Consider the following 45,708-nt stretch of genomic DNA (forward strand, 5'->3'; position numbering starts at 1 on the left):
CCGGGATGAGCCTCAGCAGCCCGCAATGCAGCAACGCCGTCACCGCTCACCCGTGGTTTGGCCCCTTGAAGCGCCTTCGGCAACGAGGTAGAAGCCGCGTGCTCTCCTACAGCAGACCAATCACCGTAGACATTCTGGAAGTCGCTGCGAACAGCGGCCCGACGCCCTTCGGTGTCCACCGTCGCATGGAGATCGGTGCGGCCCAGACCCTCGAAGGTCAAGTCGGGTTCCTGCCATGGCATGCCGATGGGGCGTCTTGTTCCGTTGCTGATTGACCGGTGCACCAAGCCCTCGTGATCCATCAGGGCGCTTACATGCTTGGATACCCTCGGATCGATCCAGGGTTCGCCCGTCAGGGCATATTCCGGTTGCGCGGCCAGACGGGCACGAAGTGTGAAGCCCGCTTGCTGCGTAACTTGCCGAAGCACATCGAGGGAAGGCCATGGGCGTTCGGGGTTCACGTGATCGGGTGTAACTGGAGAGACCCCACCCCAGTCGTCGACTCCGGCCGCCAGTAGTCGAGTGCATTCGTCGACGTCCACCAAGTTGGGTGGGGCTTGAACGCGCATTTTCGGCCCCAGGAGAATTCGCGTTACGGCTATCACGGCAAGATACTCCTCGATGCCGAGGTCCGGCACGAGGTGCATAGCGGTTTTTGGTTTGGCCCTGAAGTTTTGAACAATGACTTCTTGGATGTGAGCATACTCGCGGGCTACCTTCCGCAGCGCAAAGATGGTCTCGGCACGTTCCTCGGTTGTTTCGCCGATGCCTACCAACAGCCCTGTTGTAAAGGGAACCGATAAGCGTCCAGCGTCCTCCAGAACACGCAAACGCAACTCTGGATCCTTGTCGGGTGAGCCGAAGTGAGCGGCGCCTTTCGTCCTGAAAAGCCGCTTGGAGGTGGTCTCCAGCATCATGCCCATCGAGGCGCTGACGGGCTTCAAACGACCCATTTCTTCCCACGTCATTACACCCGGGTTCAAGTGTGGCAGGAGTCCTGTCTCTTCGAGGACTCTGACCGCCATTGCCCGAACATAATCGAGAGTCGAATCGTAGCCATGCTCATGCAGCCACGTCGCCGCTTCCGGCCATCGGTCTTCCGGCCTGTCGCCAAGGGTGAACAGGGCCTCGGTGCATCCGGCTAGCGCACCTTCCCTTGCCACTTTGACGATCTCGTCTGGCGACATGTAGGGTCCCCTGCCTTCGCGAGCAGCCTGGTCAGGCGTCTCTACGAACGTGCAGTAGTGACAGCGATCCCGGCACAATCTTGTGATCGGGATAAATACCTTTGGAGAGTAAGTGATCGTATTCGGACGCCCTGCTTCGCGGAGGCCGGCGTCACGCACCCGTGCCGCAACCACGCAAAGCCTTTCCAACTCCCCATCGCGGGCGTCCAGAAGGGCAGTAGCCTCCGCCAAATCAAGCGACGCACCCTTCTCCGCCCGGGTGAGGGCCCGGCGAACTTCTCGTACGTTTGCTGTGCTCATGAGCCAGTACTTTCAGCTAGTTCGTTCTGAACGAATTCTTATGTCCTTGCAAGCTCCGTCACTGCCCTGACGAGATCAGCAGTGGAGCTCGAATTAATGTGCGTCAAGGTGGGGGCCACGACTGCCCTCATACCGAGGCCGTCAATACTTGCCGCCTCGGTCTCATCGACCTCGTCAACGATGAAGAAGTCCGCAAGATCCGCATAGAGCGACGCAGCAGCCAATGGAGTGTGAGGAAGTCCAGCGGAAGCCATCAAACGCTCGCGTAGTTTTGCGCGGTGAGCATCACCGGGATTGCTGAATGGTGAACGTGACACGATCGGCGTCACTGCGACGACGGGCGCCCGTGAATCCCTCATGGCTGCACGTGTCTCGCCGACAGAAAGGATGGGCAGGATGCTGGCGATAGGACTGCTTGGACCCAGTACTACCAACGAGGCCGTTTCTAGTGCTTCCAAGACTGTCGGCGGAGTTTTTGCCAGCTCAATCCCGTTGTAGCGGACTTCCCGCACCAGCGGTTCTGCCCGGTGCCGGACGTGGAACTCCTGAAATGAAGTCCACTCTCCACCCTGTTCGAGCACCTCTGTGCTGACTTCTTCATCGCACATCGGCAGTACCCGTGTGGCCACCCTATTAACCCTGGCCAAGTGAGAGGTTACATCGGTGAGGGAATTACCCTCGCTCAGCATCCGGGTCCTGAGGAGGTGCGTGGCAAGGTCCCGGTCCCCGAGGTTGAACCATACGTCTTCGCCCAATTCGGCCAGTGACGACATCGCCGTAAAGGACTCATTCTGCAGGCCCCACCCCCGTTCCACATCCTGTTTGCCGGCCAGACCATAAATCACAGTGTCTATATCGGGACAAACGCGCAGGCCGTAATGCCAGAGATCATCGGCAGTATTTACGACCAGCGTCAGTGACTCCCGGCCGATGCCCTCAGCAAGGGAACGCCACAGCCGCGTTGCACCGATGCCGCCCCCGAAACACACAATGGACATGAGCTGCCTAGTCCTTCGTCATGGTGTTCTCACCGAAATCGAACATTTTGCTAAGGGCGTCCACTTCCGCTTTACGCCAAGAGGCCGGGGCGGGTTCCTGGATCATACCGGTTTCCTTGAGGTAGGAAAGAGTAGCTTCATCTTGCTCCAGTGGATTCCCCCACGTGTGCTCGAAAAACAGAGTCTCAAACGGTGCCCGGGGTCGTTGGCCTCCGGCCTGGGCGTCCTCTGCAGGATAACCAACAAGTTGGAGCTGAGCAGGTGTCACGTCGTCGGGAAGTCCCAGGATCGGCTTCATGGCATCCCGGTCGCCAGAGGCCAGGCATGAGCCCAGGCCCTGATCGACGGCGGCCAGGACTGCACTTCCGATGCCAAGGCCAACTTCGATGGCGCTGAGCCACTCCGCGAAATGCCTGTCCCCCTTGAGGACGTTGAACTCAGGTGTCTGCAGGACCCCAGAATCCACCTTTTCCTCGGTCCATCCCTGAGTCGAGTTCAGTGCTCCCACATCAATGAGCTCCATGAGCAAATCCCGCATGTTGTTCCACGCGCTCAGGTCAACGACCCACACAATGATGACCGGAGCCAGCTGCGCCATGGTCTGGTTGTGCAGCGCATTGACGATCCCGTCAAAGATGTGATCCGGGGTTTCTCCCCTGGTCAGCACAACAGCTTTGCGGAGTTGATGGGTGTTGGCCTGGGAGCATTGAAGCCGCGCTGCTTCCAAAATGACCTGGATCTTTTGCTTCTCCACGGGCCGGTAAGGCTTGTAGTAGCGGATCGCTCGCCTGTCGCCGACAACCTGCTTGAAGTCCATTGCACTCCTCAATAGTTTTTACTCGCTCATTGCCCCGTCCTCGATTCCTGTGCAGAAACGAATGCTGCAAGAGAACTTTCAGCACGGGGGTACTTTTGCAGTATTGTCGCTGCGATTTTCCTTCGGTAGCCGGTCATTTGTCATGGAGTCATTCCCAAAACGCATGAGTCAGGGGTACCGCCGGGCGCCTCTCGTCAAGGTGACGAAAATTGGAAGGTGACACACCGTGGACCTGAGCCGCAGCTGCGTTTTTACGGTGCAGTCAGGAACCGAGGATGGTGAGTCGGTGTACCAGCGCACTTGGCGTGTGCACCGAGTCCGGGTCGAGGTCGTCGGGCTCTACCAGTTCCTCAATTTCAACAATCGTAACTCCGCTTGAAAGCACGAAAAGAGAGTTGAGTTCCCTGTCGGATTCACGGTAAATGAGGTTGCCGTGACGGTCCCCTTTCCACGCACGGATGAGGGCAAAATCCGTGGTGATGCCTCGTTCAAGGATGTATGCGGTGCCACAAATTTTACGTACGTCTTTTCGGGGCGGGGCAATAGAGACGCCGCCCGCAGTGTCGTGTTTCCAAGGTCGGTCGTCCACCGATCTTTGTCTGACAGAAGCCTCTGGTGCGTAAAATGCCCGGACGCCCCGCCCTCCAGCCCTAAGTCTTTGGACCAGGGTGTCACGCGAGGTAAGCTCGACCTCGAGTTCACCCCCGAGATATTTTCTGGCGATCTCGGTGTTCTCTCCAACGTCTTGGGCTATGACCCGTCTTACCTGGCCGTCCGAAATTAGCGGGTCGAGGCCCCAATCGACAAGTCCCGAGTAGTCGGAGACAATTCTCAAGTCACCCACTCCGGAATCGTGAAGAGCTTGAACGAGCCTGGAATCACCTCCCCCGATGCCACAGCCTCCGACAGCTATCGACGAGCCTCTACGGACGTCTGCTACCGCTGCTGCCGCGGTGACCATCAACCTGTCCACCCGGGTTCCCCCGCATCCAAGGGCAGAACCCGGAAATGACTCTTGATGAGCTGATGTCTAGGAGCCAAGGTAATGCTCTACTGCCGAGACCACAGCTTCAACGCTGTGGAGTAGCTCGTCCAGTACGGCCCCATCCGCGACCAGGGGTGGGCAGAGCACCAGCATTGCACCGCCTCGATCATCTGCACGGGTCAGCAAGTTGACCCGCTTCATGGCAGCGGGTAGTACCTCTCGAGTGATTGAAGCCACTTCGAGTGCAGTCAGTTCCCGTCCGATGTGACGGTCTCCGGTGAATTCAACGACATAAAAGAAGCCAGTACCCCGCCAGTCCTTCACGCACGCATGATTTTCACGAATCTCGTTCAGCCCCTGTTGCAGCCTTGGTTCCTCATCACGCACGTGGTGCAGGATTCCTTCATCCCGCATGGCGGTGAGATTCGCGACAGTCACCGCTGAAGAGACCGGATGGCCGCCCCACGTAGTGCCATGGGAAAACATCCCTGCGATCGGGGAGTCCATCAGCGAGCGAACGAGACTATCGCGGATGAGAACTCCGCCGAAGGGGGCGTATCCCGAGGTAACTCCTTTGGCAAAGGTGATGATGTCCGGATCCGCGCCGAATCTGGTGCTGCCAAACCACTCGCCCACTCGGCCGAAAGCCGTGATGACTTCATCGGCAATGAGAAGGCACCCAATCCGGTTGCAAATGCTACGTAGTTCCTGCCAGTATCCCTCGGGTGGAACCAGCGCGCCGCCCGCATTCTGCACGGGTTCTGCGATGATTGCCGCGATGGTGTCGGCTCCCTCCTCTTCAATGATTTGAAGAAGGGCCTGAAGGCTTGGAAGCTGCGCAGCGGACTCCCCTGCGCCGACGCTGTCGTTGTGGGTGTTCGGAAAATGACGCACGCCCGGAAGAAGCGGGCCGAATGGGTCCTTAATGCGCTCGATGCCCGTGACGCTGAGCGCCCCCATGGTCGTTCCGTGATAGGCCATGTCACGTGCGATGAATTTAACTCGGCGTCCCTCACCTTGGCTTAGGTGGTACTGACGGCTGAACTTGAGTGCAGACTCCACGGCCTCCGAACCGGAGCTCACAAAGAACGTTGTACCTAGGCCAGCCGGACCGAGCTCGGAAATCAGGGTCGCCGCCTCCACCGCGGACGGATGAGCGGCAGACCAGTTCGTCCAATAAGCCAGCTGCTGCATCTGGGCGGCTGCCGCGGCGACGATGTCCGACCGGCCGTAGCCCATGTTAACGCAGAACAATCCTGAAAGCCCATCCAGATACCGGTGCCCGGTGTCGTCGAAAACATATGCTCCTTCTCCTCGAACGATCACGGGCAAGTCCGCATCCTGCCATGTGGACCGTCTCGTGAAGTGCGGGAGTAGATGTTGCCGGGCCTGTGCCCGGAGGTCTGCGGTGGAAATGGTCATGGTGCACGTCCTTTATAGGCAGCTGGGTTCTGTGGTTCTCTGGCGGGCCTTGGAGACGAATTTTGCCAGGCCGGCCGTATCAGACAGGGTTGGGAACAGCTGCGGTCACCGTCGCTTTTGTCACCACGTTGTCGTTCGAATCTTTGACGCTCACCGCGCAGGTGACCACCATCCACTCGGCCTCACCTTCAACCTTGAGTACCTCCCCGGAGATGCGGTGCATCGTGTCAGGGTAGGCCACCGACGTGAGCCGAAAACTGACCGACCGCACCACAGAGCGTGGCCCGAGGGTCCGCGTTACCGCTTCCAGGCACCAATTTCCCAGGAGGAAGCCCGGAAGTATGACCCCGTTCCATCCCTGGGCCTTGCAAAGCTCATCATCGAAGTGCACTTGATGCGCGAACCGGATAGCGGCGCTGTAAAGGGTGGACTGCACGCGGCTCACGTTGCGCTCCAAGACGCCTAGCGGTGTACCCGGCTGATAGCCGGCGGGAGGCTCTGTTTGAATACTGTAGTCAGAAGCAAATCTGCTCGTAGCTTTCACGAATAACCACCTCTCCTTTCTGATCCGTGTAATTGGTTTCCCATGTCACAACAACAAATGTGCGTCGCGATCCGGCCTTTTCTTCCATCGAGACAAGGGTTTTCAGCCCCGAGAGACGGTCACCGATTTTCAGCGGACGCACCCACTGGACGGAGAGAGTTCCGCCAACCGACTGTCCAGTGCCGATGACTGGCCGATTTTCGATCACAATTCCATCCGAGGAGTATTTGCTCAACGGCACATACGGTCGGGTCGCGGCTTGATACAGCATCGGTGGAACAACGCGCGAGGTGCCCGCTGCGTCCGCTGAAGCCTCGCTGACATACGCAGGATGATCGTCCTCCGACGCATAGACATACTGTTGCACCATTGATTCGGTGATCTCGTCGCCGTCAACTTCGATTTGCCGACCGATCCACTCGAGGGCGTCGCTGGTTAGCAGAGTCCCCATCAGCGTGCCCCTTCCGAAGAAGCTGCATGAGCCAACGTTTCTACTGAGCTCCCAGCCGGCCTCTTGCATGCGATGGCGTCAATTTCAACCAACAAGCCCGTGGGTAAGCCGACTGACACTGTCGACCGTGCAGGGTAGGGCTCGTCAAAGAACGCCCGGTATGGCACATTCATTCGTTCCCAATCAGCCATTTCGGCCAAATAGACTGTAGTTCGTACCACATCTGCTCGATTAAGTCCGTGCCGAGACAGGGACTCCTCCAGGTTTTGGAGTGCCAGGTCCATCTGGGCTTCAAGGCCGCCTTTCACGTGGCCGGCCGCATCGCGGCCTATGTGGCCGGACGTAAACACAAGGCTGTCCGTCTCCCGGGTTTTGCTGTACGGCGGTAGAGGTGCGTTTGTCGTCATGATTCTCCTCTTTCTCTTAAGCCTGAGCGGTTTTGGTCAGAAACGACTTGAGACGGTGCTGCGCTTCAGCACCAAGTCCGAATGCCGCGGCTTCGGTTTCTTCGACTTGCTTTGCTGATCGACCCGCCTCGTTTACCGATGACCAGACAGCCCGCTTGATCGCTTCGTTGAGGTCGGGTGGCGTGGACGCCAAGAAATTCGCTGCTTCCAGGGCAATTGCATCCAGCTCTTCGGGGTCCACTACTTGAGTTGCGAGCCCGATGGCTAATGCGCGGTGAGCGTCGACAGGCCTGGAGCGCAGAAGCATGTCCATAGCTGGCCCGATGCCAACGAGAGATGGGAGGATGCTGAGCTGCCCAGCGACCGGCAATAGGGCTAGGCGCGTTCCCATAGCCGCAAAAGTCGCCGTGGATGAAGCAATCCGAATGTCACAGGCCAGGGCAAGATTCAATCCTCCCCCATATGCTGCCCCGTTGACAGCCGCGATTGTGGGCTTGCGGAGCAGACGTGGACGTTGGAAGACCTCGTTAAGGGCGGGATCGAATGCGGCGCTTGGATTGTCAACCAGTTCAGTGATGTCGTGCCCGGAGCAGAATGCGTGATGACCGGCCCCTCTGATCAACACCACCCTGATCTCATCGTCGTCCTCCGCTCGCAGGAACTCAGTCCTCAGTGCCTCCGCCATCCGCTGCGTCATGGCATTGGACTTCGTCTCGTTTGAGATGACCAAAGACAGGACGCCCTGTCTAAGGTCACTCAACAATTCACCTGTCATCGACCATCAGCTCCATGTCGTTCGGCCGTCCCATATGCCCCTAGGCCATGGACCTGGCGGGGTGATTTTCTGTCATGGTTTCCCCTGCATCAGTGCGCCCAGCACCGCCGTCGAAGATGAATTCGTCCATCTTTGGCGAACGGGTGCGTTCCCAAAATTCGAGCAACGTCCACGGATGGTTGGTGATGACGCGCCCGGTGCTATTCCGGAAGCGGCTAACCAAACCAGGTTCCGTCCAAACCATCCGGTTCAGTCGTTCATCAATGGCCTGGTTGTACTCCTGGACGACTTCGGGCTTGACTTCGATTGACCGCTTGTCTTCTTCGATCAGGGTCTTGAGACACGCCAGGATGAATCGTCCCTGGCCTTCAGACATGAATGTTGCCCCGCCACCGTGACCGATGGCAGTGTTTGGTCCTTGGAGGGCAAAAAGGTTCGGATAATCGGCCATAGCCGTTCCCAGGTAGGCACGGAGGTCATCATCGCTACCAAACGTCTCGGCCAGCTTCTTTCCCTTGGCGCTGATCAGGTCAAGAGGCCAGAAATAGCGGGTGCCATGGAACCCCGTCGCAAAGCCAATGACATCGACCGTGTAGTGGTTGCCGTCCGCTGTCAGAATCCCTGTCTCATCCAGACCGACAATCTGGTCATTGACGAGAGTGACGTTTGGTTTCGTCAGGGCGTTGTACCACCCGTTGTCGACTACCAATCGCTTTGAGTAGGGAGGATAGTTCGGCGTGACCTTTTCAATGAGATCCTCGCGGTCGCCCAGTTCCCTGCGGATGTAAGCAGTGAGCTCCTCACGGACAGCATCATTTTCCGGGCTCGGCTTCAGACCTTCAGGGCTCTCCTGCAGGATCATGCGACGGTGTTCCCTGTCACCGAGCACAAAGTCGAGGTAGAACCGGTACCACGCCAGATAGTTGGGAAGGTTCCGGAGTAGCCAGCGCTTCCCATCGGTTACTTCACCTATCTCGGTGGGTTTGCGCGGGCGCATCCAGTGTGGGCTGCGGATAAAGATGAACAGTTCCTCCGCAACCTGGGCTACGGTCCGGGTGACCTGGACTCCGCTGGAGCCGCTTCCGAGGATCGCTACTCGCTTACCCTCAAGTTGCAGGTCATCCCGCCACCGGGCGGTATGGAACGTTTCTCCACGGTAGGTGTCGGAGCCGGGAAGATCGGGGATCTTTGGCTGGTTCAGCGACCCAACAGCGACGACAAGGACATCCGTGCTCATCGAATCGGCGACACCGTCCCGGGTGATGTCGAGTTGCCACTGAGACTTCTCTGCGTTCCAGGTGCCGGTTTCGACCTTCACTCCGAAGTGAATTCGATCCATAACCCCACGCTTAAAGGCTGAGTCACGGATGTACTGAAGGATCTCATCTCGTTTGACGTCATAGCGAGTCCAGTCGAGATTGGGCTCGACGTCCCATGCGTACTGGAAGGCCTGCGTATCCACGCCGCATTCGGGGTAGGTATTGTCGAACCAGATGCCACCGAGTTCTTGGCTCATTTCGAGGATCTCGAAATCAATCCCCGCTTCCGCCAAGCTGAAGGCAAGACCCAGGCCGCTCATGCCGGCACCGACGATGGTGACCTTGAGATTCCTGCGTTTCACGGCGGCCGGATCAAAAGTCACCTTACAGCGTTCGGGGTTGAGGTGATGTTCCAGCTTCGCGGTGAATGACCCATCAAGGCGTTCGTCGATGGCGGTCCTGGCGATGTGGAGAAGCGCTTGGGGATCGTTCACGACGTTTGTGTCCCTGAAGCCGTTGGATGCCAGACGCTCCAGTTCGGCCCCGGCTTCATCCAGGAATGCCTGACCGTCTGCGTCGAGTTGCTGTTGCCCTGCGCTCCAGCGACGCAGGCCGCACAGCCGTGCGTCCTCTGCCCACTTCATGTCGCCTGTGATCTGCGAGAGCGCGGCTGCCAAGACTGTTGGCTCGCTGGCTCGCGCGGCTGAAACGAACTCTGATATTGGTGTCGGCATGAATGCCCTCCTGCCGTGTGGCACTGTATGGTTCCCGGCGTTCTCCAACCCTTAAGACATTCGGGCTTGGCGTCCTAAAACGGGAAGTTCGGACGAAATCAGTATGGAAGCCCCAGGGCCTAGCCAGTAGACGCTGCGTTGCTATGCCTGCATGCGCCAAACGCATGACTTGCCATGCCAGGGCCCGTCGAACTGAACAGTCGGCAGCCCGATAGCGCGGCCGGTGAAAGGTGAAACCCTCCTCCGCTCACCGGGAGGGTTGGAGATTGCAGCAGGCGTCTTGGCAAGACGGTCAGAACCTCCGCCGCCCACGCAGAAAGTTGAGGTGCCCCTTTGGAATAACGAATCAGGTTAAAGGGCAAACGGAACCAGCCCACTCGATGGGGGCTGGTTCCGTTTCAGCTAGGTACGAACTGGTGGATTAATTGGCTTCCGGGTCGATTTCCGATTTAGGGATGGCTGCATCTTCCAGGCCGTACTTCTTGAGGATTTTAGCGTAGGTGCCGTTCTCAATTAGGGCATTCATTGCTTTCATCATGGGTTCACGCAGATCGCTGTCCTTCTTTAAGGTGAAGCACTCAACAGTTGGCGCGAAGACTGGACCGGTGACTTTCAGGCCACCGCTCTTGCCAACCGTGTAACTGCCGTTTGCCAGGGTCAGGGCAGCGGCGTCTACTCGCCCGCTCTTGACCGCAAGCTGGATGGCCCCTTGGTCCGGAAACGTCTTGATCTCGATGGCCGACTTACCGGCATCAGTGCACTGCTTGCTGAAGTCCTGCAGGTACTTCAATGTGTACCCACCAGTCACGTCTGCAATGGAATGGCCGCACATGTCCAAGGTCGTGTTTCCAATCTCAGGTGCAGAGTCCTGGACAACGAGCTTGTAACCGTCTTTGAAGTAGCTGACGAATGAGTATGTCTTTTTTCGATCAGTGGTCGCGGACGCTGCCGGCGCCCATGAGTAACTGCCTCGTGAGACTCCCAGAAGGCTCTCCTCGAACGTCGCGTTCTTGGTTTCGAACTTCACTCCGAAGTAGTCGCTGATTGCCTGGGCGAAGTCATAGTCGAAGCCGCTGACTTTACCGGTTTCGTCCACAATGGAGTATGGCGGGTAATTGATGATGGGTACGGTGAACCCGGCTGCGTATTTCTCCGGGAGACCATTCTTGAGTTCTGTCTTCGAAGAAGCGTTTTGGGGGCTGCTGCAGCCCGCCAATGCCCCAACCGAGAGAACGGCTGCAAGGCCAATGGCCAACATTTTGTTCTTCATCAAGCTCCTCAAACCTGAGCTGAACTGCTTCAGCTAATTCATCGAGGACGGTTCCCGACCTCTTGGCTCAATCATGCGAGCAACGCGGGCGGCTGGCTACACGCCTTCTGACTATGCCCGCCATGCGCAGAACGTATGACTTGGATCACAAAGATACTGAAGTTGGGCCAGATGCCCGCGACGAAAATGCCAGGCCCAACTTTGGCAAAACCATCCCTGGACTGTCAGTTCTGGAGTTGTTACGGCAACTATGCGCCAGCCATGCGCGCAAAAGCACGGTCATAGCCTGTTGCAACTAATTCCAAGTGGACGTCAGTCAGCACGGTGGAAAGGGCTACGAGGCCCCTGGGCGCAGCGAAGACGCCTTCGAGGAGAAGAGCCAGGTGTAACGCGGCCACGTCCGTGGAGTCGTGCATTACGTGCGCAGCTTGGGTCGGTTTCATCTTCTGCAGGTGAACATGCAGCATCGACCCAAAGCGTGTCACGATCACCGGCAACCCGTGGGCGCGGCCCGACATTTCGATCCGATCGGCCAATTTCTCCGTGGACGCGTTCATGCGCTCAATGGCCGGCCTGGTGAGGTGTTCAAGAGCAGTAAGGCCAGCGCGGGCAGATACCAGATGACCATTGAAGGTTCCGGAGTGCTTGATCGCTCCGGGTGTGGACTGGTCGAGGATCCGAAGATGCTTGGCCGACCCACCGACGGCTCCTATTGGGTACCCGCCCCCGATCAACTTGGCCATAATGACGAGGTCAGCGTCCACCTCGTACAATTCGGTCGCTCCTCCGTAGGCAGCACGCAACGTCTGTACTTCATCGACCACAAGCAGGGCGCCCGCTCTGTGGGAATGGCTCCGCAACGCTCGAACAAACTCGGGGTCAGCTGGGATGACTCCCCCCACCCCCAAACACGGCTCAAACAGCACCGCTGCAATGCTGTCGTCCAAGACCCCTTCTACAGCCGCCGCATCGTTGAATGGCACCCTAATCACTTGGGGGTGGGGTCCACTGATGAGCGGGGCAGAGCCGTGGTAACCGCCCTCGAACAGGACAAAGCGGTCTCGGCCCGTCACTGCCTGTGCGATCCGTATAGCCAGCAAAGCAGCTTCGGTACCCGAATTCGTAAAGCGAATCTTCTCGGCAGCGGGGTGCCGTTCGACCAGATGCTCCGCCAGGTCCAACTGCGCCTCGTGCGGCGCCGGGTATACGATGCCTTCACTGGCTGCAGCTATCGCTGTATCAACCACTGGCCCGAACGCATGCCCGTGAACCAAGGATGTGTAGTTGTTCAGGATGTCCAGGTAACTGTTGCCATCGCAGTCAGTGATGACCGGACCGGAGGCGCTGGTGATACTGACGGGATACGGGGAATAGTAGGTGATCGATCGTGTTTCACCCCCTGGAAGTACCCGTTTGGCTCGTTCAGCTACCCTCATTGAACCGGGCGTTCGGCCCTTGAACTCGCGGATCAAACCTTCGAAACACTTTGCACTGACCATTCAGCACCCTCTTCTTCATTCTTCGTCGTGACCCTCAGGCCTAAAGGACGCGGGCCAGAAAGTCCTTTGTTCGGTCAACCTTTGGGTTTGTGAGCATCTCCCGCGCGGGACCTTCTTCGACGACCGCACCATCTGCCATGAACACGACACGGTCGGCAACCTCCCTGGCGAAACCCATCTCGTGGGTTACCACCACCATGGTCATGCCCTCCAGAGCGAGCTTCTTCATGGCTTCAAGCACCTCGCTCACCAGTTCGGGGTCCAATGCCGACGTAGGTTCGTCAAACAACATCACTTTCGGTCGCATGGCCAGACTGCGTGCAATGGCGACGCGTTGCTGCTGTCCACCGGAAAGAGATGCCGGGTATGCGTGGGCTTTATCCGAAAGCCCTACAAGGTCCAGGAGCTCGGTAGCATGCCGCTTTGCTTCAAGCTTTGATTGTTTCAGCACACCTACAGGTGCCTCGATGACGTTTTCGAGAACCGTCATGTGAGGGAACAGATTGAAGTGCTGGAAGACCATGCCAATATGCTGGCGCTGCCGGGCAATCTTTCGCTTGGACAGTGCATAGAGCTTTCCGTGTTGTTCGCGGAAACCGAGCAGCTCCCCCTCCAGGAATACTGCGCCTGCCTCTAATGGCTCCAGCAGGTTCAGGCAGCGAAGCAATGTGCTCTTGCCTGCTCCCGAGGGCCCCAGAAGGCAGACCGTTTCACCTTTGGCGACGCTAAGGCTGACGTTGTCAAGCACAGTGTGGTGGTGGAATTGCTTGCTAATGGATCGGGCTTCTATAACGGTCATCGGTTTTTGCCTCCTGCAGCCTTTACGGTGGTGCCCAGTCGGGCAGTCCCACGACCAAAGCGGCGTTCAAGCGCCCACTGGCCGACGGACATGATTGAAACAATGATGAGGTACCAAAGAGCGGCGACTACGAGCAGTGGCACGATCTGGTAGTTGCTCGCATAGATCTGCTGTACGGAGTAGAGCAAGTCCGAAACCGCGATAAAGGCAACGAGGGATGTTGCTTTCAGAAGGTTGATCGCATCATTGGCGATAGGCGGAATAGCAATTCGCAGGGCTTGCGGAAGAACGATCCGCTGGAGAGTACGAAGGTGTGTCATACCCAAAGACTCTGCCGCTTCAATCTGCCCCTTAGGCACTGCCCGGATCGAGGTCCGGATGACTTCCGAGGTGTACGCGGACTGATGCAAGACGAAGGCTACAACGGCTGCCCAGAAGGGATTGAGTAAATCGCCGGACGACGCGGACCAGATGGGGGTCTGGCCGGGTAGACCGACTGAGACCTCCGGGTAGAGCAAAGACACGTTGAACATGAGAACGAGAAGGACCAGGAGGGGAATTCCGCGGAAGAACCATACGAAGGCCCAGCTGATCGAACGCAGCACTACGTTGGGCGAGAGGCGCATATTGGCGATGATTGTCGCCAGGACCAGTGCCCCGATCATGGAAATGACCGTAAGTTCCAGCGTCAATCGCAAGCCGGCCACGACACGCTCTTGAAACATGAACTCTTGGATGACGGGCCAGTTCAATGCCTCGTTCTGGGACAAACTCAGAACGATGGACCCGGCTATCAACAGGGTCACTGCTGCGCCGATGAGCCGCCACACATGGAATTGTCTGGCAATTGGCGGTATCTCCCTTAGCGGGGCTTTAGGGACAGATTCCTCTTGTGTTACACCAATGACATAACTCATATCTTGTACCTTCGATTTTCTTTGTGGATGGCGTTCTGACACGTGACGCCACCGCTAAACACGGGTTTGGAGGCTGGATGGGTCCAGGACGTGGATCCGCTGGTCGAGATCGGGATCGGAAAGAATCGATCGCAGGACCTTTCCGCCGGCATTCATTGGTAGCTTCGAAAGGAAAACGGTGCTTTCCGGGATCTTTGCTCGGCTAAGTTTTTTGGCGCAGTGCTGTCGTAGGCTGTCGGCTAGCGTGGCTAGGTCTGAGTTCGACCGAGGTACGACGAAAGCCTTGACGACTTGCCCAAAAACCGCGTCTTCGACGCCGACCACCGCGGCTGTCACAACGTCAGGGTGTTCTACCAGCACATCTTCAATTTCCTTGGGGGCAATGTTCAGGCCGCCGCGGATAATCATGTCGCCGGCCCGCCCTGAGACATGGATGTTGCCCTCTTCGTCGACAAATCCAATGTCTTGGCTGTACACCCAGCCTTGGCGAATGCGTTGCTGCGTTAGCTCAGGTTGGCCAAGATAGCCCAACATGCGCGAGGGGCCGCGAAGAGTTATCTCACCGACCTCACCGGGCGGCAGCTCGCCGCCCTCGGAATTCCGTGCGACAGCTTCAAATCCGGGACAAACGCGTCCTGCTACGCCACTACCATGAGCTGACCCTGAAGGTTCCACGGCGGCCCCCGGACACTCAGTCAACCCGTAGGAGGCGAGCACCGGCGCGCCGGAAAGCGCCTGGAAATCTTTCATCACGGGGTCACTGACGGGAGCTCCCCCGGTATAGCTGACCCTGAGTGTAGAAAGGTCCGCTTCGTTCCGCGTTTCCGTATTCAGCATCATGACCATCATTGCTGGCACCATGGCCATGGTGGTCACGCTCCACTCCTCGATACGCCTCAAAGCAATATCGGGCTTAAACCGCTCCATGAGCGCGAGTGTGGCGCCATTGAAAATTGCCGAGGCAGCCGTGTAGATGGAGCCGTAGATGTTATGGAACGGAAGGCACCCCAGGACTACATCGTCCGAAGTCAATTTCCACACCTGCGTGTGAACTTTGTGTAGTGCCAGAACACTGGCGTCCGTGTGCAGAATGGTTTTCGGCTGGCCGGTGGTGCCCGAACTGAACAACACGAGGCGAGCGCTGGGCGCTTCCTCGAAACGGTTCTTGGGTGTGCCGCCACGGAGCTCGCGCCTTTGCCAGGGCCGAAGCAGCGGCAACTCGGCCGTGGAGTCCTGGATAAACCACGTCATCGACGGGTGTTCCGGCTGCGCTTCGTCAGCTAGTCCAAGCCTTTCCCAGGTTCCTGGTCGTGTCGAGAAAACCCAACCCGGCTGTGTGGCTGCTACGTAGTGGTCATACTCTGCCCGGGTACAGCCCGGATCAGCAAGAATGACAGTGGCATCAAGTTCCCGGACCGCCCAATACGCCACAATGGACTCAACACAGGAGTCGAGAAGTAGCAGCAGCGGAGAGCCGTTGACGACACCGTCTGCCTGAAGTGTCCGCGCCAGAGAAAGGACCTCCATTTCCAGTTCCCGCCATGTCATGGCAGTCCGGCTATCTCGGACCGCAATGCGGTCAGGCATTGCCAGGGCGTGAGCATGCAACGCCTGCACAGCCGCACCAGACTCGGTTGACGTTGAGCCCGGATGAATGATCTTCAAATTCTGGTTCAAGTAGCTGCCTTTCCTTTTTTGGCCGACGATGCCGGCTCTGCGTCGGGATTGAAGCCTCAACGCGGGGGCCTGAGAACTCGATCTCGCGCGGCCAAACCTTCAAAATCAGTCTCCGCGCCATGTGGGCCTCCTCACAAGGCCCCAGTTGTGCATGCGGGTCATACAACCTGAGCATGGGGTTCACACAGCCCCAACTACGGCGCCATTGCAGCCCTAAGCCAGCCGGCCCTTCCTTCGGTCATTTCGGATTGCTCCCAGGAAAAGTCCCACAGCCTCTTGCGAGAGGCTCGTATTGTCTGTCCAGACGATCGTGAGCGGGCGGCTTAGGACTATGTCAGACACGGCAACCTGCACCAGGCTTCCAGTCGCGAAATCGTCAGCCAAGGCAATTCCAGCCAAAATAACCGGGCCCATTCCAGCGATCGCAGCTGACTTGAGTGCAGTGTTGGAAGCTAATTCGAGGCTTACTTTGATTTCGTGCCCTGCTTCGGACATGGCTCGGTCCAGCGTGTCTCTAGTGCCGGAGCCCGGTTCACGAACAAGCAGCGGAGTAGCCGCCAGATCAGCTGCTGAAACCACCAACGCCTCAGCCCATGGGTGGCCTGGGGCAACAGCAACAGCTAGCCGGTCGGTACCAATCTGGCGATGCCGCAGGTTCGAATGAACGTTGGGCGTCTCAATAAGACCGACTTCGACTTTCCCGCTCTCGACGAGCTCCATCACTTCCAACGAATTGCCAACTGAAAGAGAAACCGCGGTATCAGGGGATTCGTAGCGGAGCATCGCGAGCCAATTCGATGCGTAATGTTCGGCGATTGTCATGCTTGCTGCGGCTCGAAGTGAAGAGTTTCGTTGCCTACTCAGTGCGTCAACTGAATGACGAAAGTCTTCAGCTGCCCTCAATAGAGTTATTGCCCAGTCAACTACCACACGCCCTGCAGGTGTGAGGGTAGAGCCACGTGCGCCCCGGCGCAGCAGACCGACTTTCAGATTGCGCTCCAACGCCGCTATCCGACGGCTGGCACTTGGCTGCGCCACTCGAAGTTCGGCAGAGGCTTGACCGATACTGCCCGTCCTTGCGATCGTGACGAGCAGATACAAATCATCAAGGTCAGGTACGTTGACGCGCACACCCGCCTCCTCTTCGCAGTAGAAGTGAAGCTATGCTGGGTCCGGCTACTGAGGTTCGGAAGCGCATTTCTAGGCCGAGAAGACCGGGCTGCGACGCTCGACAAAGGCCCGCAGCCCTTCCTTTACGTCTGGCCCGGTTCCTGCCACCATCCCGCGCCAAAACTCCATAGCATCTGCAGCGGGCACGCTCTGAGTCAATGTTGTGCGAATAACCCGCTTAACTGACGCCACCGACGCTGGAGGCATGTCAGCAATGATTTTGCCCATTTCGCAGGCGCGGTCCACTAGCCGGCCTGGATCGACCAACTCGCTGACGAAGCCATGTCGCTCTGCACGCTCAGCGCTCAACGGGACGCCCAACATTAACACCTCAGCAGCGACCGCTGGCGGCAGCAAATGCGGCAGCATTGAGAGTTGGCCACCGATCGGCACGATGCCCAATTTGATTCCCGGGGATGCGAAACTTGCATTATGCGAGGCAATCCGCAGGTCACTGGCGATGGCGAGACAGAATCCGCCCGCGTACGCAGCCCCATTTACAGCACTGATGACGGGTTTCGAAATCATCCCCGGAACAATGAACTCCTTGATATTGGGCTCGCTGAAGAGGACAGCGGTGTCACCTTCGAGTGCCTGCTTCAAGTCATGGCCTGAGGTGAAGGCCTTGTCGCCGGCACCGGTCAGGACGATAGCTCGGATGTCTTTTCGGGCATCCAGTTCGTGAAACAAGTCGAATAGCCTCGCTGACATGACGTCCGTGAGGGCATTGCGCTTCTCTTCCCGATCCATCGTCACAACGGCAGTGCTGCCGTCCACGATGTCAAGTCGAATCTGGCCGTCGCTCATAAAATTCCCACTCTCAGGTTGGACAAGGGACGGGCCGGCGGACTTGGCCAGCCCTTCCAAGACGCATGCATGAATTACGTGACAGCCCCTCAGCGATGCCGACTGACCCGAGTTCCGCATGCGGCACTTCTAGGAGTGCGGTTCCCAGCTTGTCATCAGGGTTCGAGCGCCGGTAGACGAATTACTGTCATGGGGACATGCGCGGAACGCATGGCCCGGCATCTTGGTCGGGCGTCTCCTAGTAAGGCGATTGGGAGCGCGGGCGCGCCGCGGGCCCATGCCCCAAGCCGGTCGAGGCACATGGCGCTAACCTCAGTGGGTTTGCCCAACCAAGATCAGCGTTCGATTGTAGGTGGCGAGTCGGAGCAGAGGGCGGGTTATCGGTTAATTTCGCGGCGGGATGTCGATCCAGATGTACTGCGTGGGAGTATCTGCGACGTTTTCCATCCGGTGCGGGACACTGCTGGGGAACCAGATGGAGTCTCCGGGGTCGAGGAAGTGAACTTCATCGCCGAGTATGACTTTAAGGCGTCCCGACAAGACGAACCCCCATTCCTCTCCTTCATGGGTGAACGGCTCCTCGCCAAACCATCCTCCAACGTCATAGTGTCCATAAATGGCCTCTATCGAATGCAAGTCTGTGGGAGAAGCCAATTCAAAGCGGGTGCCCGACGCTGGACGTGTACCAGAGGCAGGGTCGGCAACCCCACCAAAGGGCACCCTGTCCACTGCTTTGACTACCCGCCCCATGGATTGCGCCTGAGGCGAAAAGAAGTATGTGATTGTCGTGCCCATGGCACTGGCCAGGCGTGTCAGGGTAGAGATCGACGGCTCGACTTTCCCCTTTTCTACGTCAGAAACCAACGATGCGGACACTCCAGCTTTGGCGGCGAGCCCACGTATGCTGTAGCGATGCTGGCTCCGAAGTTCGTGCAAACGCTCTCCCAGGGCGCTTTGGCTCTCCTGCTTGCTGTTCATTCCGCCTCCACACCCTAAGCCCGCATCCAGGGAAGACACTTGTCCGGCCTTACCGCACAGACTGCGGAAGGCTCCCCGGCGATTCCCTCTTACTCTGACACATTCCGATGAGGCTCACCAGTACCGATCCAATATTTATTGGACCCGTATCGAACGTTTTCTCGATCTTTTTGGAGAAACGTTCGATATGACCGGGCAAATTTTGCACAAAGGCCATTGACTGTACGTTGCTGCGGGTCTAGGCTGGCGATCACGGCACGCGGATCGAAGAGATGGTTCGTTCGATATTTCGGACACACTGAGCCAGCCGGCACGGTAGGACGCCCAGCAGCCTCTGGCATCACAGTGCTCCAACATCTGCGGTTCCATGACGTCGAGAGAACGGGGCCAATTAATGAATATCAAAGAGCCGGATCTAAGTGATCTGCATCTCCTCGTCACCGTCGCCGCTACGGGCAGCATCGGTCAAGCAGCGACGGCCCTACGGCTTACACAGCCCTGCGCCAGTCGCCGGCTCGCCAGTCTGGAGCGTTCCCTTAAAGTCCAGGTTCTCCAGCGCGGCCCACGCGGAACTACCCTCACCCCCAATGGGCGGGTAGTTGTGGATTGGGCAGCCACCCTATTGCGCGCCACGGAACAGTTCACGAACTCAGTTGCAGCCCTCGGCAAGACGAGGAACGCGAGCTTGAATGTCGCGGTGAGCATGACGATTGCGGAGTACTACGCACCCAACTGGCTCGCGAAGGTTCGAACTGCAGACCCAGACACGGCAGTTACTCTAAGCATGGCCAATTCTTATGATGTCATCACCATGGTCGAAGCGGGCAGGGTCGACATTGGACTTGTTGAATGTCCTCAGATCCGCGATTCAGTCAAGAGCCAGTCATTCGGCATCGATGAACTGGCAGTGGCAGTCCTACCGGATCACGAGTGGGCTCGCCCCAACCGCAGCGTAACCGCGGAAGAACTTGTGGACACCGACCTTTTGGTCCGGGAACACGGTTCCGGCACCCGTGAAACACTGGACCAGGCCCTGGCAGCAACTGGCCTGACCGTCACCCCTTCGCTCGAACTCGCATCCAATACGGCTTTGAAGTCCGCCGCCCTGGCAGGCATGGGCCCAGTCGTTCTGCCGGCGATCGCCATGTCTCGGGAGCTTGACACTGGACAGCTTATCGAAGTCGATATTCTCGATCTCTCGCTTTCCCGCCCTTTGTCCATTGTTTGGTCAGACGCCGCAAAATTCTCGAACGAGGCAGGTCTTCTCCTGCTGAAAACCGCCCGTGAAGATCGACGCACGCGGAGCCGTGCACCTCGACTCGAAAAGATTGCAAGCTAGTCTCTCGACAAGCGAGCTTGGTTCAGCACGGCCACCCGCTTCTGCGCTGCCAGACTGGGAGTTTGAAATTCCGTGGTCTCAGGATAATCCGGAACACTAACGGCTCAGGTGATCGCTACTGAGGAGCCATTGAGAGGTCTTACGCATCGCTTCGTGAAAGTGCTCCGTGTCTGGTTGGTCCAGGAACCCATGCCGGGAGCCGGCGAGGACCTCATAGTCGAGTGAAACCTTGCCCGTGCGGAGTTCTCCGGCAAATTTTTCTCCCGATGCCCGCAAGGAGTCGTGGTCAGCGTCAATCATTAATGTTGGTGGGAAACTGGTCTGGTCGTGACCGCCCGGGAACGCATCCGGGCGGTCCATAAATTCCAATCTTCCGGCGTAGGCCCTGTTCATCTTTTGCACCGTGCCGGCCCGGAATTGCGTCAGGGCAAAGCGTCCGCGGATACGAGTGCGGAGCTCAGAACTGAGGGGTGGCAGTTTCGCATGAAAGGTTCCGTAGCAGAGGATGAGTCCTTGAGGGACATGCCCCTCGTCGCGTAAGCGGACAGTTGCGGCGGCGGCAAGGCAGGCACCAGCGCTTGCGCCACCGAGGTAGAACTTGCCGTCGGGGGCTTTTGCCCGGACCGAGGCGATAACATCCAAGACGTCCTCCAGGGGTATGGGATACCTGATGCCGGGCAGCTGTCCAGGTTTTGGGGCTTTGATCCAGCTCCACCGTGGCACCAGCCTGTAATCGACGGTGACAACCGGGCGCCCGGCAGCCGCCATTGCACGGGCGGGCGCATCGCTTTCGGCCTGGTCAAGGCCGCCGTAAGCGAAAGCACCGCCATGCAACCAGATTACGGGCGTCGCTTCCGTACCCGCGTGCGACGATCTGTAGTGCCGGATGGGGATGGGGCCGTGCTGTCCGCTGACGCTCTGGTCAGTCACAACCATGGCATCACTGGAGACCTGATGATCCTGGCTCACGCGCTCGGCACCGGGACAACCTCGCCGGCAAGCTCGATCTGGGCCAGGAAACGGTTCAGTTCTGCTTGCTTCCGGTACTCCGACGGTTTGCGGACGCACACCGGGCACCAGTGACCGCCGAGGAGGACAAGCCGGGGGCTTCCGGAGAACGTGTGGCCCTCGGCGCAGGTCCATTGCAGAGGTGTGCTGATGTCCCCGGCCGTGGTTTTGGTAGTGAGCAGGTTTCCGCCGCGGAAAGCTGCAGCATCCTGATAATCGGTGATGGACCAATCCAAGGGAGATTGGGTTTCGTCATAACCGTGATCAAGGAACGTTGGTGTCCGCGCAGGGCGTGGGGGCCAGAACGTGTCCCATCCGCCTATTTCTTCCCATTCCGCCCGGGAGCCGAAGTAGGCGGTGATGGCCTCGTCGTTGTTGTCCCGAACGTAGGCCATGGTTCCGCGGTGTTTGAGCGTGAGCGGTTTCATGACCAGATTCTTGATGATCCAGGTAGGGATTTTTCCGGCCATGCGCAGCCCGGGATTTTGGTCGAGGGCGCGGGTCAGGGCGGCGTCCACGGTATCCCGGCGAAATGGGATGAGCTCTTCGAGCTTGTCCGAGTCCGTGTACCACTGTCCGTGGAAGTTGCGGGTCGCGAACCAGTGGCGTTCGTACCAGCCGCGGACATCCTTGACGCCGAGGGCGGCGCTTATCCGGGTTTGGAGTTCCCAGTTCCCCAGTCGCCATGCCTCCCCTCCCCCGATGTTGTAGATACCGCACCAGAACTCTTCAGGTACTCCGGCTTCGCAGATGTTTGCCATGAGACGGGCCGCGTCCTCAGCAGAGACCCATTCCATAACTCCAGTGAAGGTGGAGTGGGTCATGATGGGGTCACGGATTTCCAGAACTCCTGGGTGGAAGATCCCTGTTTGCCGCAACCATGCCCAGGCAGGAAGTCCCGAGTCCACGAGTTCCTTTTCGGCGATGATTTTGGACTGACCGTACTCGTCGTATTCGGAGACACGGAGGGGATCGCCGACCCTACCCCAGTGGTGGGGAGGGTTCCGGTCCCCGGTTTCCGCGATAGAGCCTACCCCGACCACTTTGATGGCGGCGGGGTCCGGTTGGGCCTTGACAGCGGCGATGATGTTGCGCATGCTGCCCACGTTGACCCGCATTGCCAGTTCGGGGTGTTCGTCGGCCAAGGGCGAGACAACGGCACCAACGTGGAGCACAAAGTCAGCGCCCCGGACGCATTGTTCAACCGCTTCGTAGTTTGTAAGATCTCCGAAAACGACTTCCAGGTTTTCCATGTCCTCGTACTGGCGAATGACGTTGAGGTCCTTCGCTGTTGGCAGGACGAGTGCAACGACTTCGAATCGGTCGGCACGCGTGCGGAATTCGTCCAAGACTTTCCGTCCCCAGTTGCCCGCAGCACCGGTCAGGAACACTCGGGCGCGCCTCATGCCGGCACCACCTGAGTGGATGACTGCGCCCTGGTCTGTTCCATGAGCGATTCGAGGACTTCGAGGGGAAACACGCTTCCTGTGAAAGCGAGGAACTGGTGCATGGGCATCGATTCAACCATTCTCAGACCGTCGGGGTTCTGCTCTGCTTGGTCGGCCTGTTCCGGGGTCATCGCCGACGCCATTCCTTGCATCAGTACCTGCCCGACGACGGGGTGGCCGAACCAGTCACCGACCGTGGACTGCATCGTGAGCGGACGCGTGATGGAGTCGCCCTGCAAATGAATGACCTCTTCGGCAACGACGGTTGAGGAGTCGGTCCCCACCTGAACGCTGTAGTCGCCAGCTGGCACCACCCACTGCCCCAGTTCGACATCCCAGTAGGCAAAGCCTCGGCGGTCAAGGGTGAAGTCGACGGTTTGCTCCTCCCCTGTCTCAAGATCAACTTTGGTGAAAGCCCGCAACTCACGCACCGGCCGGCGGACCGGGCCGGTTGTCGTGGAGACGTACAGTTGGATGACATGTTTTCCAGCCCGCTGTCCCGTGTTCTGAACGGTGACACGTACCGAAGCCCCATCGACACCGTTGCTTTCTACGGACAAAGCGGTAGTGCTGAACTGGGTATAGCTGAGCCCGTATCCGAAGGGGTAGCGCACCGGGACGTTGGCACTCTCGTAGTACCGGTACCCCACGAAGACGCCTTCACCGTAGCGGACATGGCCCTGTTCGCCAGGAAAGTTGAGGTAGCTCGGGTTGTCCTCCAACCGGAAGGGGATGGTTTCGGCCAGATGCCCGGAAGGGTTCGACAAGCCGAAGAGGACGCTGGCCATTGCATGTCCCCCGCCTTGCCCAAGCAGCCACCCTTCGACGATTGCATCGACGTTGTCATGCCATCCTTCGAGGGAGACGACACCTCCGTTGGACAGGACAACGACCGTCCGAGGGGCTGCCTTGGCGATGGCCTGCAGCAGTGCGACCTGTGTCGACGGCAATGCCAGCGTATCGCGGTCGAATCCTTCGGATTCCTCGCGGTCCCCAAGACCAACGAAGACGACTGCGATGTCAGCGGAGGACGCTGCACTGACAGCTTCCTCAAGCAGGGCCGCTTCATCACCTGAACCGTCGACAGTGAATCCAGGAGCGTAGGCGACGCTGGAATTCATTATCAGCGCCTGGTCGCGGATTGCTTCGAGCGGGCTGTCGAGGCGGGTGGGGTTGATGTGGGAGCTACCGCCGCCTTGGTATCGCGGGGCGTCAGCGAACGCGCCAATGACCGCGATCTGTTGCCCGGCCGTCAGGGGCAGGGTCTCTTTTTCGTTGCGCAGCAGAACAATGCCCTCGGCTGCCAGTTCGCGTGCCAGGGCGTGGTGCTCCGCGACATCGTAAGTCAACTGTTCTTCGGGGGCAAATTCCGTGAGTCTTACGACGCGGCGCACGCTCGCGTCCACCAGTTCTTCACTGAGGTCTCCCGACCGGACGGCGTCCACAATCTCTTGATCAGTTTTTCCCCCGCTGCCTGGCATTTCCAGGTCCATGCCTGCTTTGACGCCCTCTACCCGGTTGCTAACCGCGCCCCAGTCAGAGACGACGGCGCCGCCGAAACCCCACTCATCCCGCAGTATTGATGTGAGTAGCCAGGAGTTCTCCGACGCGTAAACTCCGTTGACTTTGTTGTAGGAGCACATCACGGTGGCTGGGTTTGCTTCTTTTACTACACGCTCAAAGGCCGGGAGATAGATTTCGCGAAGAGTCCGTTCATCGACCTCTGCGCTGACGCGCATTCGCTCGGTTTCCTGGTTGTTCGCGGCGAAATGCTTGACGGAAGCACCGGTGCCCTGGCCCTGCATGGCATTGACGTGCGCGGCACCCAGTACTCCGGAGAGGAGCGGATCTTCCGAGTAGTACTCGAAGTTCCTCCCGCACAGCGGAGAGCGCTTGATGTTGACGCCCGGGCCCAGGGCAATGGCTACGCCGAAGGCCCGTCCTTCCCGCCCAATGGCCGCACCGACCCGTGCTGCGATGTCCGTGTTCCAGCTGGATCCGACAGCCACTGCCGGTGGAAGGCAGGTGGAGGGAAGACTGTCGTGGATGCCGAGGTGGTCCGTCTCCCCCGCCTGCCGCCGGATCCCATGGGGTCCGTCGGTGAGGACAATGGAGCGGATGCCGGCGTCGTCGAGTTCTTTGGTGCTCCAGAAGTCCCGGCCAGAGAGCAGAGATGCTTTTTGCTCAAGGGTCAGGGTTCTCAGGTTCGGGGTGTTCATGCGCTTGCTCCTTCGGGGGTGACCGCCGCTGTGAGGTCGTCAATCAGGGCCTGGGAGGCACCGGGAATGAATTCAAGAATGGTGTTCAGTGACATTGCCGCCGCTTCCGGGGCTGTGCCGTCGATGGGGATACCGGGCAGGTGTTCGGCAAAGACGGCGGAGACACGACGCCAGACCTCCGGTGTTCCGGCAAGGACACCCAAGGGTGTGTCCATGGTGTAGTTTTGTTGCTCGGCGACGAGGTGTTCGTAGTCCCACTGGTGATTCCCGGCTTCAATGAGCACAGTGGCGTTGTCCGGGTGCAAGGGAAGCTCAACCGCGGCGGTAGTTCCGGTGGGGATGCTGACGTTCAGGCTCACCCGGTTGCCTTCGAGGCTCCACGTAACGCACACCTCGCCATACGTGATGTTGTGCCTGAGGGTCGCGTGGGTCAGATTCCCTCCGATGCGGGGTGCTATGCGCATGCTTTTGTAGCCGGGGGCGTCCTCGGTTAGGCCTCCAATGGTGCGATGCATCCAGTCGGCGACTGCTCCCAGGGCGTAATGGTTCAGCGAGGTCATTCCGGAGGGGTTGACGGTACCGTCCGGGCGGATCGAGTCCCAGCGTTCCCAGATGGTCGTAGCGCCCATGGTGACCGGGTACAGGAAGGACGGACATCCGGTTTCAAGAAGCAACAAGTAGGCCTCGTCGAGATGGCCGGTACTGGACAGGGCATCGGTGACCAAGGGAGTGCCTGCGAAGCCGGTGGAGATGCGGTAGCCGGCCTTGGCGACAATTCCGGCGAGCTGCTTGCCCGCGTGCGCCTTTTCCTCGGGGGTAAGGATGTCGAAGGTGATCGCCAGAGCATAGCCGGTGACTGTTTCGTTCACGACCCGGCCTGAAGGAGCGACGTATTCGTGTCGGAAAGCGGCACGAACCTTCTCTGCCAAGGCCGAAAATTCTTCGACGTCGGACATGTGACCGAGGATCTGCGCAGTCTGTGCCATCTCACGGGTGGTCTTGCACAGGTAGGCGGCTGCAACCAGGTGTCGGTCGGTCTTGCCTCCGGCGGGGTTGTCCATCGGCGCGTCAGGGTCCAGCCAGTCGCCGTACTGGAATCCCTTGCTCCATAGTCCACTTTCATCAAGGAGTCCGGCGACCTGGCGGATGAAAGAGGTCATCGACGCGTAGGATCTGCGAAGGATGTCCTCGTCGCCGTACTCCCGATACAGAGTCCATGGCAGGCTGACGGCGACATCGCTCCACAAGGCAGTCGGAGAGGATGGGTTGGGCAGGACATCGGGGACAACCCAAGGAACACTGCCAGAGATCCTCTGCTCGATTGCCAAGTCGGTCAGCCAGGATCCGAGGACTCCGCGGACGTCATAGAGGAAGGCGGCCGTGGGACCGAAAGCGTTGAGATCCCCGGTCCAGCCCAATCTCTCGTCGCGCTGGGGGCAGTCAGTAGGGACACCGACAAAGTTGTCCCGCATGGACCAAACAGCATTGGAATGGAGTTTATTCAGCAGCGGGTTTGATGTTTCAAACCATCCTATGCGCTTCATGTCCGTGTGCGTCACCACGGCCACGATGTCAGCGGTTTCTAAATCGCCGGGCCAGCCTTCGACATCGACGTATCGGAAACCGTGGAAGGTGAAACGTGGTTCCCAGGTTTCCGGTCCTCTGCCGGAAAGGGTATAGCGGTCGGTGGCCTTCGCGCCGCGGATCGTCTCATAGTCCATCTCCCCGTTGGTCATAACCTCGGCATGGCGCAGGACAATTGTGGTACCCGACGGCCCCTCCACCGTGAACCGGACGCGGCCGGAGATGTTCTGGCCGAAATCAAGGACTGACCGCCCAGCAGGGGTGCCGAGCACCGCTTTCGGGGTGAGCTCCTCGATGCGGCGGATTGGTTCAGCGATCGGCTCGGCCAGCGACTCAAGTGGCCAATCGAGGACCTCCACCCTGCCCCATGCAGTGTCGTCGAACCCAGGCGAATCCCAACCCACGGGTTCGAGGGTGGCATCGTAGTCTTCGCCGTCGTAGATGCTGTTTGCGCGCAGCCCTCCTGTGTTCACGCGGGAGGTTGTATCGCTGACGATGTACTCCACGCCATCTGCGGACTCGAGAGCGAGTTCGAAGTAGACGCCCGCGCGGTCGGAGTAGTGGTTGCGTTTGCCTTCCCAGCCCAGCCGGCCAAGCGCCCAGCCCTCGCCGACAAGCACGCCCAGCGCGTTCTCACCCGGGACCAGAAGGGTGGTGACATCGTGTGTGCTTACGATCAGCCGGTTGCGGTAAGAGGTCCAGCCGGGAGCCAGGACTTCGTCCCCGACCACGGTGCCGTTGATCCGTGCTTCAAACGCGCCAATAGCTGTAAGCCGCAGCGTCGCGCGCCGAAGGTCATTGCCGCTTTGGAAAGTGCGACGGAAGTAGAGAGCGGGGTCTCCGTCTCGTCCGCTGTGGCCTGTTGCGGTGACGAAGCGGGCACCGTTGTCTTGGAAAGTCATGAATGAATCCTTGAGTTTGGGCGTTATGGCTAGCGGACGGACTTGATACGGAGGACCACAAGTCCGCCGAGCAGGGTGATACCGGCTGCCACCAGGTAGAGCAGGGTGTAGTTCTTTTCCGTGGCAGTGGCACCGATCGCTAGGAAGAGCGGGGCGAGCAGGGGTGCTGCAGCCTGCGGGATGGAAGTTGCAAACCCGGTGATACCAAGGAAGCGTCCAGCGTTGGTCTTTTTTTCCGGAAGGACATCAAGCAGGAGCGCCTGATCGACAGCGGAAAAGCCGCCGATGCCAATCGAAGTCAGGACCGAGCCGATCATGATGATGTTCAGGTCGTGAGCGAAGGCCATGACGACGATGCCAGTGGCGAAGATCAGCGCGGCGGCCAGCACAATCGGTTTGCGCATCCGGATCTTATCTGAGAGGAAGCCGCCGCCGATTGCTCCAGCGGTAGTGGCGAGGATGCCAATTCCCCCAAGCGTGGCGATCACACCAGCAACCTCCTGCAGGGAAACACCGAGCCGTGAAGCCATAAAGAAGGCCGTGAACGTCGTGTTTAGAGTCAGGCCAAAGTAGAACAGGAACCGTGCCAGCCAGTTCCAGCTGAAATCCTTGTATTGCCTGGGGTTGTAGAGGTATTTGGAAGCAATGAGTCGAAGACTCAGACGGTCTTGCACTACGAGGTCTTTGCTGGAAGCTTCACGGGCGAACAGGACGAAGAGCAGGCAGAAGACGACGCCGGCGATGCCCGGGACGAGGAAGAGCAACAGGCTGTTGCTCATCAATGAACCTGCGGAAATAACTCCAATCACAGGTCCAATCTGCGTTGCAAACCCGACAAGGCCGGAGACCTTTCCGCGCTGAGACTCGGGCAGCCGGTCAGCTTGGGAGGCGTTCAGGCCGGCCAGTGCCTGTCCCCAGCCGAGTTGGGCAAGCATCCAGCCCATCATCAGTACCGGGATGGAAGCCGAATTTGCCATCACGACCAGGGACATCACACCGAGCGCGGTGCCGCCCACGATGAAGGGGACGCGTCGGCCCAGACGTGTACGAGTCCGGTCGCTCAAAATGCCGAGCAATGGCCCGGTCAGCATAACGGTCAAAGATCCGGCACCGAGGATATAGCCGAGATTCTGCTCCTGACCTGGTGCGATCTGGTTCACCTTGACCGCCAACGAAATCGCGATAGGGGTGATGAACGCAATGAAAACCCCCAACTGGGCCAGGACCATAAGCCAGATGTACTTGGCGGATACCTTCGGAAGATCGGGCTCCTGGACGAATGCCGCCGGTACTGTTTCGGCCTCAACTCCATGGGCACCCGTAATGGGGGACTCCGGTGCGACGGAGACCGGGGGTGTCTCAGAATTCATGGGGACTCCATTGTCAAAGAAAGTGGGTAGGATCACTAGTACGTACTAGTGGATGGCTATGATGCTAGCAAGCCTTTTTTATGGTGGCAAGATATTTTTGTAACGATTCAAGGAGTGATGCCAGTGACTCGGACTTTGACCCGAAGGGCGACGGCAGCAGATGTTGCCCGGGAGGCCGGCGTATCTCCCGCAACTGTGGGCTTCGTTCTGAATAGGACAAAGGGTCAGACCATCTCGGAAGAAACACGTGCACGTGTTCTGGCGGCAGCAGCCGCCCTAAACTACAAGCCACATCACGCCGCGCGCGCCCTGAGGAGCGGCAAGAGCAAGATTGTGCTGCTTGTCCTGCCCGATTGGCCGCTGGAGCATAGCCTCCGGACAAATCTCGAGGCACTTACGCATACGCTCGGCGTCCACGGATACGCCCTCATTACGTTCACGCCCCAGCCCAATAGCAGTGCCACTCCTCTATGGGCGGTACTGGAACCTGCAGTAGTCATAGGCTATAAGCCATTCTCGGCGGAAGATCTCGCCGACTTGAAAATTCTCGGCATCCACAACATCATTCCGAATCCCGAGGCGCCCAGCATGGGTGCGGTCGCGGATCTCGAGTCAGGACCCAGGCTTCAGACTGAGCATCTGCTCAGCCTGGGCCACACAAAGCTCGGCTTTGCCTGCCCACCCGATCCACGGCTGGCAGCCTTCGTTGAGACAAGGCTCGATGTCGTCACGAAGGTCTGTACCCAAGCTGGCATCTCTTCGCCGCTTGTCCGACAAGTCGACTACCGGGACGGTTCCAGTATTTCCGCTGCAGCGCAGTGGGTTGCTGAAGGAGTGACCGGGGTCGTCGCGTACAACGATGACGTTGCTGCCGACGTCATCGCCGGAGCTGTCCGCAGTGGTCTGAACGTCCCTGACGATCTTTCTGTCATCGGGCATGACAATTCCCCCGTGGCGGGGCGGTTCGTACCATCCATCTCAAGTGTGGAAATAGACATGGAAAGCCTCGGCAAACAATCAGCGCACCTCGCCCTGAACCTGGCCGAGGGATATCCGATGCCGGCGTTTCCCGTTGCCGCAGCTTCTTTGGTTCACAGAGAGTCGACCGCGCAAATAGCGCAAAGTGGTGGCGTCTTGGGGAAGTAAGGGGATAACGCCGAGTCCTTCTATCGGTCCTAGTCGCACTTATCCAAGCCGATCTTAAAGCGACACTGACCACGACGGTCGTTGCCAGCTCTCATGCGGTTGCCAGCGTCCCCCGCCTCTTGTTGGCACGCAAGACCTTGTGCCCGTTTGCGCACCGTCCAGACGGACTTGCGTTTCAGCTGGAGGCCGATGCCCCATCCACTCTCGAACGAGTTGAGGCGCTGGTGCGGCGTTGCTGAATTTGTGAAGTTTTCAAGCCATCACTTCAACTGCAGGATCCCCGATAGTTTGCCCTTGCTGCCAATACGAAGGTCGACGTCGATTCGCCGGAAACGGCCCTCGCGAGTCCATTCATGGTTCGCTTATCAACCATGAGCCGCGAAGCTGAGCGACAAACGCCAGGCCAGGTTCAATACCTTTATCGCGAAGAGTGTCTATGAGAACTTGGCTGACGAAACCAAACTCTCCAAGGGTGTCAGCATGTGGGAAGGACCGTTCAAGTACGAGATGGGTGGCAAGAAGTACTCGTACTACAAGTCGTCTTATCGGCGGTCCTTCTAATGTGGCGGAACAAGAAGGCAGAACCCGTGGCGGATAACACGCGCAAAGAGTCGCTGGAGACAGCCTGGAAGATCCACGGCGCGATTGTTGACTGGACGGGCAAGGTTGACGCCAAGGCCTCGTTCGCCTTCACGATTGAGTCTGCCGGTGTGGCAACGACCATCGCGCTATCCGGCGACAAGCGGATGTTCAATATCCTTCAGGGTCCCTGGCAGAACGTGCTCTACTACGGCGGCATCGTGGCCTTACTTATCGCCGCTGCTTTCTCAGTGTGGGTCGTGATCCCGCGGCTTCGTATGCGTCACGTCAAAGGCGAGTATCCGGAAAATTTCATCTACTTCGGGCACTTGCAATACTGGAACCCTGAAGACCTGCCCGCGGCCATTGGCAAGAGAGATCTCTTGCCTGTCCTCTCGCATCAGATGGTCAAGATGAGTCAGATTGCCTGGCGCAAACACGTGGCCGTGAAGATTTCGATGTGGCTCGCCATATCCGGCGGAGTAGGCCTCGTGGTGTGCGGCACGATGATCCGGTTCGGCCTCACTCCCTAGCCAGGCATGTTGATATGAGGAGATTCCTTCCTCCAGGTTCCATCCGTTGCACAGGTAGTAGTCGGCATCAGCTTCGTCGCGGCTGCCGTTGGCCTGTTCAGCATATTCGTAGTGAAGTATCAAGAGTGGATTGCACCGCTAGTGAATAGGACCCGTCGGCCATGGGGCGACGTCATCGACATCGCCATAAAGCTGATCGTCATGGCGCTGTCGGTATGGATTCTGTTAGCCGGCATCCTCAGTTTCCGGCCGTAGGCACTGCTCCCCGGGGCAGTCCCGTGTCAGCTGTATCAGAGGCGTAATGCTGGTGGGCGCACGATCCTTGGTATGGGCGGCGCTGTCCTGCTTTAGTTGTGCTAAACCAACGACAGCATGACAACACGGCCTGGCAGGTGCCCGAATCCTAGGCCGCACCGATGTCCACCCATCAACCCCACAAAAGGTCCAATATCGGCCTTTCCAGGTGGGCTCATTAGTAGCTGCGCCGAAGACCAGGCGTCGGCTATTTGTCCTTGGAAGATGCCAGGTTTCCCGGTTCAATCACTCCGTGATCGAGCCAGGCATGGATTCGTCTGATGCCTTCTGCGAACGTTGGCGTTTCTGGCTTGTCGAAGAATCCGTGACGAGAGTCTGTGACGACGCGGTATTCGACTGCTGTTCCGGCAGCTACTAGTTCATCGCGGAATGCTTGTCCTGATGCCCTGAACGTGTCGCGGTCTGCATCCAGCATGAGAGTCGGGGGGAAATCTGATAGGTCGCCACCGCCGGGAAAGGCTTGGAAGTCGGACATGGCCTCAAGGGATCCGGCGTAGTTCCGGTTCATTCGTTCGACTGTCGCGGGGTTGGCCTGAGCTATTCCGTAGCGCCCCCGGACTCTGGCTTTGACTTCAGGTGCTAACGCTGGCAGTGCTGCGTGGAAGGTGCCGTAAGCCAGGACCAGCCTGTCAGGCCCTTCGTTTTTCTCGTCGCGTAAGCGAAGTGTTGCGGCAGCGGCCAGGCAGGCGCCGGCGCTTGCTCCTCCGATAAGGAAGCGCTGGTGGGGCGCCCTTTGGCTGATGGCAGTGGTGACATCAACGACGTCATCCAGCGGCACCGGATAACGGATGCCGGGCATGTCCCCTGGTTTTGGCTTCTTCATCCAGCTCCAAGGCGGGGCAAGACGATAGTCAACGGTGAGTATAAGCCAACCTTCGTTCGCTAGGGCACAGGCAACGGCGTGCGACTCAAGCTGGTCCAGCCCTCCCCAACTAAACGCGCCACCGTGCAGCCAAATGAGCGGCGCTTTGTCCTGACTGGTTCCGGTCGCGGACGCATACCTTCGAACCGGAATCGGGCCGTGTCTGCCGTCAATCAGTTCATCAGAGATCGTCAGACCCTTTGAGTAGGACAGAGGATCAGGTTTTCTAAACATCGGTGATTCCTTAAATATCCGCGTGACGAAAGGCATTGAAGCGGATAAGTTTGATGGCTGCGTTACTAGCACATACTAGTGCGCGTGAAGTGCACAGGCCGGAGGCTGGTCATGCCAACCCCGGAATGAGGTGTGAGGAGAGTCTTGGCTGCCCGGGACCAAAGGAGCCGCCGATTCCCGGGAAATGATCCGTGCGGTATTTGTGGGTGGGGCGGGTAGTCGGTGTCCTTCGGCATAGTGCAAGGCAATAGCGGCTGTATAGAGACCGAGCTGTTCCATATCGACTCCGACGCTGGAAATTGAGGGGATGAATCGGCCAGCCAACGGGGAGTCGTCATGACCGACAACGGAGAGCTCATTCGGAACCCTTATCCCTTCGGTGAGGGATCCTCCAGCGTGCAGCTGCCCCCCCCAACGTTGTGGCGGGCTGGTATGGCAGCATGTGGTTATGAGCGCGCAGCTTGAAGTTCCAAGGCTTGAAGACCTGAGTGATATCGGGGTTGGGGTCGAGCCGTCTGATCAACCTGGGGTGGTCTCTCTGGTCGCGTGGGCGAACGACGGAAGCACCGTAACGCTCACCTGGGACGAGATCGCTGGGTCAGCGAGCATCCGCTGGCTCAACGGCGACGAAGTGCGCCTTGTTCTTGAACGAGAGACCCCGGTGAAGATCAGTGTCCGAGACGAGCGCGGCGTCATTGAGTTCCACGTCTGGTCCCGTTGGGAAGGAATGGGCGGCGAATTGGTCGTACGGGTCGGCGAGCACGTGGCGGTCCACGACACACTTCTACGTACATAGCAGCCGTCTTGCGTTCGGTCAGGGATCGGCTTACGGGCGAAGTGGGACGTCAACTGCGGCCTCGTTCTAGCCGATGGTGCCCGAACTTGCAGCCTTGTCCAGGCTGACGCTTGTCCGCAGCTCATTCGTACTTCGGCGACGCGGACCTAACCTGTTCTCGCATTGCCAGTGCCAGTTGAAGGATAGATTCTGTATGGTCATTTGTCGGGCGTACTCAAGCGGACGGAGCGGTCATGGAACAAGGCCCTATGACCTATTGCAACTACGACGAGCGGGCGACAGCGACGCGTCATGGTTCCTCGATCTCGTCCAGCCAGAGATTGGGGTCGGTAAGGTCGATGTGAGTCTTTTCTCGAAGATCGAAGACAGCCCTGAAGCGACGGCCGTTCGAGTTAGCGGCTTAGACCAGTCAAGCTTTGAGCGACTGGTGGTCGACTATGGAACGCAATTCCAGGCGATCGAGTTTTGGAAATGCCCAAAGCTGGAAGACCTGACACCCTTGGAGGACCTTCAGGCGCTCCGGATGGTCTCGATCTTTTGGAACCAACGATCTGCCCGCCTGTGGGACCTCGATTGCACGCCGCATCTGACGGCGTTGGCCATCGAGGATTTTACTCGGCTTCATCGGCTCGATGACCTCTGTGCAGGGAAGGCATTGAAGGAACTCATTCTTGGAGACGCTGTAGTGGACAGGTCAACCTTCGAGACCTTGGAACCTCTAGGAGCGCTAAAGAACCTGCTGAACCTAAGCCTGCTTCCAAAGCGCATTGACGATGGGCGAGTTCAGCCTCTTGGTTCGCTGACAAATCTCAAGACGCTGAGGATTCCATTCAATCTCTTCACAACAGAGCAGCTCGCGTGGCTTCGCGCGCACCTGCCCGAGAATGTGGAATCGGAGGCGTTGGCCCCGTTCCTTCCACTTACGTCACCCTTCCAGGATGGTGGAAAGGCCCGTGATGTTCTCCTTATTGGAAAGCGAAAACCGTTCCTGAACTCGGAATTGGACGCTGCACGAATCCGTAAGCACGAACTGAGCTTCGAACAGATGGTCTCTAGTTTCCGGCGCGATCCCAGCCTCGAGCCGAGTCTGTAGGCGCCCGGTGAGCGATCGGCTTACGGGCGTTCTTGAAAAACACTCAGGACGGGACACTCCTTATGATCCAGCTAGGACCGTTCCCCGGTGTTTTCCCCTGTCCCTAGCCGTGAGACATCCGGGGGTCTGCGACTATCCACAGACTGCCTTTGGCGCAACTGCGTTCCGTCCAGTTATCCCGTGGGTAGTCCCAAAGGCCGCCGCCGATTGAAAATTGAGATCCCGATCCCACTACAACGTAATTGCTGGCATCGACGATTTCGAACGACTCCGAATCTCCTCGGACCCTATAGCCCTGGGGCCATGCCAGGGTGTATAGGGAAGAATCTCCGGGACCTTTCGCCCGAACGCAACCATCCTCATCCACTACCAGCTCGCCCCAAAACTGTGCGTCCATGGCCATCGTCTGGTGTGCATCGATGGTCACGAGGCGCAAGGACGCCGAGGTTGTAGAAGGCGTTGGCGCGGGAGCTGCGCACGCCCCGACAGTAGCCAGAGATGCAGCCGATGCAAGAATTGCCAAGCTGCGCCAAGGTGCCTTCATACCCAGACTATAGGCGCCAAATATCAGGCCGCACCACGGGATACCCGCAGCTTTTCTCGCGGTAAATGCGTCGCTGCCCTCCCGTCGGCGTAAATAGCTCCGGGCCGCCCGTGAGGCGGTGTCCACCGAGCGTTCAAGCGCCCGCATGGGGATCCACTTGCGTACACGGTTATCAGAGCGCGAGCGGAATCCAACCGTCACCCCTAGTGTGGGTTGATAGAGGCGACTTAGCGGGATTGGAAGGGCTCGGATGCAGAAGGAATTCAGGGGAGGGCTTGCTCTCCCGGGAAAGTTCCGGGCCGGTACCCCGCGGATCCTTCTCGTCCCGACAAAGGAGCAGCTGGAGTTCCGGGCGCGGCATGGATTGGGCAGGTTTTTCGGCCCATGGACGCTGGAACGGAGTGAGGTCAGGCTCGTATACCGGACGATGAGGGGCCTCGATACATCTCACGGTTTAGGCTTCCTCCGCACGGACGGAACCTGGTGGACATTCTGGACTTACCATCCCAACCAGGTACTTGATTTCCTTGAGGAGCTTGGCTACCCAATTGATCCCAAAACGCGTCACGGGCAAGGTCGGTTTGTTGCCCGTTAAGTCACCGACACTGGACCCATAAGGGCATCCATCACCGGGCGCTGCCGATTCGTCTATGTGTTGTCTTGCTGAGGGTGGAAGTTGCTCGCTCGCTCCGTTAGTGACTGCTCACCAGTGCGTTCCCAGGCAACATCGTGACAGAGTTGCGCATTATGGATCAGCTCACGGCTTTGCGGCTGGTGGCTTCAGCGGTCACTTGCACTTTGGTGGCTGCAACTATTTGGAGGAAATGGTGACGCTCCAAGGGTGTTGCACCCGCCAAACGAATGACCCGGCCCATGTATGGATCCCGCTGCATCAACTCGTTTCGACTCGTCCTAAGAGTTGTATAACCTGCCCGCTCTCCGCGCGTTCCCGAACGGCACACCAATTGATGAGCACGATGACAGGGATGACACTGGCCGCCATACAGGCAACCATTGTGTTGGTAAACCAGGATTGCGGCACGCCGGAGTTGTTCATAATCAGAGTCACTAGGCAGATGGCAAGCGATATTGTCGTAAACCGATAGCGCCACCGCCACAAAATGAACGCCGTGGGACCCTCGATCAATCCACCTTCTGACGACAGAAGCGTTGAAGTCCTCTTCACTGACATTTTCGTCAGCCCATTTTCGACTCTCCTCCAAACAGAAGGAGCAGCGTACCGTCGGCCAATGCCATCTGCGACGACCCGATGAATGGACCGCCACTTCCGCATGGAAGCACCCCGACTGCAAACAAGCGGCTCCCGGCATTTCTCGACCGGAAGGTGCCGGGAGCCTGAACGCGGGAAGACCCTACGTCAGTGACTCTTGATAGAAGGGGTAATCGGTGTAGCCTTTGGCGCCCTTGGCACCTTCGCCGTAGAAAGTCGCCGCATCCGGTTTGTTCAGAGGAAGGCCGCCTTCCCAGCGGCGGGCAAGGTCAGGGTTGGCAATGGCGGGCCTGCCCACCACTACGCCGTCAGCGTGGCCGTCCTTCACAAGGGCAATCGCCTCCTCTCGGGTGGTGACCACCCCAAAACCGCTGTTGACGAGAAAAACGCCACCAAAACGTGAGCGCAAGTCCTGGACAAGATCGCTTGTTGGGTCATGGTGAAGCACGCTCAGGTAAGCGAGACTAAGCGGAGCTAGGCTGTCCACGAGTACCTTGTAGGTGGCATGGGCTACGGCGTTATCGGCTTCGTCCATTTGGTGCTGTTCGTTTTCAGGGGAAATGCGGATTCCGACGCGGTGGGACCCCACCGCCGCTGCGACCGCCTCAACGGTTTCGATCACGAAGCGGGCGTGATTTTCCGGGGTTCCGCCATAGCTGTCAGTGCGGACATTCGTGTTGGGAGAAAGGAATTCGTGCAGGAGAAAACCGTTGCCGGCGTGGAGTTCAACGCCGTCGAATCCTGCTTCAATTGCGTTCTTGGAAGCTGTTACTAGTTCATCAATGACAGCCGGCAACTCATCGATGGTCAGGGCATGCGGCACAGGGTAGGGCTTCTTGCCTTCCGGAGTCCGCGCCTCGCCATCCATGGCTACGGCGCTGGGGGCTACGACACGATGGCCCCAGGTGATGTCCTCATGTGTGACACGGCCACCGTGCATGATCTGGGCGAAGATCCTGCCGCCCTCGTCATGGACCGCTCCCGTAACCTTCTTCCAGGCAGAGACCTGGTCCTCGGTGACGAGTCCTGGCTGGCCAGGGTAAGAACGACCAGCGGGTACCGGATAGATACCCTCGCTCACAATAAGGCCCAAGGAGGCGCGCTGGCGGTAATGCTCGGCCACCAAGGGACCAGGAATACCTTCGTCCCCGGAACGCGTGCGCGTCAACGGAGCCATAACAAGTCGGTTTGGCAGCTCAAGCTCGCCTAGAATCAAGGGAGAAAACAGCATGTAGGCGCCTTTCTAGTGGCGGAAGAATTACGTGGTAAGGCCTGCGAAGCATCAATGAGGGGCCCCGGGGAAGACGGTTTTCGCCCAGGGCCCTTCACTTCTTTCCCAACCGGGAAGGTCAGGAACTCAGGAAACTTCGGCCGTAGCGTGCGAGTGTCCAGCGGCTACGGCGTCAGGTGCGCCTTCAAAGAACTTCATGGCCATGAAACCGTGTGCGAAACTGCCGCCAGCTCGCAGCGCCGACGCGATCATGACCGTTTCGGCCAATTCCTCGGCGGTGGCACCTTCGGCTTTGGCGGCCTTCACATGCGCTTCAATGCAGTATGCACATTGGGTAGTAAGGGCCACGGCGACCGCCATGAGCTCGGTGTTCTTGCGGGAGATGACTTTACCGGCACCGCTCAACGCTTCCTGGTCGAAGGCGAGGAATGACTTTACAGCGTCGGGGGCGGCGTTTCGGAGGTGGCGGAGGTATCGGTGGTCGGTGTGCTCGTGGTAGGCCAAAGTTTCTTTCCTTCGTTTGCGGGGGTTTGTTGCAGTGAGGGGTAGTCTTCGTGTGCCCCGGCCTTGGATACCGGGGCACACGAGGCGTCAGTTGCGGACTGCCGAGCCCAGGTAGGGGGCGAGCCTGTCTTCGAAGGCTTCCTTTGGCATGGCGCCAACGAACGAGCCGGCGACGTCACCGTTGTTGAACACCCGGAAAGCGGGAATTGAGGTGACGCCGTACTTCTGCGCGAGCTCGGGGTTCTCATCGACGTTCACCTTAATGACGTCGACTTTGCCGGCCTGCTCTTTGGCCAGCTGGTCAAGAACTGGTCCAACGGCGCGGCACGGGGGGCACCAAGGTGCCCAGAAGTCGACCAGGACCGGCAAGTCGTTCTGGAGGACATCTGCCTGGAATGTGGAAGTGGTAGTAGATCGTACAGACATGAGTTCCTCTTTCATCTGTTGTTGGTGGTTTTGCAGGCCAGGTCTACGGGCTGTACGGGCGGCCAACCTTAGAAATACTCCGGGATGGTGCCGCCTCGTCCGACTGTGCAGTTCCGGGCGTCTGTTGAAACTTAGAGCTGGGTGGTCCCGCCGTCGACGGCCATGTCAGTTCCGGTGATGAAGCTGCTGTCGCTTGAGGCCAAGAACAAGATGGCGGAAGCAATCTCATTCGCTCCTCCCATGCGCCCCATGGGGACGGTGCTGACCAGCCCTGCCCGAACAGCCTCAGGATCCGAGTCACCGGCGTATAGCCTGTCCAGAATCGGTGTTTCAATGGGGCCCGGGCTCACTGAGTTCACCCGGATACGGCGACCCATGAGCTCGGCCGCCCAGCTGCGGGCAAATGAGCGTACAGCCGCCTTGCTGGCAGAGTATGCAGGGAAATCCGGCCATCCAAGCATGTGCCCGACACCGGAGATCAGGACGATGGATCCGCCCTCATTAAGCAGAGGTAGAGCCTTCTGCACGGTGAAGAACGTGCCACGGGCATTGATGGCGAACGTCTTGTCGAAATGTGCCGGGGTCGCCGCCGGTAGTGACGCAGCCTCAGCGATCCCGGCGTTGGTGACGATAATGTCGACAGAGCCACGCTCCTGCTTAACCTGGGCCCACAGTAGGTCAAGATCTGCCAAATTCGCGATGTCACCCTGTACGGCAACCACATCACCGCCAATTTCGGCCTGGGCCTTCGCGAGTTCTTCTTCACGGCGACCCGTGATGTAAACCGTTGCACCCTCCGCGACAAACTTCTTCGCAGTCGCCAGGCCGATGCCGCTGCTACCTCCCGTGATCACTGCTGTCTTATTGCTCAGCTTGCCCATCCGAATCGACCTTTCTGTAGTGTTCGCTAAAGAACTCATGGGATATACTGTAACGATTACTACAGAAAAGGCAAATCGAGAGCTTTGCACGAATAGGGAGGGCCCGTTATGCCGGGAGGCCGTAAACGAGGTTTTGATGATCAAGCGGCACTACAGACAGCCATGGAACTGTTCTGGCGCCAGGGATACGAGGGCACGTCCATCGCTGATCTGACGAAGGCACTGGGCATTAACCCACCAAGCCTGTACGCAGCCTTTGGCAGTAAACGGGACTTGTTCGAAAAGACCTTGGACCGCTACATGTGCGAACGCAACGTTCAGTTGGACGACGCAATGGCGCAGCCCACTGCGCACGAGGCGGTTCTTGAGCTTCTTACCGGCAGGGTTAAGGTATTCACCTCCCCCGGTCGGCCCGCCGGCTGCATGACAGTGCAGGCGGGACTGTCATCCGGCGAGCTGCACCACGAAATAGTCGACCTGCTCGCTGCCGCCCGCGAGGAATTTCGGCAAGCAGTCCTGATCCGGCTTGACAAGGCAGTAGTGGACGGTGATCTTCCAGTAGGCACCAATTGCATAGCCCTCGCACGATATGTCATGGCCTCCATCTACGGACTCAGTGTTGAAGCCGCCGCCGGCGCTCCACAGGAGGAACTCATGGCAGCTGCCACACTTGCCGCCCAAGTAGTACCGCAGGCCTGAATCAGGACGTGCAATGTTGCCCGTTCCCTTCCGCGAAGACGAGTTGTTCAGTGTAGTCGCTTTAACAAGGTGTTAAAGTGAACTCAACAACAGGTCAAATAGTCACAGGAGGACCGGCATCGTGGAAGAATCAACGGGCTTGATGGCCCCGGCTCCAGGGGGGCTCCAAGCCTTGGATGCCGAGTCCATCAACTGCGTTCTTGAGCTTCTGGTGGAGCCGCTACAAGCCGCCGTTCCCCAGCCCACAGAAGTTGTGCTGCACGATCTTCAACGCATCCCGGACACGGTGAGGGCAATTGCCGGCGTAGTGACGGGTCGGCGAATCGGCGATCCACCTACAGACAAGCTGCTGGAACGAGTTGCTGCCGGCGATCTTAGCCACGAGATCGGCTACCGCTCCCAGTTGCCCGATGGCCGGATACTTCAAAGCAGCACAATCATTTATACAGACAAGGACGGCCGCGCGGCGGCGGCCTTGTGCTTGAACACCGACGTCTCGGCGTGGGTCTCCCTGCGTGCGGCAATGGACCGTTTTGTCCTCGGTTCCGAATCCGGTCCGACTCAGGGTCACACGTCCATGGCTGCCCAGCGCACACAAACGGCGTTAGCCCCGGCGAACGGTAGCGAGTACTTTCCGCACAGTGTCGAAGATCTGAGCGGGCGCCTTATTGAGGCCGCCATAGCAGCTGTGGGGGTGCCGGCCCAGAAGATGCGCAAGGAACACAAGGTTGAGGTGGTGGCCGAGTTGGATCGCCGGGGATTCTTCCTGATCAAGCAGGCGGCCGAGACAGCTGCCGCGGCCTTGGGAGTGACGAGGTTCACGATCTACAACTATCTCAACGAAGTGAACGGAACATCAGACGCTGGCAGCTGAGGCGGGCCCAAGCTGCGGTGGCGGGCCCGCCTACCAAGTCACGGCAATGGGTGAACGCGCCCCATCCGCTCAATTGCTTCTGTGAGGATCGCCCGGGAGGTCGCGAAGTTCAGTCGAACGTGGCCCGCTCCACCGCTTCCAAATACATGCCCGGAGCTCAAGGCGACGCCTGCCTTATCCAGAAAAATCTTGGCTGGCCCCGCCAGATCGGTCACCACCGCGAGTCCCGAGGGCCTATCCTGAGGCTCGCTTTTAAGGTATCGACAGTCCAGCCATGCCAAGTACGTACCTTCGGGCTCCTTGTACCCAGCCCCAGGTAGATGCTGTGTAACGAGCTGTCGAAGCAGGGTCCTGTTTGAGTCGAGTCCTTGGATGAGCGAGTCAAGCCAGTCCTGCCCATGCCGAAGTGCGGCCGTGTGGGCAATGAGTCCGAGGTGGCTTGGTCCGTGACTGACTTCTTCGGGCATACGGGCCAAGTCTGCTGCGGCTCCAGATCCGGCGACAGCCAGGGCTGCCTTGAGCCCAGCGAGGTTCCAGGCCTTGGAAGCTGACATCACGGCGAAGGCATTCTCGGACCCAGGAACGCTTAGATACGGGATGAACTGCGCACCGGGCAAAACAAGAGGAGCGTGAATTTCATCCGAGACCACCCTCACGTCGTATTTACTCGCGAGCTCAGCAACCGCAGCCAGCTCGGCCATTGTATGAACGGTGCCGGTCGGGTTATGGGGGTTGCTGAGCAGGTACGCCGCCTTCCGTCCCTGTTGCCTGATTCGGAGAAAGACCTCTTCGAGTGAATCAAGGCTGATCCGCAAGTCATGGCCCAAAGGTGCCTCCACGACCTGCCGACCATCGTGAGTGACAAAGGCGTAAAAGGGTGCGTACACCGGAGAATTGACTACTACGGCGTCACCAGGGCTCGTGACAAGGCGCAGGACTTCGACGACACCCATCATCACGTCGGGGACAATCGCCGTCCGACTAACTTCCAAGCCATTCCACGACCACCTGCTGGCAGCGAAAGCAGAGAAGGCCTCTGCGTAGGCCGTCCCAACGGGATAACCGGTGTCACCTTCGTTGATGGCGTGGTGGAGGGCCTCAGCCACCGCGGGCGCGAGCCGGACATCCATCTCAGCGACCCAGAGCGGCAGCACGTCACCAGAGTGGACGCGCCATTTCATGCTCGTGCGCTTGCGAAGCTCGGTCAGGCTCAGTTCTTCCAAGGGGTTTCGAATCTGACTGCGTGTTTGCGCACCCATGGGAATTAGGTTCTCTGACGTCAGCATTGGACCGCCAACTCGATCTCGACGCTGGCTCCCAAGGGGAGGGATGCTACGCCGAGCGCGAGGCGTGCATGTTGCCCACGCTCACCCAGGGCTTCCAAAATCTGTTGCGAAGCCGCATCCACTACGGCTGGGGCATTGCTGAAGCCCTCCCCCGTGGCTACATACCCGCCCAGTCGCGCGACGCCTTTCACGGCATCCAGAGACCCTAAAGTATCTCGAACAACGGCAAGGCAGTTTTGGGCTGCCAAGGCTGCCGCTTCCTGCGCCTGCTCGAGTGTGATGTCCGCTCCGACCTGTCCAGGGTAGAGGAGTCCGGCGTCGTTTATCGGAAGCTGCCCCGAAACGAAGAGCAAATCCCCTACGCGCCGCGCTCTGGCGTACAGGGGTGGACTAGTGACTGAACTTGTCATGATCTCGCCTTCGAAATGAGTCGAAAACCGGGGAGGTCCCGGTAATCCCGCCGCATCCCACAGTGGAATGCGAGCGGGCTCGCTAACCTTTGTCATGATTACACAAAAGGTGGAGATTCTCCAATGAAAACAAAGACGAGCGAGCGAGACGCCGCGTGAAATGTTAAAATATTGGACAAACATGCAACTTTCTGTTGATTTATCTGTGACTTGGGGCATATCCTCAACTCACCGTTGAGAGTCCTTCGTTGCTATCGACCCGACCACGAGCTCCGCTCACGCGGCAAGCTTGCAGCCTTGCCCTCCTTTCGCCAGAACGCCGTGCCACGGGACGTGCGAAACCCCGAGCCCGGCGGACATTCACTACGGAATCATCGAACCTCCCGTCTGATCGCATCAGTATCATGACCTCCAGAAAGGTCCCCCATGTCCACTTCACAACCCGAGCTTGACCTGCTGTCAGAGCGGCGAAATCTCGATCAATCCCCCTCTTTTCAGGCCGAAGAGGCTGGCTATCACAAGAGCTTGAAGCCCCGGCAGATCCAGATGATCGCCATTGGCGGCGCTATTGGCACAGGACTGTTTCTGGGCGCAGGTGGTCGCTTGGCAGCCGCAGGACCTTCGTTAGTCATTGCGTACGCCTTATGCGGATTTTTCGCTTTCCTCATCCTTCGGGCGCTTGGTGAGTTGGTGCTTCATCGGCCTACGTCAGGATCGTTCGTGTCCTACGCCCGTGAATTCTATGGCGAGAAGGCCGCCTTTGTGTCCGGCTGGTTCTATTGGGTTGCGTGGGCCACGACGACAGTGGCGGACATAACCGCCGTTGCGCTGTATATGAACTTCTTCGGCAACTACGTTGCTTGGATCGGAGCAGTTCCGCAATGGGCATGGGCCTTGGTCGCCCTCGTCGCTGTGCTGGGACTGAACCTTGTCTCCGTCAAGGTGTTCGGCGAATTGGAATTCTGGTTCGCGTTCGTTAAGGTGGCGGCGCTCGGGGCCTTCCTCCTCATCGGAACCTACTTCGTCGTCTTTGGCACGCCTACGGGCTCCCCCGTAGGATTTCAGCTCATCACAGACAATGGCGGGTTCTTCCCCTCCGGCTTGCTGCCGATGATCGTTCTGATGCAAGGCATCATCTTCGCGTACGCTTCGATCGAGTTGGTGGGCACTGCCGCGGGCGAAACCAAGAACCCTGAGAAGACTATGCCAAGAGCCATCAACTCTGTAGTTTTGCGGATCGCAGTGTTCTACGTTGGCTCCGTCATCCTGCTTTCCCTGCTGCTCCCGTACACCTCTTACCAGAAAGGCGTGAGCCCCTTCGTGACGTTCTTCGGCTCCGTCGGCATCCAGGGCATGGACGTCATCATGAACCTGGTAGTCCTTACCGCCGCCCTGTCTTCGCTCAATGCCGGCCTTTACTCCACCGGCCGTATCCTGCGTTCCATGTCGGTCAACGGTTCAGCCCCGAAATTTGCCTCTCGCATGAACAGGGCAGGCGTACCGTACGGAGGCATTGCACTGACCGCAGGAGTTTCCCTCCTCGGCGTCCCGCTTAACTACCTTGTCCCCGGCGATGCCTTCGAAATCGTCCTAAGCGTTGCAGCGGTCGGTATCATCGTCGCTTGGGCCACCATACTTCTATGCCAGATTCAGCTCAAACGCTGGGCGGATAAAGGCCGACTCGCCCGCCCCTCCTTCCGAATGTTCGGTGCGCCCTACACGGGTTACATCTCGCTCCTGTTTCTGGGCGCAGTGCTCATAATGACGTTCATCGACTCACCCCCTACGCTCATCATTACAATCGTGGCCGTAAGCCTCATGATCGGAGGATGGTTCGCTTGCCGCGACCGCATCAAAACCATAGCTTCTAGGCAGGCCCCGTTCGGCGACGTCGGTCCCACGCTGGCCCGCCCACACCAGCAATAGCCGCAGCCTTCTACCGAAAGTATGTGACAATCGCCTAGCTCCCGGGTTTACCTCGGGAGCTAGGCGGCTCACTGGACCCTGGCTGAGATTCCAAATAGCGTGTGCAAGCATCATGCGAACCTCGCGCTGACTCGGCCGGGGCTCAGCCTGAGGAGGTTTTCAGAAAGCCCGGCCACTTAACGCTGAGATGCAACGAGCTGAGTGCGACGAGGCTCGGGGATACTTCCGTCAGGCATAAAGCACCTGGCGCGTACGTAGACTGGGTTCCTCTGGTCAGACTTTGAGATGGCTGCTGAAGGCGGCGTCGAAGCTGGTTTGGGAGGCGGGGAAGTCGTATTTCTTCAGGGCGGCGAGGGCTTCGGGGGCGCCGTGGAGGCGGTCCATTCCGGCGTCTTCCCATTCGATGCTGATGGGGCCGTTGTAGCCGATGGCGGCCAACGCCCGGAAGGAGGATTCCCAGGGCACGTCCCCGCGTCCGGCGGAGACGAAGTCCCAGCCGCGGCGCGGGTCGCCCCAGGGCAGGTGGGAGCCCAGGACGGTGTTGCGGCCGGTGGGGCGGAGCTTGGTGTCCTTGCAGTCCACGTGGTAGATCCGGTCTTTGAAGTCCCAGATGAAGGAGACGGGGTCGATGCCTTGCCACATGAAGTGGGAGGGGTCCCAGTTCAGGCCGAACGCGGGCCGGTGGCCGATCGCTTCGAGGGTCCGGACGGTGGTCCAGTAGTCGTAGGCGATCTCACTCGGGTGGACTTCGTGGGCGAAGCGGACCCCGCATTCATCGAAGACGTCCAGGATGGGGTTCCACCGGTCCGCGAAGTCCTGGTAGCCGGCGTCGATGACCTTTTCCGGGACGGGCGGGAACATGGCGACGTACTGCCAGATGGAGGACCCGGTGAACCCCACCACGGTGTCCACACCCAACGCTTTGGCGAGGCGGGCGGTGTGTTTCATTTCCTCGGCGGCGCGTTGACGGACGCCTTCGGGTTCCCCGTCACCCCAGACCTTGGACCCGACGATGGCTTCGTGGCGGAAGTCGATGGGGTCATCGCACACGGCCTGGCCTTTGAGGTGGTTGGAGATGGCCCAGACCTTGAGGTTGTACTTTTCCAGGACGGCGAGTTTGGACTCGACGTAGCCGGGTTCGTCCCAGCGCCAGGCGTCCAGGTGGTCTCCGGAGACGGCGATTTCCAGGCCGTCGTAGCCCCAGCCCGAGGCGAGGCGCGCGACTTCCTCGAAGGGGAGGTCGGCCCACTGGCCGGTGAACAGGGTGTACGG

The 45,708-nt window shown here is 58.9% G+C and carries 42 protein-coding genes (1 of these 42 cut by a window edge); 9 read left to right on the plus strand and 33 right to left on the minus strand.

From position 1 onward, the window contains the following. From AC1DD5_RS20420 to AC1DD5_RS20505, 18 genes are all read right to left on the minus strand, one after another. Nucleotides 1-1,487 carry the 5' portion of a bifunctional FO biosynthesis protein CofGH gene (locus AC1DD5_RS20420; RefSeq protein ID WP_477522597.1) on the minus strand. It extends 1,066 nt beyond the left edge of the window, so only the first 1,487 of its 2,553 coding nucleotides appear in the window; its start codon is at nucleotides 1,485-1,487; its stop codon lies off the left edge, out of view. A 38-nt stretch (nucleotides 1,488-1,525) separates the two neighbouring features. Further along, the gene (cofD, locus tag AC1DD5_RS20425) at nucleotides 1,526-2,485 is read right to left on the minus strand and encodes a 2-phospho-L-lactate transferase (protein ID WP_477522598.1); all 960 of its coding nucleotides are present in this window, start codon (nucleotides 2,483-2,485) and stop codon (nucleotides 1,526-1,528) included. 7 nt (nucleotides 2,486-2,492) lie between these two features. After that, nucleotides 2,493-3,302: a nitroreductase family protein gene (locus tag AC1DD5_RS20430; protein ID WP_416416396.1), complete on the minus strand. Its 810-nt coding sequence runs from the start codon at nucleotides 3,300-3,302 to the stop codon at nucleotides 2,493-2,495. Between the two features lie 262 nt (nucleotides 3,303-3,564). Continuing rightward, a complete protein-coding gene (locus AC1DD5_RS20435) occupies nucleotides 3,565-4,263 on the minus strand; it encodes a CoA transferase subunit A (RefSeq protein ID WP_416416397.1) in 699 nt (232 codons plus the stop codon). A gap of 69 nt (nucleotides 4,264-4,332) precedes the next feature. Continuing rightward, nucleotides 4,333-5,709: an aspartate aminotransferase family protein gene (locus tag AC1DD5_RS20440; protein WP_477522599.1), complete on the minus strand. Its 1,377-nt coding sequence runs from the start codon at nucleotides 5,707-5,709 to the stop codon at nucleotides 4,333-4,335. A gap of 79 nt (nucleotides 5,710-5,788) precedes the next feature. Beyond that, nucleotides 5,789-6,154, minus strand: a complete 366-nt coding sequence (locus AC1DD5_RS20445) for a hotdog family protein (protein WP_477522600.1) — start codon at nucleotides 6,152-6,154, stop codon at nucleotides 5,789-5,791. Between the two features lie 70 nt (nucleotides 6,155-6,224). Continuing rightward, complete coding sequence (locus tag AC1DD5_RS20450) at nucleotides 6,225-6,704, minus strand: MaoC family dehydratase (RefSeq protein ID WP_477522601.1); 480 nt, start codon at nucleotides 6,702-6,704, stop codon at nucleotides 6,225-6,227. After that, complete coding sequence (locus tag AC1DD5_RS20455) at nucleotides 6,704-7,111, minus strand: RidA family protein (protein WP_416416401.1); 408 nt, start codon at nucleotides 7,109-7,111, stop codon at nucleotides 6,704-6,706. The genes AC1DD5_RS20450 and AC1DD5_RS20455 overlap by 1 nt, the downstream gene beginning before the upstream one ends. A gap of 16 nt (nucleotides 7,112-7,127) precedes the next feature. Then, the gene (locus AC1DD5_RS20460; RefSeq protein ID WP_477522602.1) at nucleotides 7,128-7,871 is read right to left on the minus strand and encodes an enoyl-CoA hydratase/isomerase family protein; all 744 of its coding nucleotides are present in this window, start codon (nucleotides 7,869-7,871) and stop codon (nucleotides 7,128-7,130) included. A 55-nt stretch (nucleotides 7,872-7,926) separates the two neighbouring features. Beyond that, nucleotides 7,927-9,879, minus strand: a complete 1,953-nt coding sequence (locus AC1DD5_RS20465; protein WP_477522603.1) for a flavin-containing monooxygenase — start codon at nucleotides 9,877-9,879, stop codon at nucleotides 7,927-7,929. A gap of 421 nt (nucleotides 9,880-10,300) precedes the next feature. Next, complete coding sequence (locus tag AC1DD5_RS20470; protein WP_416416404.1) at nucleotides 10,301-11,149, minus strand: transporter substrate-binding domain-containing protein; 849 nt, start codon at nucleotides 11,147-11,149, stop codon at nucleotides 10,301-10,303. A gap of 248 nt (nucleotides 11,150-11,397) precedes the next feature. Then, a complete protein-coding gene (locus AC1DD5_RS20475; RefSeq protein WP_477522604.1) occupies nucleotides 11,398-12,585 on the minus strand; it encodes an aspartate aminotransferase family protein in 1,188 nt (395 codons plus the stop codon). Between the two features lie 103 nt (nucleotides 12,586-12,688). Continuing rightward, the gene (locus AC1DD5_RS20480; RefSeq protein ID WP_189016507.1) at nucleotides 12,689-13,447 is read right to left on the minus strand and encodes an amino acid ABC transporter ATP-binding protein; all 759 of its coding nucleotides are present in this window, start codon (nucleotides 13,445-13,447) and stop codon (nucleotides 12,689-12,691) included. After that, nucleotides 13,444-14,364, minus strand: coding sequence for an amino acid ABC transporter permease (locus AC1DD5_RS20485; RefSeq protein WP_477522605.1), 921 nt, complete (start codon nucleotides 14,362-14,364; stop codon nucleotides 13,444-13,446). Before AC1DD5_RS20485 ends, AC1DD5_RS20480 begins: the two co-directional genes overlap by 4 nt. 54 nt (nucleotides 14,365-14,418) lie before the next feature. Next, the gene (locus tag AC1DD5_RS20490; protein WP_477522606.1) at nucleotides 14,419-16,041 is read right to left on the minus strand and encodes a class I adenylate-forming enzyme family protein; all 1,623 of its coding nucleotides are present in this window, start codon (nucleotides 16,039-16,041) and stop codon (nucleotides 14,419-14,421) included. A gap of 213 nt (nucleotides 16,042-16,254) precedes the next feature. Then, the gene (locus tag AC1DD5_RS20495) at nucleotides 16,255-17,172 is read right to left on the minus strand and encodes a LysR family transcriptional regulator (protein ID WP_416416409.1); all 918 of its coding nucleotides are present in this window, start codon (nucleotides 17,170-17,172) and stop codon (nucleotides 16,255-16,257) included. Nucleotides 17,173-17,241: 69 nt separating this feature from the next. Further along, nucleotides 17,242-18,018 carry an enoyl-CoA hydratase/isomerase family protein gene (locus AC1DD5_RS20500; RefSeq protein ID WP_416416410.1) on the minus strand — a complete coding sequence of 259 codons (777 nt, stop codon included), beginning with the start codon at nucleotides 18,016-18,018 and terminating at the stop codon, nucleotides 17,242-17,244. A gap of 384 nt (nucleotides 18,019-18,402) precedes the next feature. Beyond that, complete coding sequence (locus AC1DD5_RS20505; protein WP_477522607.1) at nucleotides 18,403-18,996, minus strand: cupin domain-containing protein; 594 nt, start codon at nucleotides 18,994-18,996, stop codon at nucleotides 18,403-18,405. 394 nt (nucleotides 18,997-19,390) lie between these two features. Between AC1DD5_RS20505 and AC1DD5_RS20510 the strand changes: the two genes are divergently transcribed. Continuing rightward, nucleotides 19,391-20,335, plus strand: coding sequence for a LysR family transcriptional regulator (locus tag AC1DD5_RS20510; RefSeq protein ID WP_416416412.1), 945 nt, complete (start codon nucleotides 19,391-19,393; stop codon nucleotides 20,333-20,335). Between the two features lie 96 nt (nucleotides 20,336-20,431). Here the strand turns inward: AC1DD5_RS20510 and AC1DD5_RS20515 are convergent, their stop codons facing one another. The 5 genes from AC1DD5_RS20515 to AC1DD5_RS20535 are packed head-to-tail and all read right to left on the minus strand — an operon-like array spanning nucleotide 20,432 to nucleotide 28,866. Beyond that, on the minus strand, nucleotides 20,432-21,304 hold the full coding sequence (locus AC1DD5_RS20515) for an alpha/beta hydrolase (RefSeq protein ID WP_477522608.1): 873 nt from the start codon (nucleotides 21,302-21,304) through the stop codon (nucleotides 20,432-20,434). Further along, nucleotides 21,301-22,749, minus strand: coding sequence for an NAD-dependent epimerase/dehydratase family protein (locus AC1DD5_RS20520; protein WP_477522609.1), 1,449 nt, complete (start codon nucleotides 22,747-22,749; stop codon nucleotides 21,301-21,303). The genes AC1DD5_RS20515 and AC1DD5_RS20520 overlap by 4 nt, the downstream gene beginning before the upstream one ends. Further along, complete coding sequence (locus AC1DD5_RS20525; RefSeq protein WP_477522610.1) at nucleotides 22,746-25,010, minus strand: glycoside hydrolase family 3 C-terminal domain-containing protein; 2,265 nt, start codon at nucleotides 25,008-25,010, stop codon at nucleotides 22,746-22,748. Before AC1DD5_RS20525 ends, AC1DD5_RS20520 begins: the two co-directional genes overlap by 4 nt. Then, nucleotides 25,007-27,496 carry an alpha-L-rhamnosidase gene (locus AC1DD5_RS20530; protein ID WP_477522611.1) on the minus strand — a complete coding sequence of 830 codons (2,490 nt, stop codon included), beginning with the start codon at nucleotides 27,494-27,496 and terminating at the stop codon, nucleotides 25,007-25,009. The genes AC1DD5_RS20525 and AC1DD5_RS20530 overlap by 4 nt, the downstream gene beginning before the upstream one ends. A gap of 29 nt (nucleotides 27,497-27,525) precedes the next feature. Beyond that, the gene (locus AC1DD5_RS20535; protein WP_477522612.1) at nucleotides 27,526-28,866 is read right to left on the minus strand and encodes an MFS transporter; all 1,341 of its coding nucleotides are present in this window, start codon (nucleotides 28,864-28,866) and stop codon (nucleotides 27,526-27,528) included. 123 nt (nucleotides 28,867-28,989) lie between these two features. Between AC1DD5_RS20535 and AC1DD5_RS20540 the strand changes: the two genes are divergently transcribed. The 3 genes from AC1DD5_RS20540 (at nucleotide 28,990) to AC1DD5_RS20550 (ending at nucleotide 31,379) form a co-directional block, all read left to right on the plus strand. Further along, nucleotides 28,990-30,012 (plus strand): LacI family DNA-binding transcriptional regulator, encoded by a 1,023-nt coding sequence (locus tag AC1DD5_RS20540; RefSeq protein ID WP_477522613.1) that lies wholly within the window; start codon nucleotides 28,990-28,992, stop codon nucleotides 30,010-30,012. Between the two features lie 587 nt (nucleotides 30,013-30,599). Continuing rightward, on the plus strand, nucleotides 30,600-31,124 hold the full coding sequence (locus tag AC1DD5_RS20545) for a Pycsar system effector family protein (protein ID WP_477522614.1): 525 nt from the start codon (nucleotides 30,600-30,602) through the stop codon (nucleotides 31,122-31,124). Nucleotides 31,125-31,235: 111 nt separating this feature from the next. Then, nucleotides 31,236-31,379, plus strand: coding sequence for a hypothetical protein (locus AC1DD5_RS20550; RefSeq protein ID WP_416416420.1), 144 nt, complete (start codon nucleotides 31,236-31,238; stop codon nucleotides 31,377-31,379). A gap of 247 nt (nucleotides 31,380-31,626) precedes the next feature. Here the strand turns inward: AC1DD5_RS20550 and AC1DD5_RS20555 are convergent, their stop codons facing one another. After that, entirely contained in the window at nucleotides 31,627-32,262 is a 636-nt protein-coding gene (locus tag AC1DD5_RS20555; RefSeq protein ID WP_416416421.1) for an alpha/beta hydrolase, read from the minus strand. Between the two features lie 348 nt (nucleotides 32,263-32,610). Then, the gene (locus AC1DD5_RS20560; protein ID WP_477522625.1) at nucleotides 32,611-33,030 is read right to left on the minus strand and encodes a substrate-binding domain-containing protein; all 420 of its coding nucleotides are present in this window, start codon (nucleotides 33,028-33,030) and stop codon (nucleotides 32,611-32,613) included. On the opposite strand from AC1DD5_RS20560, the gene AC1DD5_RS20565 reads away from it, so the two are divergent. Both AC1DD5_RS20565 and AC1DD5_RS20570 read left to right on the plus strand, forming a co-directional pair. Continuing rightward, the gene (locus AC1DD5_RS20565) at nucleotides 32,984-33,331 is read left to right on the plus strand and encodes a hypothetical protein (protein WP_416416423.1); all 348 of its coding nucleotides are present in this window, start codon (nucleotides 32,984-32,986) and stop codon (nucleotides 33,329-33,331) included. The genes AC1DD5_RS20560 and AC1DD5_RS20565 overlap by 47 nt on opposite strands. A gap of 340 nt (nucleotides 33,332-33,671) precedes the next feature. Continuing rightward, complete coding sequence (locus tag AC1DD5_RS20570) at nucleotides 33,672-34,424, plus strand: hypothetical protein (RefSeq protein WP_477522615.1); 753 nt, start codon at nucleotides 33,672-33,674, stop codon at nucleotides 34,422-34,424. Nucleotides 34,425-35,720: 1,296 nt separating this feature from the next. Here the strand turns inward: AC1DD5_RS20570 and AC1DD5_RS20575 are convergent. The 5 genes from AC1DD5_RS20575 to AC1DD5_RS20595 all read right to left on the minus strand — a co-directional run bounded on the left by AC1DD5_RS20575 (nucleotide 35,721) and on the right by AC1DD5_RS20595 (nucleotide 39,241). Continuing rightward, complete coding sequence (locus AC1DD5_RS20575; RefSeq protein WP_477522616.1) at nucleotides 35,721-35,861, minus strand: hypothetical protein; 141 nt, start codon at nucleotides 35,859-35,861, stop codon at nucleotides 35,721-35,723. Nucleotides 35,862-36,341: 480 nt separating this feature from the next. Further along, nucleotides 36,342-37,430 carry an alkene reductase gene (locus tag AC1DD5_RS20580; RefSeq protein WP_477522617.1) on the minus strand — a complete coding sequence of 363 codons (1,089 nt, stop codon included), beginning with the start codon at nucleotides 37,428-37,430 and terminating at the stop codon, nucleotides 36,342-36,344. A 126-nt stretch (nucleotides 37,431-37,556) separates the two neighbouring features. Beyond that, nucleotides 37,557-37,934: a carboxymuconolactone decarboxylase family protein gene (locus AC1DD5_RS20585; RefSeq protein ID WP_416416425.1), complete on the minus strand. Its 378-nt coding sequence runs from the start codon at nucleotides 37,932-37,934 to the stop codon at nucleotides 37,557-37,559. Between the two features lie 87 nt (nucleotides 37,935-38,021). Continuing rightward, complete coding sequence (gene trxA, locus AC1DD5_RS20590) at nucleotides 38,022-38,426, minus strand: thioredoxin (RefSeq protein ID WP_477522618.1); 405 nt, start codon at nucleotides 38,424-38,426, stop codon at nucleotides 38,022-38,024. A gap of 65 nt (nucleotides 38,427-38,491) precedes the next feature. Continuing rightward, nucleotides 38,492-39,241 (minus strand): SDR family NAD(P)-dependent oxidoreductase, encoded by a 750-nt coding sequence (locus tag AC1DD5_RS20595; RefSeq protein WP_477522619.1) that lies wholly within the window; start codon nucleotides 39,239-39,241, stop codon nucleotides 38,492-38,494. A 162-nt stretch (nucleotides 39,242-39,403) separates the two neighbouring features. On the opposite strand from AC1DD5_RS20595, the gene AC1DD5_RS20600 reads away from it, so the two are divergent. Both AC1DD5_RS20600 and AC1DD5_RS20605 read left to right on the plus strand, forming a co-directional pair. Beyond that, on the plus strand, nucleotides 39,404-39,940 hold the full coding sequence (locus tag AC1DD5_RS20600) for a TetR/AcrR family transcriptional regulator (protein ID WP_416416427.1): 537 nt from the start codon (nucleotides 39,404-39,406) through the stop codon (nucleotides 39,938-39,940). Between the two features lie 121 nt (nucleotides 39,941-40,061). Continuing rightward, on the plus strand, nucleotides 40,062-40,814 hold the full coding sequence (locus tag AC1DD5_RS20605; protein WP_477522620.1) for a helix-turn-helix transcriptional regulator: 753 nt from the start codon (nucleotides 40,062-40,064) through the stop codon (nucleotides 40,812-40,814). 38 nt (nucleotides 40,815-40,852) lie between these two features. On the opposite strand, the gene AC1DD5_RS20610 is transcribed toward AC1DD5_RS20605, so the two are convergent. Beyond that, the gene (locus AC1DD5_RS20610; RefSeq protein ID WP_477522621.1) at nucleotides 40,853-42,073 is read right to left on the minus strand and encodes a MalY/PatB family protein; all 1,221 of its coding nucleotides are present in this window, start codon (nucleotides 42,071-42,073) and stop codon (nucleotides 40,853-40,855) included. Nucleotides 42,074-42,093: 20 nt separating this feature from the next. Further along, complete coding sequence (locus AC1DD5_RS20615) at nucleotides 42,094-42,510, minus strand: RidA family protein (protein WP_477522622.1); 417 nt, start codon at nucleotides 42,508-42,510, stop codon at nucleotides 42,094-42,096. Nucleotides 42,511-42,936: 426 nt separating this feature from the next. Here AC1DD5_RS20615 and AC1DD5_RS20620 point away from each other — a divergent pair, with 426 nt between their 5' ends. Further along, nucleotides 42,937-44,436 carry an amino acid permease gene (locus AC1DD5_RS20620; protein ID WP_477522623.1) on the plus strand — a complete coding sequence of 500 codons (1,500 nt, stop codon included), beginning with the start codon at nucleotides 42,937-42,939 and terminating at the stop codon, nucleotides 44,434-44,436. A 273-nt stretch (nucleotides 44,437-44,709) separates the two neighbouring features. Here AC1DD5_RS20620 and AC1DD5_RS20625 read toward each other — a convergent pair. Then, nucleotides 44,710-45,708 (minus strand): sugar phosphate isomerase/epimerase family protein (locus tag AC1DD5_RS20625; RefSeq protein ID WP_477522624.1); only part of this gene is annotated, 999 nt, incomplete at its 5' end.

This window comes from Paenarthrobacter sp. 10L420 (assembly GCF_056395385.1).

Excerpts from the sequence above, each read along its gene's own strand:
- AC1DD5_RS20555 (WP_416416421.1), bottom strand. The coding sequence starts at position 32,262 with ATGAAGAAGCCAAAACCAGGGGACATGCCCGGCATCCGTTATCCGGTG.
- AC1DD5_RS20500 (WP_416416410.1), bottom strand. The coding sequence starts at position 18,018 with ATGAGCGACGGCCAGATTCGACTTGACATCGTGGACGGCAGCACTGCC.
- AC1DD5_RS20455 (WP_416416401.1), bottom strand. The coding sequence starts at position 7,111 with ATGACGACAAACGCACCTCTACCGCCGTACAGCAAAACCCGGGAGACG.
- AC1DD5_RS20530 (WP_477522611.1), bottom strand. The coding sequence starts at position 27,496 with ATGACTTTCCAAGACAACGGTGCCCGCTTCGTCACCGCAACAGGCCAC.
- AC1DD5_RS20430 (WP_416416396.1), bottom strand. The coding sequence starts at position 3,302 with ATGGACTTCAAGCAGGTTGTCGGCGACAGGCGAGCGATCCGCTACTAC.
- AC1DD5_RS20510 (WP_416416412.1), top strand. The coding sequence starts at position 19,391 with ATGAATATCAAAGAGCCGGATCTAAGTGATCTGCATCTCCTCGTCACC.
- cofD (WP_477522598.1), bottom strand. The coding sequence starts at position 2,485 with ATGTCCATTGTGTGTTTCGGGGGCGGCATCGGTGCAACGCGGCTGTGG.
- AC1DD5_RS20475 (WP_477522604.1), bottom strand. The coding sequence starts at position 12,585 with ATGAGGGTAGCTGAACGAGCCAAACGGGTACTTCCAGGGGGTGAAACA.
- AC1DD5_RS20450 (WP_477522601.1), bottom strand. The coding sequence starts at position 6,704 with ATGGGGACTCTGCTAACCAGCGACGCCCTCGAGTGGATCGGTCGGCAA.
- AC1DD5_RS20435 (WP_416416397.1), bottom strand. The coding sequence starts at position 4,263 with ATGGTCACCGCGGCAGCAGCGGTAGCAGACGTCCGTAGAGGCTCGTCG.
- AC1DD5_RS20575 (WP_477522616.1), bottom strand. The coding sequence starts at position 35,861 with ATGCAGCGGGATCCATACATGGGCCGGGTCATTCGTTTGGCGGGTGCA.
- AC1DD5_RS20620 (WP_477522623.1), top strand. The coding sequence starts at position 42,937 with ATGTCCACTTCACAACCCGAGCTTGACCTGCTGTCAGAGCGGCGAAAT.
- AC1DD5_RS20520 (WP_477522609.1), bottom strand. The coding sequence starts at position 22,749 with ATGAGGCGCGCCCGAGTGTTCCTGACCGGTGCTGCGGGCAACTGGGGA.
- AC1DD5_RS20485 (WP_477522605.1), bottom strand. The coding sequence starts at position 14,364 with ATGAGTTATGTCATTGGTGTAACACAAGAGGAATCTGTCCCTAAAGCC.
- AC1DD5_RS20470 (WP_416416404.1), bottom strand. The coding sequence starts at position 11,149 with ATGAAGAACAAAATGTTGGCCATTGGCCTTGCAGCCGTTCTCTCGGTT.
- AC1DD5_RS20480 (WP_189016507.1), bottom strand. The coding sequence starts at position 13,447 with ATGACCGTTATAGAAGCCCGATCCATTAGCAAGCAATTCCACCACCAC.
- AC1DD5_RS20465 (WP_477522603.1), bottom strand. The coding sequence starts at position 9,879 with ATGCCGACACCAATATCAGAGTTCGTTTCAGCCGCGCGAGCCAGCGAG.
- AC1DD5_RS20595 (WP_477522619.1), bottom strand. The coding sequence starts at position 39,241 with ATGGGCAAGCTGAGCAATAAGACAGCAGTGATCACGGGAGGTAGCAGC.
- AC1DD5_RS20505 (WP_477522607.1), bottom strand. The coding sequence starts at position 18,996 with ATGAACAGCAAGCAGGAGAGCCAAAGCGCCCTGGGAGAGCGTTTGCAC.
- AC1DD5_RS20600 (WP_416416427.1), top strand. The coding sequence starts at position 39,404 with ATGGAACTGTTCTGGCGCCAGGGATACGAGGGCACGTCCATCGCTGAT.
- AC1DD5_RS20440 (WP_477522599.1), bottom strand. The coding sequence starts at position 5,709 with ATGACCATTTCCACCGCAGACCTCCGGGCACAGGCCCGGCAACATCTA.
- AC1DD5_RS20610 (WP_477522621.1), bottom strand. The coding sequence starts at position 42,073 with ATGGGTGCGCAAACACGCAGTCAGATTCGAAACCCCTTGGAAGAACTG.
- AC1DD5_RS20565 (WP_416416423.1), top strand. The coding sequence starts at position 32,984 with ATGAGCGCGCAGCTTGAAGTTCCAAGGCTTGAAGACCTGAGTGATATC.
- AC1DD5_RS20580 (WP_477522617.1), bottom strand. The coding sequence starts at position 37,430 with ATGCTGTTTTCTCCCTTGATTCTAGGCGAGCTTGAGCTGCCAAACCGA.
- AC1DD5_RS20535 (WP_477522612.1), bottom strand. The coding sequence starts at position 28,866 with ATGAATTCTGAGACACCCCCGGTCTCCGTCGCACCGGAGTCCCCCATT.
- AC1DD5_RS20615 (WP_477522622.1), bottom strand. The coding sequence starts at position 42,510 with ATGACAAGTTCAGTCACTAGTCCACCCCTGTACGCCAGAGCGCGGCGC.
- AC1DD5_RS20525 (WP_477522610.1), bottom strand. The coding sequence starts at position 25,010 with ATGAACACCCCGAACCTGAGAACCCTGACCCTTGAGCAAAAAGCATCT.